Genomic DNA, 57671 nt, shown 5'->3' on the forward strand with positions numbered 1-57671 from the left:
TGGGAGCAATGCTTGAAAAAAATAAAGATTTTAAAGTAATTTACACCAGAAAGATTGATGAATATCCTTCATTAACCGACAGAACGAATACTGCAAACAGAAGTAAAGCAGATTTATTTATTTCAGTGCACGTTAATTCTTCGCCAAGCAGGTCTGCAACAGCAAGAGGTACGGAAACTTTTGTACAGGGACCTGCTCAAAACAGAGAAAATCTTGAAGTGGCAAAACAGGAAAACAGCGTAATTTATCTTGATGAAAAAGATAAAGAAACCTTTGCTTCGTACGACGCCTCTTCTCCCGAATCTTTAATTGCATTAAAACTTCAGCAAAGTAAATACCTCGAAAACAGCTTAATCGTTGGAAGTTTCGTAGAAGGAAATTTCGAAAAAAGCGGTCGTTTTTCAAGAGGTGTAAAGCAGGAAAACCTTCACATTTTAAGAAGAAGTGCGATGCCATCAATTCTTATCGAGACAGGCTTTGTAAATAATTATGATGATGCAGCTTTCTTAAATTCAGAAAAAGGTCAGGAAGAGACTGCCGAAAATATTTACAAAGCCATTATTGACTATAAAAAAGCAGTTGACAGAAAATCTGGAACTCCTCAAATAGTTAAAAAACCTGAGCCTGAAAAACCTGCAGAAGTTGCATTGAAGAACGATTTCAGAATTTTATTGATGACAATGCCTGTAAAATACAACGATGGAGATCCTGAATTGAGAGGTTTAAACTATATTTTACCAATCAAAGAAAACGGATTGTACAAATATTATTACGGAGTTACCAACATGGCTTCTGTAAAAGATATTAACTTAAAAACTGCCAAAGATGCAGGTTTCAGAAATTCTTATGCGGTAGGATTTATGCCAAATCAAAAACTGAGCATCGGATATTATAATATTGAAGTGTATGTAGGAAAAGATAAATTGAGCGCCAATTCGTTTATTCTTCAGACATTAAAAGATGTAGAAAGAAACAAATCAAACGGAATGTTCTACTACACCTACGGAAAAGTTTACACCTTGGAAGATGCCGTAAAGCTTCAGAAAGAGTTGGAAGGCAAGGGAATAAAAAATACAGTTATTCAGAAGAATTTTAAATAACCTTTGTGATTTTGAAGTTTAAAAGTTTATCAATACTTTTGCGACCTCAAAATTTGGTCTATTCGTCTAGTGGTTAGGACTCAAGGTTTTCATCCTTGCAACAGGAGTTCGATTCTCCTATAGACTACAAAATGGAATTGAACTACATTAAAAAAAGCTCTATTAATAGGGCTTTTTCCGTTTCTATACTTTAATTTAGTTGACATCATTTTATATTAATTCATACAATTTTGTCCCCTATTTGTCTCTGATAATATTGCAGTAAGCTACAAGGATCACAAGTTTATCTTTTTATACTGTCGTGGAGTTTTACCTGTCCATTTTTTAAAGAATTTGGAGAAATTAGAAGGGTCGTAGGTAAGGTTTTTGGCAACAGCTGCAGGTCTCATATTCTGATCCGTCAGCATTTTTTTTGCTTCTTCCAATATTTTTGTTTCATAAAAATAGCGCGGTGATTTTCCTGTATGTGTTTTTACAATATCTATGAGATGTTGATGAGATATTGCAATTTCAGTGGAGATTTTTTTTAATGTTAAAAACTTTTGAGAGCTTCCATCCACCACATTCTTCAAATGATTGTCTAAAAATGAGAAATACTTACCAATAATTTCTTCGCTTCTCAAATTATTTATTTTGCTCATTGGTGTTTTTAATTTAATAATACATTTATTCAAAATTTAAAAGATCAAAGTCTTCTAAACTCTTTATAATCGATATTTAGTGAATCCTCAAAGAGATTTAATTAAAAAAAGAAACTTCTTTATATTCCGGATTTTGACCCTCCATATAAAAAATGCTTTTTACTTCCCTCCAAAGAAAATATTTATTGGTACAAATATCTACCACCACATCATCATCAAAAATGAATAGTATTTCATCTTTATAAGGACTTAAATGAAACTTCCTATAAAACCAAACTCCATCATCTGATTTTTTAGAAGGTGTTCCAAAAACTATTTGTATTTCAGTTTTAGATTTACCCAGATTTTCATTAATCAGTTTTTTGAGTTTCTGTATGTCTTTAGTCATTGTTATTGTACGGTATGGATATATTTTAGAGGCTTATCTTTCCTGACTTGTTCATTTCATCTACTATTAAATCATCCTCTTTTTAGCTGAAAAAAAATCCTCCTTTGCATTGCTGATATTGTGGGGAATACAATACAAATCCCTATAAAGAATCAGTTTTTTAGTTCTCAAGAGTTTTATACAGTCTTCTCCATTTGCTCACTGTATTTCTGCTCAGTTTAAAATGATTGGCAAGCTGAGCATTGTTGAGCTTCTCTTTGTTTTGATATGCCAAAATCTGAAGGATAGCTTCCTGATCATAAGACCTATGCTTTTGATTGAAGGTGAGTGTATCTCTATCTTTTAATCCGAATATTTTATTATTTAGCTCAATCACATTCATAATCGAAAGGTTTTCTTTTTGTAAAAGATTGCTAAATTCTTCTCTTCGCTCCGGACATTTTTCAGCAATGATATCTTCGAATATTTTTTTATAATTGGGTTGTTTTAATTCTTTCATAATGTGTTTTTCAATGTTAGGGTGATTATTGGTGAAATTTCGGTTTGGGTTATGAGTGAATTACTCAATTCCATCTGTATTGTATTTTGAAAACCATTTGTATAAAGTGGTTTTAGGGATATGATAGGTATTAATGACTTCTTGCCGAGTCTTTTCCCCCGAGTTTATTTGGTTGAGGATAAACTCAATAATTTCTTTGGTATAAATGTTTTTCCTGAACTGAGGTAAGGAGGTCTTATCGCTTTTTACAGTCTCTTTTGCAGTAGAAGAAAACAATAAAATGTGTTGTGAATAAATTCTGAAAAAATCATAATGCAATAACTTGCTCCATTTAAGAAGTTGTTGAGAGTCTATACTTTCTAACTTATATGTTTCTATAATATCCTTTTCAGAGCATTTCAAAAAATTACATGCCCTTATCATATCAACCTGGGTTTCCTTCACTCTTTTTTCAATGATCTCACCGATATGTATCCTTTTAAAATTCATCACTGTGTTATTTTATATTTAATTTTCTGTAACGTGCCTTTTCAATCATATTTTCACCTGATTGATTAATTATTGTTTTCTACTAAAAGATTATTCTACTGGAGCACCGGCGCTGTATTCCCTGCCTTGCATGTGGAAACCGAAAAATTATCAAACAGATAATACGCTCCGTTTGATGCAGCTAAACTTGTTCCTCCGGGTCTGAACTGTCCTACAGTCATGTATTGTTCTCCTCCTACCGAAGTGTAGCTTAGGGTTACTTTTACCCAATTGTTACGGGATACTGCTCCGTAAACATCTGTATTGGTATTGGGAATTAATGCTCTGCCGATTCCAAAATCATTTCTAATGGAATTGTATCTCGGGTTTCCGCCACCGCCGTTCCCTGTGTTTGTAGCAGCAGGAACCGCCGCAGAAAAAACCAATCCTAAATATCCCTGCTCTGCAGCCGGTAAATCAGTAAGGTTAACTCCCGCAGGAGTAAAACTTGTAGGTGCTGCACCATATAGATGATTGGTGTAGAAGGAAAATGAATAAGTAGTACCACTTACCAAAGGAGTTGAAAACTGCGCCGTAAAATATTCTTTGTAATCAGTAAAGGTACTGTTGAACTCTGCATAAATTCCGGCAAACCCGACTCCGCTCTGAGGCAAGATAGGTGTTGGGTAAGAAGACAGATTAAATACTCCGCAAGAGTTATAGTAATCCGGAGTTCCTGCCATCGCTCCCAAAGAAGACACCCAGCTTTGAACATTACCGGCAAACCTTGATTGCTGCGTTGGACAGGTGGTGTATAATTCAATATCAGGATTGGGGATGCTTTGTGCCGAAACCCCTACACTCATCAACGTAAGTAATGATAAAATGTTGATTTTATTCATTCTTTTACTTAGGTATTGTTTAATAGTATTTTTCATCAACTTTTAAATAATTAATTGAAACTATTGTTAGCCCGTTTTGTATTTTGAGAAGTTTCCGTCACTTCGAGTAGATTTTTAAAGAAAATCGTATCGAGAAGCTTGTAATTGCAAGAATAAACCCTATTCTCGATACATTTTTTCTCCACTTTGTTACGAAAAAACACTCGAATTGACGAATCTCCATTTAAAACTTCGCAAAATGCATCACGGATATTATATATTAATAAGCATGAAGATTTATGGTTTCCAAAACGACCAAACGGTACCGTTGTAAACCGCAATCTGTTTTTTTGTAAGATCATAAACCATCATTCCGGAAGCAGGATTAATGATGTTGAGATGCGGACTTGCCACTCTTGGTAAAATCATTGCCTTATCGCTATCAGACAAAACCAGTACTCCCGCTGTACCATCTGTAGCACCGTTGGTTCCTATTGCAGATTTTGCTGCTGTGTTTTCGGTTTTTGTAGTTTGTATAGCTATACTTGCTGCGCCTGTTGCGTCTACAGACATATCAAACCAACTGTTGTCTTTCAGGTATTTTACCTTATAATCGGTAACATCGTAAATGATGGTACCATTTTCTGTGATAGACGATTTATTTTCTACGTAAGGCAATATCATCCCTTTGTTTTCTGTGTCGGCGAATTCCAGAGAGACTGAGGTATTAGATACAGCTGGTTTTCCTATTGCGACTTGTGATTTTGCTGCAGTTGCTGTGATTAGCATGGCAAGGATTAGGAAGGTATTTTTCATAGTGTGTATTTTAATTTTTTCACTCCTTATACGGGAGATTGTTGTTTTTGTTTGTTATGTTGAGCAGAGTGTAACGACATCGAAACATTTCTGCGGCTTTTATATGAACTTCTTCTCTTCGTGGAGATTCTTCGACCTCGTTTCAGAACTCCGTTCGTTGACCTTCAGTCAATGCTCAGAATGACAGTGTCTCATAATTCTTATATCTCATCATTTAAAGATTTCCATTCGGGATTAAAAGCATTAATCAATTTTTCTTTCTTTTCCCTTTTCCAACCTTTCAGCTGTTTTTCTCTGTTAATCGCTACTTCCACATCTTGAAAGTGTTCATAGTAGATGAGATAAAAACTTTTATACTTCTGCGAGAAATGCAAATCATGAGCTTCCGGATTCCGATGCCAAAACAGCCTTTCTTTTAAGTTGTTTGTAATCCCTATGTACAAAACAGTTTTGATTTTGTTTGTCAGGATGTATACATAATAATTATGCGTTCCTTTTGTTTTGTACATTTTAGTTTTACTTAAACTGTTATTGATTTGTCATGTTGAGCAAAGCAGCAACGTCGAAACATCTCTTTATCTTTTATAAGAACTTCTATGCTTCGAGAGATTCTTCGACTCCGTTGCACTTCGCTCAGAATGACATTAGTTCGCTTTAATTTACGGCGGTTTGTCATGTTGAGCAGAGCGTAGCGGCGTCGAAACATCTCTGCAGTCTTTGTATGAGCGTCTTCTCTTTATTTTTATGAACTTCTATGCTTCGAGAGATTCTTCGACTTCGCGCTGCTTCGATCAGAATGACAGAATCTCTCTTTTAGAATCATCGTCTCTCACCGTTCGGGTGAAGACTCTCTTACCGCTCGGGTGAGGGGGTCTCACTCGGGCGGTGAGAGCATCTCTTCCTATTGTACTGTTAGTACCTTATCAAATTCTGCTGTTCTAGGGTCTTTTAAAAGCTTACTTGCAGAATATTGCGTTACCACCTCAAGCTTGTAAGTTCCGGCAGACAAAGCAGGAATAATCACGATTAGCTCCGAAGGATTGTTCACTACTACCTCGCTTTCTTCTACCTGAGTACGATCATTAGTATCTGTATTGATAAAGAATATCCCGTTTGCTGCGGCATCTCCTGCTACTTTAATTTTGCTTCCAGATACTTTCAGATTTCGTCCCGGTGTAAGTATATCGTTGATGGTACCACTTTTCACATCTTTTACCTGTAAGATGGCTGATGAAGCATCTGCCACACCCAGAATATTAATTTCTATATTTGGGATTTCTGCTCTCAGCTTTTCTCCCTGGTTGAACTGGAAAAGAATGCTGTGCTTGGTGCTGTTGAAAGTCTCAGACGGACTGTCAAATACCCCACGGATCTGAGTTCCTGCCGTGAAATATCCCGTGTTTACCGAATAACCGTCGCATAGTTGATACGCCATTTCCTTAAGAAAAAGCTCTGTAGCATGCTCCATGGCACCGGCAGAAACATCTGCTCCTCCTCTATTTGCTGCTGATTCACAGATTTGTTTTACGGATAATGAACGCTCACTCACAGTACGTGCGATGAAATCGTTCGGGTTGTCTTTGGTTAAAAAGTTATCGTATAGATACGCTTTGATTTTGTGTAAGATTGGCATTTGTGTATGTATTTAATTGTTAATTTTTTGTTTTCGTTTGTCATGTTGAGCAAAGCGTAGCGACGTCGAAACATCTCTGCAGTCTTTGTAAGAACTTCTTCTCTTTGAGAGATTCTTCGACTTCGCTCAGAATGACAATACCATGTCTGCCGAAGTCGATCTCTCTCTCTTTTATTATTTTTAGCTTCCGTTGCCACTAAGCGCCGGAGCAGTTGTACCCGCTTTACAAGTGGTAACAATCGATGTACTACAAATTGCCAGCAAAGCACCAGAGGTACCACCACCACCATTCATCGTTAGTGTTGTAAAAGGTGCAGGAGCATGTATGCGGAAGCGACCACCACCACCATAAGGAGGAAGAGTTCCTGTCCCGGTTATAGTATTCCCGCTGATTGAAGTACTGCAGCTATTGAGTGCAGTTATAGAGATTGTCCCCCCATTGGATACAAAACGGAAATTTTCACCAGCCTCTGTAGCAGATATTAAAACCACAATATCATTAACGGGATAAGAAAAGGTAAGTGCCGTTTGCCATGTAGCACTTCCACCAGAACTACTTCCTACCAAAAGACTGTTATTGGAAAATGAATCTACACCGCAACTTGAGTATGTAGCAGCAAATGTTGATACAAATCCTGTAGAAGCAGATGTTACTGTGATCCCATTAACACTAAATGTGCCATTGGGAGGTATGTTTGCTGTACCTCCACATGCCTGTGCTTTTACCATACCGGCACCGGCAAACAGCATTGCCCCCAAAGCCAATATCTTGACTGACGCAAAGGTTTTTCTTATTAAATTATTTTTTATTTTATTCATCTTATTTGTTGTTATTTTTTTATTAAAGATGTTTCTGCAGGTCAGCATGACTGCGCTCTATTCTGAGATCCTTCGGCAGGCTCAGGATGACAGTGCTATACTCATAATGACAGACTTTTGTCATGTTGAGCACAGATGAGGTACAAGCACAGCTTGTAACGAAATCTTCGAACGTAGTTCTGTAGCGACGTCGAAACATCTCTGCGACTTTATAAGAACATCTTCTCTTTTTGAGATCCTTCGGCTGCGCTCAGGATGACAGTGCGCAAGCTTAGGATAAGAATACTTTGTTAATAGATTCTTCGGCGAGCTCAGAATGGCAGTGAATATGCCATTCTGAGCGTTTGCCCAAGCATATTTTTATTTTAATTAATACTAGGTCCCGTAGATAAGCAACAATTGATTGTTACGGTTACTGCATTACTTACAGGGCTATAGCAATTATTGGTACTGTCGTAATAAAAAGCATAGTATGTACCTGCCGTACCTACAGCAGCAGGAGTGGAAACAGCTGTACCGGCATGTGTATTATTATTAAACCATACCAAGCTCGATCCCGAAGGTACGGTTGCTGTATGCAGACTGTTAAGATTCACTGTAGTAGTAGTAGTAGTAGGACACGTATTGCTAAGCGCAGTACCGGTAAGTGGTGGTGCAGTATATCCTGCGCTACACTCTAAAGAAGTAGTAGAAACAGGACAGAAACTGTTAACATTTGCTGCTGTTTTAGACCATGCTCTGCGAGTTATCATAGCAGCCGGGTTATATAGAAAATCATACATCAACTGAGCCAGATTAATGTTTGCCTGACTATTATCTCGAATAGCTGTTGATGATGGTGTTAATCCTGTCAGAGAACCTTGCACTTCTCCACTGAGATAGGCGAAACCATTGATTCCCGCTGCTTTTGCATTAACATCTCCCGGATAAGAGGGAGCAATAAAATCTGAAGCTGGAGTTCCGCATGTTGCAGCGCTTATAGGTTTTACATATGAGAATACAACAGATTCACGTGGTATACCGGAAAATGAATAAGCAGAACCCGTGGTGGCAACAGAAGTAGCTGAGGCATTTAGATTCAACGGACCGCCATTGTTATGATAAGCTCTTACAGGATTGGGAAAAGAGGTTGCATCCCATGTACTTACAATAGTTACTCCTGATTGTATCAAAAGCTTTTCGCCAATATATTTATTGACTTCTGTTCCACTGGCGCTGTCAATGAATACACGCTCCATACTCCCTATCAATATGCCGCCCTGCTTTACGTATGCCACCAGCGCATCTGCCTGTGCCTGTGAAATGATACGTGAAACCGCAAAATCATTTATAAAAATAGCCTGTATATTTGCATAAGCACTTACCGAAGTAGCCAGGTTAGATGCTATTATTCGGAGCAGTATCTGTAGTCCGTACGACTCCGTTCATAGTTACATCTCCAAATATACTAGTCAATGTGCTTACATCAACAGGAGTAGCACCAGTACCACTCCCTCCAAATGCAAGCATATTCAGGTTTTGCTGTCCTTTTGCAGTAACTGCAGTAAATAACAGTAAAACTCCCAAAGCCAATATCTTAAACGATGCAAGGGCTTTCCTTATTAAATTACTATATGTTTTATTCATCTTATTCGTTGTTATTTTTTATTAAAAGATGCTTCGGCAACCATCATGTTCTGAGATCCTTCGACTGTTTCGCTTCGCAGAACTACGTTCGCAAACTTCGTTACAAGCTGTGCTTGCTTCTCATTTGCGCTCAGGCTGACAGAGTGCCATACTGAGCGCTTGCCGAAGCATCTTATTTATTTAGTCCGGGCAGGTTTGTGTGGTTACACAATGCCATGCCATCGCAGTATCACCAGCTTTTAATGTATATATTTTCAGACACTTATTTGTAGCATCATATACCATCATCCCTTCTACAAAGTTTGCCGGTGCAACTCCTACCGGGTTTCCTCCTGAGAATGCTACACGGTTTGGTACAAATCCTTTTGTTTTAGATTCAAGAGCAATCCAGCCTCCTTTTCTTGCCATTGGCCAGTTATCATTGTCTGTTGCGCCAGCTCTTCCAAGAGATGTAATTCCTACCTTGGTATCAAGGGTTGTACCTGTGGTTACACCAGGTTTGTAGCAAGCTGTATTACACTGGCTGTCTACTCCTACTAATACCGGCGTACCTGCCTGAGAATAGCAATTAAGAGCAGGGTCATAGAAGAACGGCCAATAAAGACCGCTGCCTATAGCTGTAGGATTGTTCACTTGTGATCCTGGTAATCTGCCACTTGTAGAATACCACACCAGCTGCGTTCCTGCTGGTACAGCGCTGTGTGACAATGCTGCAAGATCTACCGTAGGATAGTTACAACAACTGTTACCTACTACAGTTGCTTTACTTCCCGGGCTGTAGCAATTGCCTACAGAATCATAATAATAAGCCCAATAGTTGGTAGGTGTAGATGTTGCATTTACCGTAGTGCTGCTAAGCAAGGTAGATGCAGACGGCGTTGCAGAGTTGTGCCATTGCAGCACAGATCCTGTAGGGGCTGCTGCCACAGTAATTGAAGTAAGGCTTACCTGTTGAGGTATTGCTGCCGTACAAGCTGAGCATACTACTGCCAAAACATTGACCGGAGATGATGCCGGAGAATAGCAATTGCTTGAAGAGTTAAAGTAGAATGCATAATACGTACCCGCTCCCACCGCTGTAGGATTGGTTACCATATTGGTACGGGATGCATCTGTGTACCATATCAACGTAGAGTTAGCAGGTACAGCTCCTGTATGCGCCTGAGTATTAAGGTTGGCAGTGCCTGCAGGACATTGCGTTGTAGTAAAGGTATTTACCGTTGGCGCTGTAGTTGCACCAGCGCAAGGCGTTACATTTACCTGTACAGTTGCAGAAGGCGTGCTACAAGCCGCATTTGTTGCAACCATGTAATAATATCTTGTTCCTGCAATATTGGTAGGCGGAGTATAAGTAGTAGAAGTTGCACCCGAAATCAATGTACCGGTAGTGTTATCATTAGCCGTATTGCTGTACCATTGATAAGAGGTAGCCCCCGTCGCCGAACCGGTAAGATTGGTTGGCGTTGCATTGTATGCTACGGTCTGTGTAGCAGGAGTTACTGTAACTGCAGAAGGTGCAGCCGTAACGTTAATTGTAGTCTGAGCTGTGCTGGTACATGTTCCCGTTGTAATTGTCCAGTCGAAAGTGTAGGCTCCTGTATTCACAAGATTGGTTACTCCACTGTTGTATTGAGCCGGATTTGTAATTACCGGATCTGGTGCACCAGCAGGTTTGGAAGCGATTGTCCATAATCCTGTGCTTCCTCCTGTTCCCGGATTGTTTCCGTTAAGAGTGGCTGTGGTAATACATGAAATACTTTGAGCTGATCCTGCATTTGCCCCCACTTGTCCAGATACAAAAACAGAGAATGTATCTTCAAGTGAAGTTCCTGAACATGCATATTCTGAATCTATCATTTTTTGTGCACCACTACCGCTGGTAGCCTTTATTTTGAAAACATATTCTCCCGCTTTGTCAAGGTTACTGATGATTGTTGACGTACTTGTGAATGATCTAGAGGCTGTACCCTGATATGTTGTTACAGATGCCCCTGCAGGACTTGAAACCAAAGTGAAATCATATCGTCCGCTAAACTCTTGAAAATAGGTTGTTGTCTGATAAACTGCAGGTAATGGCACTGTTGCTGTTACTACCCCCGAACCAGAATAACATACCGTAATATTGTTTACATTAACAGCAGGACGGGCACCATCTGAGATATGCGCATAAAAAGTATGTTGTCTCGTACAACCTCCTGCTGCGGTAAGCGTAATCGCTATTTTATACGTTCCTGCTCGCCATCCTCCTGATGGTGGTGTAAGGGTTACACTTCTATTGGCAGTTCCTGCACCACTCTGTACAAATGTAGGTGATCCTCCTGCAGGCCCCGGTGTCCCGTTTGATATGGCGTCTGCAATGGTAGGCGGATCTGCCGCATTAATTTTATAATAAAAAGTAATGGGAGTAGAAGTGCCTACCATACCACAATATACTGCTCCTCCTGTATTACCGAAACTGTACAATTCTGTCTGATCAGGATGTGCCGCATCTAAGAAAGTTAAAGCACTGGGCGTGGTACCATTAAATCTATAGGTAAGTCTGGTAGTAGAACTTCCTGTGATGTTTGAAATGGTAAGATCGAATACATAATCGCCTATAGCTGTAATTCCTGAAAAGTGAAGTCTACCGTTCGATATACGAGAATATTGAATATTCCCCCCAGGCGGCTGGCTTATTGCTGTCATAGCCACTGTTGTACCAGCAGCAATAGTTCCCGATGAGTTGGCAGTTGTTGTTGCCAATTTTGGTGAAGCACTAATAGGATCAATATAAAACCCATCGCCCGTAGTACCAGGAGCAACACATTGAGTATTAATAGAATTCCAAAGCATATTAGGATTAGGAATAAACCTAACGATTGCATCATCCTCATACCAACAACTCGAGTTTACATTAGAAGTAATTCTTACAATGACACGGTAAGAAGGATCTATGGTATGATTTGCTGTGTTGGTAAGCGTTAATGTAGTACTTGCCGTTGTCGTACTGGTAAGCGCAGCATTGGTTGGATTCATTGCTCCTGAGAAGGTTTCAAAATCATACATGTTATAAAACCTCCATGAAGGGGTGTATCCATCTGGTATCGTAGCATTAAGAGTCGCTACTCCTGTAGTTGCAGGTATTCCTGTAATATCGGGTCCTGCGGTAAAGCCTGTAGTTGCACCTGGTGACGTAATCGTTACCTGAGAAGTTCCTGATCCGGAAGGACTACAGTTCTGAGCCACTTGAAAAACATAGTTCCCGGGAAAGGTCATCCCTGTGACAGTGGGTGTCAGAATATTAGGATTGCTGAATACCGGGTCTGGTGCACCGGCAGGCTTAGTCACGATGGTCCAGGTCGGTGTTCCGGTTGGAGTTCCGATTGTTGTTCCCTGTAGTGTATAAGAAGTTCCACATATAGCAGCGTTACCTCCGGCATTCACACTACACTGTCCGTAGAGTACTAAATTACCCAGAAACAGCAATAGGACAAAAAAGAGACTTCTTGTCTGTTTCATTGTTGATTTTGTTTTCGTTTGTTTCATCATTCTTGTGTTTTTAATTTTTTTAATCTCATACTGTTTTCTCTATGCTGAAAAGGCGAGCAGTATTCAATAAGTGATTTGAGCATCGGGGGATCATGGGAGCAATCTCTAGGACTCATCTCCCCGTACATGTGTAAATTTCTTTTTTTCATCTTCGAAATTTCTTTTTGTGGTTAATAATCATTTGTCTCAGTTTCTGTAGGTGTTTTTCCGATCTTATAAAGCGTAGCCTTTATGTAGCTGTTGTCTATAAGAAAGTCGTCGTTTTGTGTTTTAAAACTTATTTTAAATCATTTGTGTTGGTGGGTGGTTTCCCCGCTTTTTACAGCGGAGATACACCAAACCACATCTATCGAAAAAACTGTTTTTCAAGTCTTCCGACATATTGTTTTTTAACTAACTATTTATTCTAAAACAGTGAATATTATCTGAATTTGCATAAGAAATTCATAGGGTAATTGTGCCCTTTGCGCATGACTGCTTTAGCTTAGATTAAATGGAGGAGGACGCGAAAAACTATGCGCATGCATCGTATTTCGCGTAAAAGAAAATGCGTATTTGTGTGTCGCAATGATTTTGCTTAGATGTGCCAAGGAAACAGTACTGTTATAATGTACTGTAATGGCTTTGAAAGAATGATTAAATGCAAGAGTTCCCACTCCACATTGCTGCTTTGAAACCTCAAAAGAACTTTTTGATTGGTGAGAATAGAGATGAGCAGTAGCTTCAGGGCTGCTCTCTTTATGTTGTGCTTTTACCTTTTGAGTAATCTTCTCTACAGCAGTACCGCTTATGTTCTTTTTGGTAGCAGCTTTTTGAAAGCTTCTCTCTTTTGTAAAATGTTTAACTTCTACCTTTTGAGACATGCTATCTAGCCCAAATATTACGGTACCTTCCGCTATATGGATAGCATTATTTTCAACCTGATCCGTTTGAGCTGTTTCAACAACAGAATTGGCATGAACAAAAGTTTCTGAAGATGGGTTTTCTGAAGCAAAGAGAGAAACTGAAGTAAAAATGAAAAGCAAGTAAAAAAAAGAACCCAATCTCCACATGATACCTTGAAGCATCAAGTTTTGGAAAATTAGGTTCGTGTTCTTTTTCATCAGTTTGTTTTTGTTTCAGTTTTTAGTTCCATAAGAAAGAGGAGGGAATGTTCTCTTATGAAGACGAAGCAATATTACACTGATCCTATTAATGAAAAAAAAGAACGGTATCAGCAATTCTGTAATTCTGATAAGATAAATTGTTTTACAAATAAACTATATTGATTTTCAATACATTAATTTTAACCAACAAAATCACAACATGATCATAAAAGCATAATTATCCATCATTTCAACCCTTAAAATAGGGTAAATTGATGGCTCATTATATTGTAATAATCTGTATAAAAAGTGTATTTCCTTTGAATATTGAACGAAAAGCCTTTTACGCTACACTAAATAAGTTACTCATTTGTAAATCAATTATTTGATGTGATTATGTGGAGGTTTTTGTTTGGGGGAAGGTTTTTTTGGTCAAAAAGGAGGAACCGTTATTTGCTATAGCTAAATCTACTATTTCTGAGCGGTGTACTGTCATTCTGAGCGCAAATGAAGAACAAGCATGGCTTGTAATAAAGTTTGCGAATAGCTCTCGAAGGATCTCATGAAGCATGGATGCAGAAGAGATGTTTCGACGGCGCTGCGCTTTGCTCAACATGACAAGCGGGACTTTATTCAAAGGTGGACTTTTTCATCGTAAGCTTTACACTGTCATTCTGAGCATTGACTGAAGGTCAACGAATGGAGTTCTGAAACGTAGTCGAAGAAACCTAACGAAGTGGTTCGACGAAGTCAATCTCTCGAAGCACAGATAATTATGTAAAGACCACAGAGATGTTTCGGCGACGCTGCGCTTTGATCAACATGACAATCGTGCTTTGCTTAACATGACAAAAATAATAAAGCCTTTAGATTATAGCTTATAACAAGCTTCTCGATACGATTTTTTTCAAAAACTTACTCGAAGTGACGATGATAATGATTCAAAATACACAACGGATTTATAGATTTATTCGAGAGGAATTATACAGGTTTGGTTACTGAGTACTTTCATCTTCACTCAGTTTCTGAATAAAATATGATGGTGTTACTTTATTTATTTTTTTAAAAGCTACAAAAAAGACCTGCGGTGATGCATATCCGCAAACTTCAGCAAGGTGGCTGGTTTTATAATTTCGATATTTTGGTTCATTATAAAGCTTATGGACAATGTAGTTGATCTTTAAATGATTAATATAGCCGCTGAAACTGTGAGATTTATGACTTTTTATGACTTCAGAAAGATACTTAGAGTTGGTATTTAGCTGAGTAGAAAGCAAACTGATGGTAAGATTGGGTTTAAGAAACTCTTCTGAGTTTTCAAAGGCTTCTAATTGATTAAGAATTCTTTTCTCTGTTTCTGTTGAAATTATATTTTTGTTTGCTGCATTAGCTTCTGTTTTTTGAGGTATTGATTCGTTTTTCAGTTTATCAATCATCAATTCATAGCTCTTATGCAGTTTTTTATTGTTTCTTCGCCAAAGAAAAAATCCAACTGATGCTGCAATTAATATGAAAGCCCCACCTGCAATTAACTGTTTTGTTGATTTTTCTTCGTGCTCAACTTCAACTTCCTTTGTTATTTTATTTATTGTTTTATTGGCATTGGTTCTACCTACATCAGCAATGCTGTCTTTTAGAAAAGAATAATTGGTCATATAAAATTTAGACTTTTCTTTTTCTCCCAGCTCCATATAAGAGGTTGCTAAAAACTCATAAGATTCTACTCTATCCTCTGGATCTCTAAAAAGTTTTTTCCAACTCTAATGCACGCTTTGCAAAGTCTATTGATTTTTGATACTCCTTTTTCTCCATATACAACCAGCTCATCTGATTCAGCATAGTAGTTTTATTTGTAACAGGTAAAGTATATCTCTTGTCTTCATAAATAGATAATCCTAGTAAAAGATATTTTTCAGCTAATGCTAAACTTCCTTTATTAATATCACTCTCCCCCTATATAAAACATGCCCATACGCATATAGTTAAAGCCAATCTGGTCATATTTCACATCTTTAGTGACTGACTTACTGTTATCGCTTATTTGCTTTGCAAATTCAATACTCTTGGTATAAGTATATACCACTGAATCTCTTGCATTTTTGTTTTCGAATCGTTTGAGATCATATTGTAATCCCATCTCATGATAAAACTGTGATGAATTATATGCCTGTATATTTTTATCTTCAATGTCCTTTGCATATTTCAACGCTATTTTCAAATCTTTCAAACTGGCATCACCGAACCCTAAATAGCCCAGAGCAAGAGCATTTCTATTGTATATGCTTGATATATAACCATCAGTATCTTTCTCATTTTTCGCCACTTTTTTCAACTCATCTCCAAGCTTAATAACATCATTATTTTTGCCTTCACCTAAGTATAATCTCATTAGTTAATCGCCACTAATTAAAATCCCTAATTTATAGTCTAGCTTTTCAGACTGCGCTTTTAACTCAAGGAGAAGAGCCACCTTTTTTTTAGGCTCAAGATCAAGGTCGGGATTTTTTGCAATCTTTCTTAACTTATCGCTAATTTCATGTTCAGCAGGAGTTGTTTGGGCAAAAGCCATTTGAAACGAAAAGAAGATAAAAAATAAGTAGAATTTCGTGTTCATCAGAGTAGAGTTTTCAAGTTTTTTGATTGAATCTAGGCAAATCAAAAATACAACAATACAGCGATGTGATTAAATTAAATAATGATAATTTTCACAAATTAATTGCAGATTACACAAATATTCTAGCTTTAGTTTTTATTAATCATTTTCTCGGAGAATAAAACTAAATATACTACCATTACCCATCTTACTTTCAACCGTAATAGTTCCACCCTGCGATTCTATAAACTCTTTACTTATGCTCAAACCTAAACCGGTTCCTTCCGTCTGAGTTTCGGGAATACGAAAATATCGGGTGAATATCTGTTTTAAATACTGCTCTTCAATTCCCGAACCTTGATCTACAACCGAAAATTTAACTTTATTGAAATCTATTTTCTCTACTTTAATAGTAATATTTGATTTCTCAAAAGAATATCGAATGGCATTAGATACCAGATTATTAAGAACCCAAAGTGTTTTATCTTCATCAGCCGAGATTGTGGTTAATTGAGAATCTATTTCCGTAGTAATGCTAATTTCTTTTTTATCCGCAGCAGATTTATTGGTATTTACGACTTCCTGAATAAGAGCATTTATTTCAAACGGATGAATGTTAAGTTGTGTAACTCCGGTTTCTAATTGGGCTAAATTCAATAATTCTCCGGTAATCTTTAATAACCTCATCGCATCATCACCTATGCCATGTAAAAGCTTTTGCTGTTCTTCGTTCAGGCTTCCAATTTTTTCATTTTCTAATAATTGCAGCCCCATTTGTATCGAAGAAATAGGTGTTTTAAATTCATGAGAAACGGTACCGATAAAACGTGTTTTTGCTAAATCGAGCTCTTTAAAAGGAGTAATATTTCTTAACATAATAACCTGACCAATAAAGCGGCTTTCTTCTTCTCCGGTAGGAATTACATTAATATCAACAATATCTTTTTCGAAATAATTTTCTTTTCCCTCTACATATATTTTTAAAGCTTCAGATGCGTCTTTTTTTGATTCCGGATCTATGATTTCTTTAATTAAAGTTCTTATTAAATCATTGCTCACAGCAACATCCTGAATCTGCTTACCAACAAAATCTACTCTTTTTAAGCCTGAAATTTTCAATGCTTCATCATTTACAAAAAGAACTTTACGGTTTTCATCAATCCCGATTACGGCATCATGCATATTATCAATAAGGGTTTCAATGCGTTTTTTTCCTTTTAAAATTTTATCGATTCTGCTTTCCGAATATTCCTGTAATTTCTCTGCCATCGTGTTGAAAGAACGAGCCAATTCTCCAAATTCACTATTTCCTTCAAATCTTACTCTTTCTTTATAATTCTGTTTTGCTATCTGATGAATACTTGAAGTAAGTTCTCGTATTGGATTCGCAATATTGGCAGGAAGATTCACCATGAGAATAAAAGCAACTAAAAAACACAATATTCCTACAACCGAAATGACGGCAATTGCATTTTGTGCAGTAGAATTTGCAACACTACTTTTGAGCTGAATGGCACTCATATTTAACTGCATTAATTCTGTAATATCCTTGCGAATAGAAGACTGCAGATTAAGGCTATTTTTGTCTCTTTTAAGCTCTAAGAAATGATTTTGAATGTTTTGAGTGGTTTCTTTTTCTCCGGCTTCTGTAATATTTTGAGATTGCAGATTGAGGTTTTTTTGAAATTCTAAAATTGCAAGAGGATCTGTATTGATTTCTTCGAGTGCCAAAAGCATATTTCGGGAATACTGCAACGTATTGTAATTGGCAACCAAAATATTTTGCGTGTCTTTTTTAAGCTGATAAATAAACCATCCTCCCAAAGAAGACAGTATTATAATCATTAAAAACAGCAGTCCGACACCTGCATTAAGTTTTGCTTTTATTTTCATCAGGACAAAATTACTAAATCTACGTTTTGCTTTGAAAGTCTTTTTAATAATGAATTAAATGTATCTGTTGCCAATATAATCCTCCAAATATCCAAATGTGGTTTACCAATACATACCGTTGTAATGTTTCTTTCATCACATTGTTCCATGATAGACAGCGCTATGTTTTTGCTCTCAATTCTGATAATTTCAGCACCGAGTTCCGTCGCTAATTTAAAATTGTTTATTAAATATCTCTGTTTACTCAACGGAATTTTGTCTGATGATTCTCTTGGAACCTGAACATACAAAAGAAACCACTGACTGTTGTAATAATTCGCCAGTCTTGCGGTTTTTCGAATGACATTTTTGGCTGTTTTTTCATTTGAACTGATACAGGCAAGAAATCTTTCTTTTTTTAAACTTTTACCAATTGTAATGTCTGATTCAACTTTTCGGGTGACTTGTGACGCTACTTCTTTTAAAGCCAATTCACGAAGCTGTAAAATATTTTCATTTTTAAAGAAATTACTCAGAGCAGACTGGATTTTACTGCTATCGTAAATTTTTCCTTCCTTCAATCTCGCAATTAACTCATCGGCTGTAAGGTCAATGTTGACGACTTCATCCGCAACCGCAAGTATGGTGTCCGGAATTCTCTCAGCTACTTCTACTCCGGTAACTGCTTTAACCTCATCATTAAGACTTTCTATATGCTGAATATTAACCGCACTGATTACATTGATTCCCGCATCCAAAATATCCATTACATCCTGCCATCTTTTTTTATTTTTGCTCCCTTCAATATTCGTATGAGCGAGTTCATCAACAATCACAATTTCAGGACGGAGGATAAGAATTGCAGGAACGTCTAGCTCTTCCAACTCTTTTCCTTTGTAAAAAAGTTTTCTTCTGGGAATAACAGGTAAACCCTCCAGTAAACTGTGGGTTTCTTTTCTGTTGTGGGTTTCTACATACCCTATTTTCACGTCGATTCCGTTTTGTAAAAGAACATGAGCTTCCTGTAGCATTCTGTACGTTTTACCTACGCCTGCGCTCATTCCAATATAAATCTTGAGTTTTCCTCTTTTAGATTGATTAATGAGATGCAAAAAATCTTCTGCTGATTTTCTTGGTTCTTCCATTGTTTAAAAAATAAAATCCGTCGGAAAGTTTTTATAAAGCACTTAATTTCAAATGGACTTAAAATACTTTTCTAACTATTACACGAATGCTGAATAAATTACTTTCCTTCGGATTTATAAATAATCATTTATTAAAGTCTGAAAATCATCGCTGCAGTAATACGGTTGTCAGATTTTCTAAGATCAGGTCTCCAAGTATCGGTAGGAGTATCTATCCATCCATCGGGACTTGTTGTTCCTTCAGGACCGGCAAAATAAGGAATGTTGCTGCTTCTATATCCGTATTCCAAACGGAAAGTAAAAAACTGATTAGGCATCCAATCAAAAGTAAGAGTTCCTTGTAATGCGGTCAATCTTTTTCCATCTGCCAAAGCATCGTTGAAATCATTATTAGCAACAGGAGAAGGAGAAAATGCCAAATAAGCTCCCGGATTTGAAACAATATCCCCACGAAGAGTTACTGCATATTGATTTTTATTAAACCAGACTCTGTTTGCCAATGATGTTCCGAGCATATAATTGTTTTTTGATGAAATACCTCCACCTGACTGAAAACCATAATGGTTATTCAAACTGAATGCTGCCTGAGAAATACCTTCGCTATCTCTGTTGTTGTAATATCTTGCCACAATACTGTTGTCATGGTGAAAACGTCTTACTCCCGGATTATTTCGGGTATCTTTTCCATTCAGGTAAAAATTTGCAACCAACTGAAGGTTTTCATTAGGTCTGTAGTAAGTTGAACTTCCAAATCCTAAACCTTTGTTCCATGAATTATAAGATTGCCATCCGTTTAAAATCCAGATTTCCTGTTTCAATTTTTTTGAAGGATACATCTGAACTCTCGCTCCCTGAAAGTAGAATGGCGTAAAATCACACGGAAGACTTCTTTGGTAATTCCAGTTTTCATTCAGAACATAACTTTCCAAACCAATGTAACTCATAAACATACCTGCTTCAACGTTCAATCCGTGCATTACATTAAAATGATATCCTGCAGCAGCTTCACGAATGTATTTAAGATTATTGATATTGGTGTTACGACCATGACCTGTACTTCCATCCAAATCCTGTACAATAGACCCCATTTGTCCGAATTGCAGCCAAAGTCGTCCGATAATATTTTTGTAATTGGTTTCGACTCCCAAACTTGCCATGTTAATGGTTACTTCATTTGATCTTCCTATCGCTGATGAAATAGTGTGCGTATTATCTTTTGGCTGATGAAAATTATGATTATAGTATGCATCAACATAAGCTACAGCGGTAAGTATTGTCTCGCCGCTTTTATCTTTTAAAGTTAAAGGATAGTCTGTTTGGCGGTTTTGTCCATTAATCCATGAAAGGTCATATCCTTCAAAAGGAATTTTTGAAATCGGTTTTATTGAATCTTGAGAGATATTCGAAATTTTCAGACTGTCTTTCTCAATATTTTGAGCTTTCACAGCATAAGAATTCAGCCCAATAAGAGCAATTACCATTAATGGTTTAGTAAATGATGATTTCATTATGTTTTAGATATAATTTAAGTTTTAATAATTTATTTAAGTTCGTCCAGTGCAAGATTGAGTTTAAGGACATTTATTTTTTCAGGACCAAATAATCCTAACAAGGGTTTTTCTGTTTGCGAAGCAATTAAATCCATAATCTGATCTTCTCTGATTCTTCTAGCTAAAGCAATTCGTTTCACCTGTATTTTAGCACCTTGCAGAGATATATCAGGATCTAGACCGCTTCCGCTTGCCGTAATTAAATCTACAGGAACTTCCGCTCTTTTCAAACTTGGATTTTTCATTAATAAAGTATCTAACCGTTTCTCAACATCCTTTAGATATTCTTTATTTGATGGACCTTTATTACTTCCGCCTGATCCCGCTGAATTGTATGCAACAGCTGAAGGTCTAGACCAAAAATATTTATCCTGAGAAAATGACTGACCTATATTTGTATAATAAGTTTTATTACCTGATTGTATTAAATCGCCTTTGCCTTTGGAAGGAAATAGCTGTGCAAAACCCCAGATTATTGCTGGATAAATCACCGCAAAAAGTACGATACACAAACCCGTAAGTTTTATAGCTGGAAAAATTTGTTGTTTCATGAGAATGAAATTTATTGGGCAAAGAGCAGGAAGAGAGTCGAAAAAGTTAATTTTTATGTCCAAAAAAATCCTTCCTGTCTTCACCTTAATTGTTTAAAAAAATAATGAGACGATAATATCAATGATTTTTATTCCGATAAAAGGAATGATAACACCACCCAATCCGAAAATCAGTAGATTTCTTCTCAGAAGTGCCGAAGCACCAATCGGTTTGTATGCAACACCTTTTAAAGCTAAAGGAATGAGAATAGGAATAATTACAGCATTAAAAATAACTGCTGATAAAATGGCTGTTTCCGGACTGTGAAGATTCATAATATTTAAACCTTGCAAAGCTGGAATTGCAGTGATAAATAAAGCTGGTATAATGGCAAAATATTTCGCAACATCATTCGCAATACTGAATGTCGTCAATGTTCCTCTTGTCATCAACAATTGTTTTCCTATTTCTACAACTTCAATCAGTTTTGTAGGATCATTATCGAGGTCAACCATATTTCCGGCTTCTTTTGCTGCTTGAGTTCCGCTGTTCATTGCAACACCAACATCTGCTTGAGCTAATGCAGGAGCATCATTTGTTCCGTCACCCATCATCGCTACCAATCGACCGTCGTTTTGTTCTTTTTTGATGTAATTCATCTTGTCCTCCGGTTTTGCTTCAGCGATAAAATCGTCCACTCCCGCTTTTTCGGCAATAAATTTTGCAGTCAAAGGATTATCTCCGGTAACCATTACTGTTTTGATTCCCATTTTTCTTAACCGGTCAAAACGCTCACTGATTCCTGGTTTGATAATATCCTGAAGTTCTACAACTCCTAAAGCTTTTTCGTTTTCTGAAACAACTAGTGGAGTTCCACCATTCTGAGAAATCTGTTTGACTATTTCTTCAATTTCTAAAGGAAAAATATTGCCTGCATCGGTTACGATTTTTCGGATGGCGTCGGTAGCTCCTTTACGAATTCTGATGTTATCATAATCAATTCCTGAACTTCTGGTTTCAGCCGTAAACTGAATAAACTGCGGATCATTAATTTCATAGCTCAAAGGATTAATTCCCGCCAATTCTATAATTGATTTTCCTTCAGGAGTTTCGTCTGACATTGAACTGAGAACAGCTGCTTTAATCAAATTATTTTCATCTACGTCATTTGCGGTGTGAAAATGAGTAGCTTTTCTATTTCCTATGGTTATTGTTCCGGTTTTATCTAAAAGAAGCACGTCAATATCTCCCGCAGTTTCTACCGCTCTTCCGCTTTTTGTAATAACGTTGGCTCGTAAAGCTCTGTCCATTCCTGCAATTCCAATTGCAGATAATAACCCGCCAATTGTTGTTGGAATCAGACATACAAAAAGTGAAATAAATGATGCTATGGTAATACTTACATTGGCGTATTCTGCAAATGGTCTTAAAGTAATACAGACAATGATAAAGACCAATGTAAAGCCTGCCAATAAAATGGTTAAAGCAATTTCATTGGGTGTTTTTTGTCTTGAAGCGCCTTCTACCAATGCAATCATCTTATCTAAAAAACTTTCACCTGGCTGAGTGGTCACTTTTACAGTTATTTTGTCTGACAAAACTTTTGTTCCACCAGTTACAGAACTTTTATCACCACCTGCTTCACGAATAACCGGAGCTGATTCTCCCGTGATGGCACTTTCGTCAATTGTTGCAAGACCTTCAATAATTTCTCCGTCAGATGGAATAATGTCACCACTTTCACAAACGAAAATATCTCCTTTCTGAAGTTTTGATGATGAAATAAGCTGTCCATCCCGAAGTTTAGCAGGCGTTTCTTCTCTTGTTTTACGCAGACTGTCTGCCTGAGCTTTCCCTCTCGCTTCTGCAATTGCCTCTGCAAAATTTCCAAAAAGTACAGTCAATAAAAGGATGATGAGAACTACAAAATTATAAGAGAAGCTACCTTGCGACTGTTCTCCTGTTAAAATCCAAATATTCACAAAAAACATTACCAATGTTCCCAACCATACAAGAAACATGACCGGATTTTTAATCATCAGCTTAGGATTCAGTTTCACAAAAGACTGTATTAATGCTTCCTGCATTAAGTCTTTCTGAAATAATGATTTATTATTATTCATTTTAATTCTACTAAAATTTTAGTTCATTGAAAAATATTCTGCAATAGGTCCTAATGCCAATGCAGGAAAGAAAGCCAGTGCCGCAATAATTGCTATGACAGCAAAAACCATAAGCCCGAATGTGGAGGTATCTGTTTTGAGCGTACCTTCTCCTTCAGGAATATATTTTTTCTGTGCTAATAATCCCGCAATTGCTACCGGACCGATAATGGGCAAGAAACGACCGAGAAGCAGGACAATTCCGGTAGAAATGTTCCAAAACATATTGTTATCACCCAAACCCTCAAAACCGCTTCCGTTGTTGGCAGCTGAAGAAGTATATTCATAAAGAATTTCACTGAAACCGTGAAATCCGGGATTATTTAAAGTAGAGGCTCCAACTTCAGGAAAAGCTGTGGCAATCGCTGCTCCTACCAAAATAAGAAAGGGATGAAAAAGTGCCACAATCATTGCAATTTTCATTTCACGGGCTTCAATCTTTTTCCCCATAAATTCGGGAGTACGACCCACCATTAATCCGCTGATAAAAACCGCAAGAATGATATAAATGAAGATATTCAGAATTCCAGCTCCATCACCGCCATAAAAAGCATTAACCATCATTCCTACCATCTGCGTCAAGCCTGAAAGTGGCATCGAGCTATCATGCATTGAATTAACAGATCCTGTAGAAATTACGGTCGTAACAATACTCCAAAACCCCGAAGCAGCTGCACCAAAACGGATTTCTTTACCTTCCATTGCCCCTAAAGAATTATCAATTCCTAAATTTTCAATCAAAGGATTTCCGTTCATTTCCATAATAACAGTGGGAACTGCAAGAAGTAAAAATCCCGCAGTCATAACACCAAAAATCATGTACCCGAATTTCTTTTTTCTGATGAAATAACCAAATGCGAAAACCATTGCCATTGGAATTATAAACTGACCAATCATTTCTATCATGTTGGTAAAATAGCTTGGGTTTTCCAGTGGATGTGCGCTGTTTGCCCCAAAAAAACCTCCACCATTGGTTCCTAAATGTTTAATCGGAACAAATGCAGCAACAGGACCTGTGGAAACTTCTACCGACTGACCTTCGAGACTTGTCACTGACTGTTTCCCTTCAAAAGTCATAGGAACTCCCTGAAAAAGAAGAAAAATTGCCATCACAATGGATAACGGAAGTAAAATTCTGGTGGATGATTTCAAGGAGTAATCATAGAAATTCCCCAATTTATCTGCTGCTTTTTCACGAAAAGCTTTAAAAATAACGATTGATGCAGCCATCCCCGTTGCAGCAGATACAAACTGAAGAAACATAAGCCACATCTGCCCAAAATAGCTCATCGCTGTTTCTCCTGAATAATGCTGTAGATTACAATTAACTAAAAAAGAAATGGCAGTATTAAAGGCAAGATCGGGTGACATATCGGGGTTTCCATCCGGATTGAGTGGAAGCCAACTCATATTCATCAGGACAAACATACTTATCAAAAACCATAAAAGATTAATAATCAGTAATGCAGAAAGGTGCTGTTTCCAGCTCATTTCCTTTTCAATATCAATTCCGGAAAATTTATAGAAGATTTTTTCTACAGGCTTCAATATCGGATCGAGAAATGTTTTTTCGTTGGAATATACTTTTGCAATATATTTCCCTAAAGGTATTGCTAATAACAAGGTTATGAGAAACATTGCTACAATACCAAAAATTTCAGTATTCATAGTTCGTTTAGCGAATTAATTTAAATTCTTTTACAGTGATGATTAAATAAAGAAAGCCAACAACAAAGCACATCCAAAAAAGTAAAGTGCCACATTCTTTGATTTTATTTATCGTATTACGCTTCATTTTGTTGGTTTTAAAATTTTTCAGGTTTTACAAGCACGTAGCACATATAGAAAAAAATGGCTATTGCTGTAATGAATAATAGTGTCATATCTAATATTTTAGTTCTTTATCAAGCTTTGATTGTGATGAATGAATTTTTTGAAAATCACCTGGAATTTCCTGATAAAGAAATTTCCATTGTTGAGGTTGAAGGTTTTTTCTCAAACTTTCAAACGACCTTACGAAAAGGTTTTCTATAATGTATCTTATGTATGAGTTTCCGTTTTTGTAAATCCAGTATATTCGCTTAATTGAAATACTGATTTTCTGAATCTTAGAATTTTGAGACAGGCTTTTCATATTGTCTATTGCGACCTGTATTATTCCGGGAAAATTGTTCTGTACAGAAAGTTCTGTAATCTCGTTCCGAATAGAAGGATAAAACACTTTCATGTATTCTGCTGCGGTTATTCTGTTAATCTCTTTCAAAACTTTATCCTTTTTTAAATTTCATCGAAGTATTCAATAATCCGAAAGAACAATGCGAAGAGAAGCAGCCCCAAAATCAATAAAATAATAGTTGTCATGATAGATTTATAATTATTGAATTACTGCCGCTGCTACAAAAACACCTACAATTACGGCGATGTTGATTGTAATAATTTCAAGATTGTGCTTTGTACGAATAGATTTCCATTCTTTCCAGCTTCCGATTTTTCTGATTTTTGATTTCATATTTTTAAAAATTAAATACCTGATTTATAAACCTGATGCAAATAATTATTCTGTAGACTTAATGACATTTTATCAAAAATCATTTTTTTGTAAGCCGGTTCGCAGCAAAACGTAAAACTATCTAAGGAATAAACAAATACATTTTCTATGGCATTTTTTAAAGCCTGATCGCCTTTACTGTAAAGCGTATTCATCTTCTGAATAGACTTAATCAAAATTTTTTGGTCATTATCTTTTATGAGCTTTTTAATTTGTTTTGTGAAAACATTAATTACCATAAAAGGCGAATTGGTTTTGTAAGATTCTTTAAAATCTTCTTGAGTTTCAGGGATTACTTTGATGATCTCTGTAACAGCATCTGTATGATTCATTTAATTCTATTTTGAATACTTAATGCCAAGATGTATTCCGAGAGCGAAAAATAATTTATAAATATTTGAAAATCAAAATATTAAAAATAAAATCCAATCTATTTAAAAACAAAAAACCCTATCAAAATGATAGGGTCATTATCAGAATGGAAGTATTCTGTTTATAAAATTTTGTATTCTTCTATTTTTCGGTACAATGTTGCAATACCTATTTCTAATAACCGAGCGGCTTCGGCTTTATTACCTTTTGTATGATTAAGCACTTTTTGAATTTGCATTTTTTCTGCACTTGCCATTGAAAATGCTGACATTAATTTATGAAAATCACCACTTCTTTCAGAGCTGTTTTCTGCAATATCTGAAGGAAGTGTTTCAATATCTAAAATAGAGGAATCTGTAAGAATCACACTACGCTCAATCACATTTCTAAGCTCACGAATATTTCCTTTCCAGCTATGTTTTTTCAAAGCTTTAATATAATCTGCGGAAACAGTTGAAATATTTTTCCCGGCTTTTCTTGCAAAGGTTTTCAGAAAAAAATTGGCAAGTAATTCAATATCTGTGGTTCTTTCTCTCAAAGAAGGAAGGTTAATTTTAAAAATGTTGATTCTATAGTACAAATCTTCTCTGAAGTTTCCTTTTTCAATTTCTTTTTCAAGATCTCTATTGGTTGCAGCGATGATGCGAACATCAGTTTTTATGGGTTTACTGTCGCCAACTTTCAGAAATTCCCCTGATTCTAAAACCCTTAATAATTTTGCCTGTAAATCTAAAGGCATCTCACCGATTTCATCTAAAAAAACAGTTCCCAGATTGGCTTCTTCAAAAATACCTTTACTGTCTTTTAATGCTCCTGTAAAAGCTCCTGCTTTATGGCCGAAAAGCTCATTTTCCAATAAATCTTTTCCAAAGGCCGAACAGTTTACCGCAATAAAATTTTTCTTATTTCTTTTACTCGCATGATGAATTGCCTGTGCAAAAACTTCTTTACCTGTTCCGGTTTCTCCCGTAAGAAGTACAGTTGCATCAGTTCCCGACACTTTTTTAGCAGAATCGATGGAAGAAATTAAGACATCTGACTTTCCTATAATACTGTCGAAAGACTGCTTATTATCCAGTTGTTTTTCAAGCTGAATAACACGTTTGTTCAGTGCAACTTTTTCTGAAGCTTTATAGATAAGCGGAAGAATTTTAGTATTATCGTCGCCTTTCGTTATATAGTCAAAAGCTCCGTTTTTAATCGCCATTACTCCATCAGGAATATTTCCGAAAGCTGTTAAAAGAATAACCTCAACAACCGGAAATTTTTTTTTAATTATTTTTGAAAACTCTACTCCGTTACCATCGGGAAGTTTAACGTCACAAATGACAATATCAATGTCAGAAACTTCAAGTCTTTTTAGTCCGGACTTCAGATTGCTTGCTTCGTAAACTTCAAAGCCTTCCAAACTGATAATACGTGACAGAAGTGATCTGATTTTTTCTTCGTCGTCAATAATTAAAATAGTATTCAATGCTGTAATTTATAATGGTCAAAATTAGAACTTATACCGGATAAAATAATTAATTGCTACTGATAATTTTCTATACCAATTTCCGCAACACAATAATTAAGTTAAATACGAAAGAAAAATCTACTACTCTTCACAGAATCAATCAAGATTATTATATGTTTTATCTAATACATATTGATTAAAGTTGTTTTTTCTATAAACTTTAAATTTACCTGTATTCGCTTCTTTAGAAATAGAATCTCCAACTTTAATATCTAATGGTAAAATTCCAGTTGAATCAACTCTTAATCCATTTTTTAAATAAAACTCAGTCGTTCTTAATTGCCAATTACTTCTTTTTACAACTTTGGAGTTCACTTTTTCAAGATAAAATCTGTTGTTAAGATGATTATTATAAACTAAAAATACGACAACAGCTATTATAACAATAACGATTGGCAAAAATTTTATGTACTTGCTCTTCATCATATTTTAAAATTAAATTTTATTTAGAATGCCTTAATAGTTCTTTATTTCATCACTATTAGATTTTCTTATAAACTCTCCAAAACTAATCATTTTTTAAAAACAAAAATCTACTTCAGCCTCCCTGAAAAAATATTCCCTAAATTTGTGGCTTCTATCATTTCAACTCACTCTCAAAATTTAAGCAGGTGAAAATTCATAATAAAAGAAAGTTTCTTAGCTTTTTGAAGTTTAAAAGAGACTTTCAAAAGTATGGACTTGAAAAAGCCCGCAGCTACGAACTCATACTTCATTGGCTAAACACCAGATTAAGCCGAAACCAATTTCTCGTACTTTCGGGAATTCTTGTGGGCTGCACCGCAGGTTTAGCAGGAGTTGTTTTAAAAACTTTGGTTCACAGTATTCATAACTTTATCACTACTAAAGTTCATTTTGAATATCAGATTTTATTCTACATTATATTTCCATTTCTAGGAATTGTTCTCACAACACTTGTTGTTTTAAGCATATTTAAAGGACAAGACAGAAAAGGAATTGGTGCTATTTTATATGAAATCGCCCAAAATTCGAGCATTGTTTCTTCGGTAAAAATGTATTCACAGATTATCCAAAGTGCAATTACCGTTAGTTTGGGAGGTTCAGCAGGTCTTGAAAGCCCGATTGCAGTTACAGGAGCAGCAATTGGTTCTAATTATGCACAAACTTACCGCTTAACTTATAAAGAAAGAACTCTTTTATTGGCTGCAGGAGCAACTGCAGGAATTGCTTCAGCATTCAACGCTCCGATTGCAGGAATTATGTTTGCTTTCGAAATTTTATTAACCGGAGTGGTTTTTACAGATTTCATTCCTTTGGTTGTTGCGGCGGTTTGTGGAAGTTTACTTTCTAGAATCTTACTTCAGGAAGATGTACTTTTCAGATTTTATACAAGAGAAGCTTTTAATTATCTAAATGTTCCTTATTATTTAATTTTAGGAATTTTCAGCGGATTGTATGCAAGATATTTTGTTGTGATATCGCAAAAAGTGGAGCATTTTATAAAGAATTTAAAGTTTTCCCGACTTAGAAAAGCAATGTTTGGCGGAGCGGTTTTATCGTTGCTTTGTGTGCTTTTTCCACCATTATTCGGCGAAGGTTATGATACGGTGAAAGCTTTTACTAACGGAAATACACATTCCATCATAGAAAACAGCTTATTCAGATATTTTGAGATTAAAAATTTCACCATTATTATTTTCCTGGTTCTTGTTCTCTTATTGAAAGCATTTGCAACCTCTTTTACCATTTTCAGTGGCGGAAACGGAGGTAATTTTGCACCTTCCCTTTTTGCAGGTGGCACGGTTGGTTATTTATTTGCGATTATTTGTCAGCAATTGGGTTTTGAAAATGTTCCGGTTACCAATCTTGTTTTGGTTGGTATGGCAGGAACGATGAGTGGTGTAATGTATGCTCCTTTAACTGCAATTTTTCTGATTGCAGAATCAAGTTTTGGGTATGATTTATTTATTCCTTTGATGATTGTTTCGATTATTTCTTATTTGATTGCCAAATGGTTTTCTCCTATTTCTCCTGAGTTAAAATCATTGGCAGATCAGGGGAAAATTTTCACGAATAAACATGACGAAAATTTATTATTTTCTCTTAAAACCGAAGATTTCATCGACAGATATTCTCAGACAATTTCCATCAACGCACCCGTTACAGAACTTTTTGATTTAGTAAAAAACGGAAGTAAAAATATTTTTGCTGTCGTAAATGATGACAAAACATTGAAAGGAGTTTTAACATTAGATGATATTCGACCTTATTTATTTTCAAATGATGAAGTTTCGGCAACTCTGATTCAAATGATGAAAACTCCTGTTGCCATTATTCATCCCGAAAATCAGCCTTTGGAAATCCTTAAAATATTTGACGACACGGGAGTCTGGAATTTACCCGTTGTGGATGAGAGAAATCAATTCATCGGTTTCATCTCTAAATCAACAATTTTAATGAGTTACAGACAGCTTTTGAAAGACTATTCCAACTAAAATTCAATCCCATTTTTAGTCTTTATTAAACATTTAAGACTTCTTTTCTACGTCGAAAAATAGGTTTTATCCGTAAGTTTTCCTTATATTTAGGGAACAACTTATTTTTATGAAAAATCCTATACTCTTCATTTTCCTCTTATTATTTCTCGTTAACTGCGACAACAAAGACAAAGCAAACGATTTAGAACAAAGAGAAAAACAATTATTAGATAAAGAAAAATCTTTCGCCGTAAAAGAAGCAGAGTACAATTCACTCATAAAAATGAGAGACAGTATTTTCTCGCTGCAACATTCAGATTCAATAAAAATTGTAAAATGGCCGGATGAAATTACCGGTTCGTGGACTGGAAAAGTAATCTGCACAGAATCTAACTGCAGTGATTATGTTGTGGGAGATCAAAGAACCGATACTTGGGAATTTGACAGTGATTCACTGCAATTATTCTCCAAAATCATCAACAATAATAATTTAGTACGATTATACTCCGGAAAGTTTGAAAACAACGAAATCAAACTTAATTTTAAAACAGATTCCACTGCAAAAAAGACAGTGGACATGAATGTTCTTTTAAATGATATTTCAGATACGAAAATGAAAGGCATAAGAACAATCGCCGTTGACAACTGTGTAGCAAAATTTTCTGTAGAATTAGTTCGTTCTAAAAAATAGACACCAATGACTTTACTAAGCATACACAACCTGAGTCTTCCCATCGAAGATCCGATACTGAAGTTTCTTTTGGTGCTTATCATTATTTTGGCAGCACCACTTTTACTCAATAAGATCAAAGTTCCGCATTTGTTGGGGTTAATCATTGCCGGAGCTGTAATCGGCCCGAATGGATTTAATGTTTTGGCAAGAGACAGCAGCATTGTAGTGACAGGAACCACCGGATTGCTTTACATCATGTTTCTCGCAGGTTTGGAAATCGACATGGGAGATTTCAAGAAAAACAAATGGAAAAGTTTAACGTTCGGAGTTTATACCTTCGTTGTCCCTTTTGTTTTAGGATATTTAGGTGGAATTTATATTTTAAATTTCTCGGTTTTAACTTCTATTCTTTTTGCCAGTTTATTTTCTTCCCATACACTAATCGCCTATCCTTTAGTCAGTAAATTAGGAATTGCTAAAAACTCAGCAGTTAATATTACGGTTGGAGGAACGATGATTACGGATGTTTTGGCGCTTTTGGTTCTTGCGATTATCGTCGGAATGTCTCAAGGTGATGTCGGAACAGAATTTTGGCTAAAACTTTCCATTTCATTTATTGTTTTTGCAGTGGTTGTTTTGGTTATTTTTCCAATGATTGGAAGATGGTTTTTCAAAAAAGTGGATGATAAAATTTCGCAGTATATTTTTGTATTGGTGATGATTTATCTCGCTGCTTTATTGGCAGAATTAGCCGGAGTTGAAGCGATTATCGGAGCCTTTTTTGCCGGATTAGCTTTAAACAGATTGATTCCGCATACTTCTTCATTAATGAACCGTGTAGAATTTGTCGGAAACGCTATTTTCATTCCGTTTTTCCTGATTAGTGTCGGAATGTTGATTGATTTTAAAGTTTTCTTTAAAAGCTGGGAAACCTTGGAGGTTGCAGGAATTATGCTCGTTGCATCGATTGGAGGAAAATATCTTTCGGCTATTGCGACTCAAAAAACTTTCAGACTTTCTAAAGATGAAGGGAAACTGATTTTTGGTTTAAGTTCGGCTTCCGCAGCGGCCACATTAGCTTCCGTAATGGTTGGTTACAACATTATTCTTTCTGAAACTGAAACCGGAGAACCAATCAGACTATTAAATGAACACGTTTTAAATGGAAGTATTTTATTAATTCTGATTTCGTGTACCATTTCATCATTTATATCAATGGCAAGTGCGCAGAAAATTGCAGAACAAGATAATGAAGAAACCGTTTCCGGAAACAGCCATGAACAGGAAAATATTCTATTAGCCTTAAATTATGAGGCGACCGTCGATAGAATGGTAAATCTTGGAATTTTAATTAAAGCCCATTCAAATACAGAAAATTTGTTTGCACTAAATGTGATTAATGAAGATAAAAATGAATCTTCCGTAAAAAATGCAGACAAACTTTTACATCAAGCAACCGATGCAGCTGCAGCAGCGGATGTGAAAATTCAATCTTTAAAAAGATACGACAACGATGTCATTAATGGAGTAAATAACGTCATTAAAGAACAAAATATCACCGATTTAATTATAGGTTTGGAAGATGAGAAAGGTTTTTCTCCTTCTTTTGCCTACAATCTTTATAATGGATATTTGCAGAGCGATGATGTAAATGTTTTGGTTTATCATGCAGCGCAACCTTTATCTACTATAAAAAGATATGCTGTAATGATTCCGGAAAATGCACATAAAGAAGCTGGATTTTTCCACGCTTTGCTGAGAGTTTGGAATATGGCAAGAAATTCCGGCGCTACAATTACTTTTTATGCAACAGAAGAAATTTTAGACATTTTACAAAAAATCATTAAAAAAGCCAACATCGAAGCCGAATTCATCATCATGAATACATGGAAAGATGGCGAAAAAACAGCAACTCAATTAAAAGATAATGAAGCGCTTATTGTTTTTATGGCGAAAAGAGGCATGAGATCTTATATTCCACAAATGAGATTGATTCCTGAACTCATGAACAAATATCTGCATGACAAAAATTATCTGTTGATTTTTCCTTTTTCAGAGTTTGACAGTACCAATTCCGAGAAAAGATCGGTGGGAAATCATGATGATTTTATGGAAATAGGAAATGTAATTAAAAAGATTTTCAAGTAATTATGTAATATTTTGCGTAAATTTCAAATTTGATTTTGTTTAACATTTGAAAAATATTACTTTTGCAAAAGTTTAGAATGACTGAGAGATCAGTCAACAGGATAAAAACTGATAAACATTTACACTTATTTTTAAGCGTAAATAATACAGTCCTTATAGAGCTACCAAATTTTATATCATGCCGAATTTAAAAATTCAAGAAGCAAAACTGCTTTTTAATAAGATTCGCTCTAACCCAAAAAGTTATGATTTAAAAACTAGTACGGAAGGGATTACAGGCAAGGATGATAAAATTAGTTTCAAACTCTATAAGAGCGGAGAAAAAAGTACTTTTGAAGTAACCATTGATGGACTCACTTTTTCCAACTCTACCGGAGAATGGAACAATGCGATAATTATGTTGGAAAACATAATTCATAAAATTGAGAAGGAAACTGAAAACAACAAAGTACAATTAGCCTTAGACAAGCTTAAAAAGTACCTTTCAGAAGAAAACTAAAAATATTTTAAATTAATTAAAAATAAATTTGGTGGGTAATAAAAAAGTTTATAAATTTGCACTCACATTTAAACGATATGGCTAATCATAAATCAGCACTTAAAAGAATAAGACAAAACGAAGTTAGAAAAGTTCGTAACAGATACTATCACAAGACTGCTAGAACAGCTCTAAAAGTTTTAAGAAACGAAGAAAACAAAGCAGCTGCTACTGAGCAATTGCCAAAAGTTATCGCTTTGTTAGACAAATTAGCTAAGAAAAATATTATTCACAAGAATAAAGCAGCTAACTTGAAAAGTAAATTGACTAAGCACGTTAATAAATTAGCGTAATTATATAGTAGGCCCGTTCGTCTATCGGTTAGGACCTCAGGTTTTCATCCTGGTAAGAGGGGATCGACACCCCTACGGGCTACTAATATTAATTGCTACTAACCGAGGAATTAAATAAGAGTTGAATCTTATAAAAACAAAAAAAGCTACCCCTGTAAATTTATTTGCAGATTGGTAGATGGCCCGTTCGTCTATCGGTTAGGACCTCAGGTTTTCATCCTGGTAAGAGGGGTTCGACTCCCCTACGGGCTACTAATTTTAATTGCTACTAACCGAGTAATTAAATAAGAGTTGAAACTTATAAAAACAAAAAAAGCTAACCCTGTAAATTTATTTGCAGATTGGTAGATGGCCCGTTCGTCTATCGGTTAGGACCTCAGGTTTTCATCCTGGTAAGAGGGGTTCGACTCCCCTACGGGCTACAAAGAGATTTCAAAATTTTGAAATCTCTTTTTTTGTTTAGATATGGTCAAAAATCATATCTGAAATAGAGTCTATGTTCTTTTAAAATTATAATTTTGTAATTCATCAGATGATATGATGTTATAATATGCAGATTCAAAGAAAAACTTTAGCACAGGAAGTGGCAGATAGATTAATCGAAGGGATATCCAGCGATGAATATGCTATTGGTGAAAAACTTCCGATTGAATCTGAGCTGATGAAAATATACGGCGTTGGCCGATCAAGTATCAGAGAAGCAATAAAAATTTTATCCATCAAAGGAATTCTCAATGTGCAGCAAGGCGTGGGAACCTTTGTGGTTGCTAAAAATGCTCAGGAATCTTTAGAATCGCAAATGAATAAAGCAGAGATTCAGGAAGTACAAGAAGTTCGTTCTCTGTTGGATTCAAAAATTGCAGCAAAAGCAGCGATGAACCGAACGGAGGAAAATTTAAAAAATATTAAAAAATATTTGGATCTAAGAACTCAGTACGCAGATGAAAATCTCGCGACAGAATGTTATCAGGCGGATATCAATTTCCATCTGGCCATTGCAGAAGCTTGCGGAAACAAACTTTTACGGGAAATTTACAAAGTGGCAACAAAACATATTCTGAGTTCTTTTGAAATCAGACATCACAATAATACGGACTCATTTAAAATTTCTCAAAAAATACACGCTGACCTTTATCAAGCTATCGAAAATGGTAATGCTGAAAAAGCGTCCATTATTGCACAAAAAATAGTTGATCAGATTTACTAAAAAAAATTTAATAAAATTCATCAGATGATATGATGAATAAAAGTAATATTATGGAAAATATCTCTACTAAAACAATTGACTCCACAAAAATTGTTTATCCTATCCTGTTCATGATTAGTTTTTCTCATTTTTTAAATGATTTAATTCAATCTACCATTCCGTCACTGTATCCTATTTTAAAAGGAGAATTCAGTTTATCTTTCGCTCAAATCGGAATTATCACCCTGGTATTTCAGCTCACTGCTTCTATTTTGCAACCCTTTGTAGGAATTTATACTGATAAGAAACCTAACCCCAGATCTTTAGCCATCGGCATGGGATTATCAATGGCCGGATTACTATTATTGGCCGCTGCTCATCAGTATTATGTCATTCTAATTTCTGTTGCATTAATCGGAATGGGCTCTTCTATTTTTCATCCTGAAGCTTCAAGGGTTGCACAATTGGCATCGGGTGGACAAAAAGGATTGGCTCAATCTATATTTCAGGTGGGTGGAAACTCAGGAAGTGCTATCGGACCTTTATTGGTCGCTTTAATTATTCTTCCTTTAGGACAAGGTTATGTAGGCCTGTTTGCCATTGCAGCTTTCATCGGAATCATCGTCCTGTGGAGAATCGGGAATTGGTACGCTGAAAGATTATCGTTGAAAAAATCTGCGAAACATCCCAGTGATATCATTGAAATACAGCTTTCTCGTAAAAAAGTTCTGTTTTCAGTGACTATTTTATTGTCTTTGGTATTTTCAAAATATATTTATTTAGCATCAATGACCAATTATTTTACTTTTTTCCTCATTGATAAATTTCACATTTCGGTACAAGATTCTCAGTTATTTTTATTCATGTTTTTAGCGGCAGTTGCTGTAGGAACTATTTTAGGTGGAAAATTGGGCGATAAATATGGCAGAAAAAAAATAATCTGGATTTCTATTTTAGGAGCCGCACCATTTACACTTTGCCTTCCTTATCTTTCACTATTCTGGACCATTACATTTGCAGTTATCATTGGACTGATCATTGCTTCTGCATTTTCTGCAATATTAGTTTACGCCACTGATCTAATGCCCAATAAAATCGGATTGGTTGCAGGATTATTTTTCGGATTTATGTTTGGGATGGGAGGAATTGGTTCTGCAATATTAGGCGCTCTTGCAGATGACACCAGTATAGAATTTGTATTTAAAATTTGCGCATTCTTACCTTTAATGGGGATCATCACCGCATTTTTACCCAATATAAAAGGACATAAAAAATAGTCCCCAACACTGTTGATGAGAACTATTATCATTAAATAGTAGAATTTAGGTTTAAGAAAGAATTACTACAATTGATTTTTTACTTAAAATTCTATTTTCTATTTATTTTAAATTCCAAAGTTGATAAAAATACTGAATCTTGATTTCGCTTCAATATCGCCTCCAGCTAAATTGGTGTAAGCCGGAAGCATGACTTCTGTTCCCAAACTGAATTTTTTATAAGAAGCTTCGAAACCTAACTTTCCATACAAAGCACTTCCTGCAGTTTTCGGAAGTGCTTCTTTATATTGACGATTTCGGTCATAGACTTCACCCTGAAAACCTAATTTTGCAGAAAGAATGCTTTTCTCATTTCCAAAAATTTGATAGAATCCTGTGGCTGAATAATTCCACTGATTGCCGAACTGATAGTGTTTTTTGTTTTCAGTTTTAATCGTGTAATCGGTATTGAGAAGCACAGCCAGTTTATTTTTCTGAAATCTGTAATTTAAAACTGCCTGATAATCCCAACTTCCGGTTCCCAGCTGAAAACTCGGATTGACTCCGGAAATTCCTTTTTCATCAAACTTTCCGAGCGGCATTTTTACTCCAACTCCGCCATTGAGTTGATGGATATTATCTTTTGAACTCATCAACTGATAAATTCCCATTACATTAAAATCGCCTATTCCATTGATATCGATGTCACCCTGCAAAGTTTTCTTTTCATGAAAATGAAACAGCAGACTTCCGTAAATACTCAATTTTTGAGTCAGAGGAATTTTTGCCCAAAGCTGAAGGGTATTGAAATATTGATCCTGCGTTAAATCATTCACAAACAAATTCTCGTTCGCCTTATAATGCTGAGCGAAATATTTAATTCCGATAAACTGAGGATTTAATAAAGATTCAAAACCTGACGAACCATTTCCTGCTGCACAACCACAGGCATCACAATCATTAAATAAAATTTCACTCAGATCGTTTGGAATATATAAACTGTCATTGATCGTTTTAGCCTGATTTAAATTAAATAAAATCAGACTTAAGATTAAAAATATCTTCTTCATTTTAATTAAAATTTATTCCGCAAACTTGGGATTAGAAATAAAACTTTTGTCGGACAAAGTCTTGAGAAAGGCAATAATGAATTGTTTTTCCTGAGTATTCATAGTGATTCCGACATGATTATTTTGTTTCAATTGCGGATCGAGATTGGGATTATCCTCAACATTGTCTGAATAAAAATTAAGTACCGCATCCAACGTGTAAAATCTTCCATCATGCATGTATGGTGCAGTGTATTCCACATTTCTTAAGCTTGGAACACGGAATTTCATCCAGTCATTTTGATCCAGCGTTACACGATGTCGTCCCGCATCTTTAAACTGGGTATTGTAATACATTCCCGTGTTCCTGAAACTTTCATCGGTAAACAATTCTCCGCTATGACACGAAGAACATTTCTGCTGAAACAAAACCATTCCCTGAGATTCTTCAGAAGATAAATTTAATTTCCCCTGCCTAAACTGATCATATTTGGAATCCGCTGAAATTAAAGTGGCCATAAACTGCGACAGTGCTTTCAACACTCGTTCTCCAGTAATACTTTCGTCACCGTAAGCCTGCTTAAACAATTTTTTATAAATACCTTCTTTACTAAGTTTTGCGATTACTTCAGGCATTGAACTATCCATTTCGTTTGCATCTGTAATTGGAATGATTGGCTGTTGGTTTAAATTATGAATCACGCCGTCCCACATATAGCGTTTCAGAAAAGCCATATTTTGAATAGCCGGCACATTTCTAATTCCGATTCTGTCGTCAATTCCATGACTTACCGTGTGACTATGATGGGTAAATGCATGTTCCTGAATGTGGCAGAAACCACATGAAATCGTATTATTCCTTGAAAGTCTGCCTTCATAAAATAATTTTCTTCCCAACTCTACTCCATTTTTCGTCACTGGATTTTCATTTTGATCAAAAGTCATTTCCGGAAAATAAGACGGAAACTGAAGTTGAACTGCTTCATCTTTTTCTAGAGGCTGAATTACCTCATCAGAACAGGAAATGAAATTTAGAAAAGCAATGATCAATAATCCTGTTTTTAAAATAAGCTTAGTCATTATGAACGTGATCTACTTTAAACATTTTCGTTAAATTATTGGTCACATTCACCAAATGCTGATTGGATCCCATCGCCATATTATTGGTCGTTGAAAGACTTAAAGCAGTTTCTCCACTTAAATATTGGTTGAAATCTGCCAGAATATGAATCGAAGGTTTTACAGTTGCCGAAACTCTTGCGGTTGTTGGAAGATCCAAAGTCACTTCACGGTACAGATCAGGAGTATTGTTGGCGGTTACATTTCCCATGTTGCCGGTGTGATTCATAAATTCAGTGTTGGCAGAACTCGTTCCGTATTTTCCTTCGAGTTTTACGAAAATATATCCGGCAGCCCAAAACCAAGTAAGGCTTTCTTTCTTGGCCTTTTCCCAAAACTCTGCCTGTCCGTTTTGTCCAAGTAAATAAGCATTCTGACTTATCCCTAATCCGAATTTTATTTTTTTGTAATTGCCTTTAGGGATTTCATCTAAGTCTACATAAACAATTCCGGCAACGGCTTTCTCCTGATTGATGATAAAAGCACCTTTGTCGGGATTATTTTCGTTGTATTTGAATTCATTTCCGTTTTCGTCAATCAAACTGACGTTGCTGATGACATATTTTAAGGTTGAAAACTTATGTTTTTGTCCGCTTGAAGATGTTTGAGTCGTTTGATTGAGCACAATATTCCCGAGATTATTGAACCCGTTTTCAAATTTGAGCTGAAGTTTTCCTTTTGTTTCCGGTGAGGAATCGTCTTCATCATTGTTACGGCAAGATGTGAAGGTTAGAAAAGTAAGAACAGTAAAGAATAATGATAAAAATTTATTGATGTTCATTGTTGATTTTTTAGTTGAAATGTTGATTTAATGCTGTATCCCGCGATAGGGATGGTAGCGGTTATCCTTTTTGTCTTATCTGAATCGTTGTTTTTATAGACTCATTTCATAGACAAAAAGATATGAGCGGACAGCCCGACCCGAGCTAAGGGTTTAGCGTTGGAGAGGGAATCGCCCAAAAAATTGGTATGTACAACTAAAAAATCGGTGGTCTGAAAATGTTTTTCAGAAAGAGGAAGGTGTAACCTTTTTGGTAAGTGAAATTCAGGTTTGGGAATGAGAAACTGTTCCCGATTGAGGTTTTGAAAATTTCTGTAGGAATGTAAAAATCCAGTACTTTTTGAATGGAATTTTTATCTTTTGAAAGTGGTAAAGAATCGATATCGTTGGTTTTTGACAATTCTTTGGTCAGATAACATTTACCGTTACAATGAAGGTCAACATTTTTCTTATTGACGCAGAGTTCTTCACTGATGTATTGATAATTTACAGCATACTCCACCAACGGAATCAGAGGCCTGAATACCGTAAAAAAGGTGAGAAATATGCTGCAAATTAAATTCAAAGACTATTTTTTGCTTAACGCTTCGTCATATCTTCTGCTGATTTCTTTCCAGTTGGTCACGTTCCAGATGGCAGTTAAGTAATCCGCTCTTTTATTCTGATATTTCAGGTAGTAAGCGTGCTCCCAAACGTCGATTCCGAAGATTGGAGTTCCTTTTTCTTCTACAACATCCATCAGAGGATTATCCTGATTTGGTGTTGAAGAAACAAATAATTTCCCACTTTTATCTACAGAAAGCCAAGCCCAACCAGAACCGAAACGCTCTGCTCCTGCTTTAGCCATTTTCTCTTTGAAAGCATCCATGCTTCCGAAAGCATCCGTAATGGCTTTTGTTAATTTTGCTGAAGGCTTTGTATCTTTTTGAGGAGTCAAAACCGTCCAGAATAATTCGTGGTTGTAATGTCCACCCGCGTTATTTCTTACCGCCATTGGCAAAGTTCCTGCTTTTGAAAGAATTTCAAACAATGTTTGCTTTTCCTGTGGAGTTCCGGCAATTGCTTTATTCAAATTCGCAACGTACGCAGCTGCGTGTTTTGAATAGTGAATTTCCATAGTCTGTGCATCAATATTACCTTCCAATGCATTGTATGCGTACGGTAAAGGCGTTTGCTTAAACTGTGCAAACGCAAACTGCGCCGCAAAAACTGCACTTAGTGCAGCGATTTTAAAAATCTTCATAACTTTTTGTTTATATGGTTTAACATTTATTTTTTATTTGAGCTGGAAGCGGGGTGATGGAAGATGGATGTCTTTTCTCGGTGTAATATTACTTCCAGTATCTAGCTTCAAACTTCCTGCCTTATTTCAATAATTTCTTGATATCCTCAATTAAAATTTCCCGGTCAGGATGGAATTTCCCATTCAATTTAGGGATTTTTCCTTCGGCATCTTCATAATTCAATCCTGAATAATAGAGAATCGGCATATTTTCTTTGTTGTACCTGCATCTGATGTTTCCGTCTTGGTCTACTAAAGCAATCATTCCGCTGTGATTGAGGTTTTCGCTTTCATCTTCTTTATCTCCTACATAAATATCAAACTGATCAGCCAAATTTCCGATATAAGTTCGGTCACCAGTCAAAAAATGCCAGTTTGGCGATTTTACTCCTATTCTTTGAGCATGATTTTTCAAAAGTTCAGGAGTATCATTTTCAGGATCGATACTGATGGAGATAATTCCAAAATCAGGATTATTGATCTCGTCTTCAATCGCTCTCATGTTGGTATTCATCACCGGACAAATCGTTGGACATTTGCTGAAGAAAAACTCAACCAAATAAACTTTTCCCAGCATATCTTTATTTGTCACCACTTTATTATTCTGATCCGTCAGTTCAAAATCCGGAACTTTCATCACCGTATAAAGACTGCTTTTAAAATAGCTTATGCCAACTCCAATTCCCACAAACAATAAAGCAATCACAACAATTGGAACAATGATTTTGCTTTTCGTATTGCTTTGCTTCTTATTTTTGGGCATACTTCTCAGGATTTTTATTAAACTCATCCTTACAGTAGCTACTGCAAAAACCGTACGTTTTATTTTTGTAGACTGCGGTATGCTTCATATCAGGTTCTGTTTTCATATCGCAAATGGGGTCAACAGCATTGGCAAACTTTACTGTTTTCACATTTGACTTCGAAGCTGTATTTTTTGTTTTGTGCTTTACTTTTAGGGGTTCCTGCGCACAGGAAAGTAATGAAACAGACAAAAATGCTGTTAATAAAATCTTTGATTTCATTTTATTTAAATTGAAATTAATACTTGAATTGAATAAAATTAAGTGGATTTTTAAACTAAATTTAATGTTGATTGGCTGAAATTTGAACCATTAAGATCAGTTAAGTTTTAAGTTTCTTTAAGGAAATCGGATAGATTTTTAAGCATAAAACTTACACCTTTTAATCTTCGATAGTTTATAGATTAAACACAACTAGAAATTTAGTTTAAATAAAGTTTAGGATAAAGGAGGATGGAATATTCTGAAGAAATATTCTGAAGTATGAGAATCAACGTAATCAGAATCGGGATTTTTTAATTGAATCTCTGATTGTGACTGATTTGAAAAAGAAAGAATTTCATGAGACAGAAAAGCATCTAGGCCCGCAATTTTTATATTTTGTGAGTTATTGGATTGCTTTTCGGTTTTTGACAATTCTTTACTGACGTAACATTTTCCTTTACAGTCAGACTCAATTACTTTTCTGTTCTCACAAAGATTTTTCACGATGTAATCATAATTGACAGCATAATTGACCAATGGCAAAACCGGACGGATTGCAATGGTAAAAACAATGAAAAAGGATAAGAGAAACTTCAAGTATCAAATCTTTACCACAAATATAGTGTAGAAAATTGAGTTGAGTAGTCATTTATGATGAAAGTCAGTTTTGTTGTTAGAATTGGATGTTTGTGATTTTTTGTAGGACAAAGTTTGAAAGCTTACAATTGCCTTTTCATTTAAATTATTTAAATTTATCCTATGAAAGTTTTAATTGTAAATGGTCCCAATCTCAATCTTTTGGGAACAAGAGAGCCGGAAATCTATGGAAATATTTCCATGGAAGATTATCTGGAAAAACTAAAATCTGAATTTTATTCGCATGAAATAAATTATTACCAATCAAATATTGAAGGTGAAATCATTAACAGACTTCAGGAAGATGATTTTGATGCACTTATAGTTAATCCAGGAGCTTTTACGCATTACTCTTATGCGATTGCAGATTGTTTAAAGAATATTCAAAAACAAAAAGTGGAAGTTCACATCAGTAATATTTACAAAAGAGAAGAATTTAGGCAAAAATCTGTAACTGCAGCTTGTACGGATGCAGTTTTGTCTGGTTTTGGAATGGACGGATACCGATTGGGAATTTTGAGTTTGAAATAAATTTCCCGCAGATTTCACAGTTTTTAAAGATCATGTGTGAATTATATTTACGTAAATCAAACTGATTATGCAGATTTTTCTTTAAAATAAAAAAGCCTCATCAATTGATGAGGCTCTTCACTATTTCTAAATGGTCTGTTCCTGTAATTGAGGACCAGAAGCAATCAGCTTTTTGGCTTCGTCATTACCGCAGTACTGCTCGAAGTTTTTGATATATTTTGCAGCAAGATCTTTTGCTTTTTCTTCCCATTCTGCAACGTTATTGTAAGTATTTCTTGGATCTAAAATGCCTTCAGAAACATTTGGCAATGAAGTAGGAACTTCAAGATTCATAATTGGAATTATGGTTTTCTCAGCATTTTCAATTGATCCGTCAATGATTGAATCAATAATTGCTCTTGTATCTTTTAATGAAATTCTTTTTCCAGTACCGTTCCAACCTGTGTTTACCAAGTAAGCTTTAGCACCGTGTTCTTTCATTTTTCCGATTAATGTTTTAGAATACATTGTCGGGTGTAATGTTAAAAATGCTTCACCAAATGCAGGAGAAAAAGATGGTTCTGGTTCTGTAATTCCTCTTTCAGTTCCTGCTAATTTTGAAGTATAGCCACAAAGGAAATGATATTGAGCCTGGTTTTCATCTAAAATAGAAACTGGAGGCAAAACTCCAAACGCATCTGCAGAAAGATAAACAATCTTGCTTGCGTGACCTGCTTTTGAAGGCAAAACGATTTTGTTAATATGATAAATCGGATAAGAAACTCTTGTGTTTTCAGTGATTGAACCATCTGTGTAATCAGCGATTCCATCGTTTACCACAACGTTTTCAAGAAGTGCATCTCTTTTAATCGCTCTGAAAATATCCGGTTCTTTTTCTGCTGACAAGTCGATTACCTTAGCATAACACCCGCCTTCGTAATTGAAAACTCCGTTGTTATCCCAACCGTGCTCGTCGTCACCAATTAAATATCTTTTAGGATCTGCAGACAAAGTAGTTTTTCCTGTTCCTGAAAGTCCGAAGAATAACGCTACATCTCCTTCTTCACCAACGTTTGCAGAACAGTGCATTGATGCCATTCCTTTTAACGGAAGGTAATAATTCATCATCGCAAACATTCCTTTTTTCATTTCTCCACCGTACCAAGTTCCGCCGATAATCTGAAGTTTTTCAGTAAGGTTGAACATCACGAAGTTTTCAGAATTTAATTCCTGCTCTTCCCAGTTTGGATTTGTAGTTTTTGAACCATTAATTACTGTGAAATCCGGCTCTCCATAATTTTCTAAATCGAAATGAGATGGACGAATGAACATATTTGTAACGAAGTGCGCTTGCCACGCAACTTCTACGATAAATCTTACTTTAAGTCTTGTATCATCATTGGTACCGCAAAATGTATCGACAACATAGATTTTTTTGGCATCAGAAAGTTGATTTAAAACTAAATCTTTACAAGATTCGAAAATTTCGGGTGTTGTAGGTAAATTTACCTTACCATCCCAGAAAATAGTATTTTTTGTAACATCATCCTCTACAATATACCTGTCTTTAGGTGAGCGACCTGTGAAAATTCCTGTTTTTACAGATACTGCACCAGATTCTGTTAATTCAGCTTTCTCAAAACCCTGATTTTCAGGTGACATTTCCGCTTGATATAATTCTTCGTAAGAAGGATTATAAATTAATTCGTAATCTCCTTTAATCCCTAATTTTTGTAAATCTTGGACGATTTTAGCGTTTTTCATTTTACTTATATTTTCTGTTTCTTTTTGTTGGTTTAACAGCAGTAATATTAACTAATTGTTAAACTTCGATAAATATAAACATATAAGTGAAAATGACAAATAAAAAATAGACCTTTTAACTAATTGATTAACAATTTATTAAATCATCCCATTCGTAAATAGTGGTAAAACCTTTGCCCCAAAAATAGTCTTCAAAGCCCTCAAATTTTGCACTCATTACAAAATCTCCGCCCCAAGCGCCCAAACTTTTGACAAATTTTGCACAATCTGCAAAATAAATTGATTTAACTGTAGGAATTTCAATAAAATCAGAAATTCGTTGTTCATGTAACATAATTAAATCAGAAAATTTATCTAATTCATCACACAATAAAATATTTCTTGTGAGATTAGAAAATTCGTCGACCAATTTTTGAGACTTTATTTTAGACTTATAAAGATTGATTCCTTCCCGGCTGTCTTGCTTTTGATTTAAGTGAATGAAAATCAGTTCATTCTTAAATTTCGGATTAAAATTTACCTTTTCAAAATGAATTTCAGGTTTGTTTTGGAATAACACTGCAGACTTAGCATGAGCAACGGCAATATCATATCCGCTCCCTCCCAAACTTATTGAATTTAAATGAAAAGGATTAATTTGAGCCCATTCCGCTAAATTGTTCATTAAAGTTGAACTGCTTCCCAAACCGTAATCAGCAGGAAACTGAAGGTTTGTTTTTAAATAATAAGAATCGGTATTTTTAAATTTAATTTCAGAAAGATTCTGAACGTTTTTGAGAGTTTTAAGAATAAACTCTGCGCTTGAAGTAATATTGGTTTCTAAAATCTGCCAGTTTTTATAATCTATAACAGCCTTTAACCATAATTTATTCTGATGATAAGCTTCCCAGAAAACAACTGATTTTCCGTCTGGCTTTTCTTCAAAAAAAAACTCCTGTCCTAGCTTTGTGGGTACAGCTAAGACAAGAGCTCCGTCTACAGCGAAATATTCTGAAGTAAGCATCAGCTTTCCCGGTGAATAAATTTCGCCCATTTTATTGTAATTAGATTGCAGAAGCAGAAGTTACTTCGCCATCAATTTTCTTAATTAAACCTTGAAGTGTTTTTCCAGGACCAACTTCTACAAAGTGAGTTGCGCCATCTTTAATCATATTTTGTACAGATTGCGTCCATTTTACAGGACCTGTTAATTGAGCAATTAGATTTGCTTTAATCTGATCAGGATCTGTAACCGAAGTTGTGGTAATATTCTGATAAACAGGAATTGTAGCTTTTCTAAACTTCGTATTTTCAATTGCAGCAGCCAATCTTTCTTGTGCAGGTTGCATTAAAGGTGAATGGAAAGCTCCGTTTACCGGTAATAACAATGCTCGTTTTGCTCCGGCTTCTTTTAATTTTGCACATGCTTCTTCTACAGCAACAGTTTCTCCTGAAATTACCAATTGTCCGGGACAGTTGTAATTGGCAGGAACTACGATTCCGCTGATCGATGCGCAGATTTCTTCCACTTTAGCATCATCCAATCCTAAAATTGCAGCCATAGAACTAGGATTTGCATCACAAGCAGCCTGCATCGCTTTTGCTCTTTCAGAAACCAATTTCAAGCCGTCATCAAAAGATAAAACCCCGTTTGCAACCAATGCTGAAAATTCTCCTAAAGAGTGTCCTGCAACCATTTCAGCTCCAAGACCGTTTACTGCTTTTAACGCAGCAACAGAATGTATGAATATTGAAGGTTGAGTAACCTCCGTTTTCTTAAGATCTTCATCTGCACCACTAAACATAATGGATAGAATGTCAAAACCTAAAATTTCATTGGCAGATTCCATCAAATCTTTAATGTCTTTACGGGAATCGTATAATTCTTTTCCCATACCTACAAACTGTGATCCCTGCCCAGGAAATACAAGTGCTTTCATTTATTTATTTAAAAATTAATACAAATATATAGTTTAATTATAAAGTTCCTAAAATTACGGAACCAATCTGATCACACGGAAACCAGTATTTACATAAGCTCCGTTTGCCTTAGATTTTACAAATTCAAATTTAGTAGCCAATTGAGTCTGCACTTTATTGATTTGCTTAAAGATTTCTCCTTTTTTGTTTTCTCTCGTCAACATATCGTTCACAACATCAAAACCAATTACCGCATATTTTCCAGGAGTTTTGCAATACTTAGCTTTGTAAGCAGCTAAAATTTCTTTTTCAAAATTTCCGTCAGCATTGATTTTTCTATCCATCAAATAAACCAAACTTGCTTGGCTCAACTCATCAACTTTCTTATCAAAGCTTGGAGCAGCGTACATACTGAATGCTTTTACGCCTTGAACTTCTTTGGATAAAGCAATTACTTTATTAGAAAAAGCTTCACCTACCGCATCATTATCACTCGCCAAAATTGCAATAACCGGAGCAGATTGTCCCGTCATCATATTTTGATCCAACTGAATGTCTGAAGCCGAATTTACAATCGTAATCTGAGCATTTTTTACATTCTTCTCAAGACTAGACTTCAGATAGTTTGCATTTTCTTTTTTAGCGTCTGCAACAATGTAAATTTTCTGATCAGAATAAACAGATTTTACTTCTTCTGCAATTTTATCTGCATAAGTATGCTCATTAGTTTCAACGATAATTAAATTGCTGTAGTTATATAATTCCGGAGAGTTTGCAAATGGAGCAACCACAGGAATTTTCTGAGTTTTTGTAAAATCTAAAAGATCAATTACGTTTGATTTAAAGAAAGGTCCGATAATTAAATCGGTATTGTTAGGATTGATTTGAGATAAAGAGCTTTTAAATGAAGCTTCATTACCAGAATCAACGATTTTTATATCTAATTTTTGTCCGCCCGAAGCATTTCTTTCGATTGCTAGTTTAGCTCCCGTAAGAAAATCTGTCGCCATAGCACGATATTGAGTTTCGTTTGTGCTATATCCGAAAGGAAGCATCAAAACAACACTTAAAGCGTCGCCATTCTTTTTGATATATGCTGCGTCAAGCTTTCTGATTTTTAAAATCATACCGCCTTTCAATCCTTTTGATAAATCAGGGTTTAAAGCAACTAACTCATCAATCGAAATTCCGAATTTGTTAACAATTGAAAAAACAGTATCTCCTTGCTCCACAACATAAGTTGCGTATTCATCCTGATTAGAATGAGAGTTGGAAGAAGACCTTTCGTTTCCAGAATCTATTTTGGTTTTATTATTATTCGTAGAAGTGGTTTCTGCAACAGTTTCAACAGGTTTTGTAACTGTAGTAGCTACAGCTTGGCTTCCACCATATTTTTTGATACTGTCAAAAGGCAAAGTAATTTCATCACCAATTTTTAAGTGAGAATCCAAATCAGGATTTAGTTTTCTTAAATCAGTTTCAGAAATTCTGTATTGTTTCGTAATACCGTAAACTGTTTGTTTAGGCTGAAGAATAATTTTTCCGGTTTTAGCAGATGTGTTTGTAACAGGGGTTTTTGCAGCAGTATTTACAGCACCTCCCGATTTTACGTTAACAACATCTCCTAATGTAAGTTTTCCGTCTTTCACTTTAGGATTCAACTTCAACAATTCATCTACAGAAATTCCGTATTTCTTAGAAATATTATAAGGAGTGTCACCTTTTACAACAGTGTGTGTCTTCTGAGCCGTTAAACCCAAAAACATACACAAACCAGATAGTATAAAAAACCTCTTAATCATTTTCGATATTATAATTTACAAAAATACTTCTTTAAAATTAAATGGCAACAATTATTAGTTTTGAATCATCAACCACCATTTCTTCCAAACAAAATTCTATCCATGAATATCCAAAATCCGCAAAAAAGACAGAGAAATTATAAATTCTTTCCTGCCATGTTTTCGAAGGATGTACATCTAAAAATAAATTTTCCAAACGCTCCAATAATTCACTTTGCTTGATTTTTTCAGCCCGAAGAAGTCTTTTCTTCATTCTTCCAAAAGATTTCAACTGCCTTGTTTCTTCTGCTTTCACTAAATTTCCAAAAGATTGTTCTGTAGTTTCCGCAATATTTTTCAATTCTGAAAACTGTTTCGTCAGAAGATTTTCTTTTTCGTCAAGCAAATTAAGGATTTCATTGTTATCTAAAATCTTCTCATTGGTAATTTTAGTAAAATTCTGGAAGAAATCATCTATTTTTAAATCCAGTTTATTGATTTTTCCTAAAGTTTTTTCCTTTAAAAACAACATTGAATTTCTAGGAATTAAAATTGGGAACGGTAAATTTAATTTAGTAAAATAATCTTTCAATTCAAGCCAATACATAATTTCAGCATTTCCACCAATGTAAGCGAGATTTGGCAAAACAGTTTCCTGATAAACAGGTCTCATTAATGCATTTGGACTAAATTTTTCAGGAAAATTTTCAAGCTCATTTAGAATTTCTTCTTTTGTAAACTGAATATTTGTGTCAACAACTATATATTTTTCACCATCAAAATCTATTCTGTCACGAGTTTCAGAAAGATAGAAAAGGTTTATTTCACGAGGATTTACCTGAACTTTACCATATTTTTCCGTCAGAAAATCAACTTTATCTTTTGAATTTTTATTTAAATTAAAATTTTCAAGCTCATCTCTAAAAACATCTTTAATTTGAATTTTTAAAACTTTAGAATCTCCATCTAAAATCAACAAACCAAAATCTGAAAACAATCTGTTAACCAAAGTCTGAATCGCTTTCGTTAAAGTATTGCCAACTTTGTAAGCTTCTTTCAGCATTAAAATCAATTCGGTTCCGAAAATAGAATCTTTAAATTCTTTCTCAAATTCAGAAATGAAAAATGTATCGTTGATTTGAATTTTCCCAACTGCACTTCCTGACTTTTCATTGATTTCGTAATAATTATTATCCGTTTTAAAATGATTAATTTCTGCAAAATCATGATCTTCAGAAGCCATCCAATAAATCGGAACAAAATTAAAATCAGGAAAATTTTGCTTTAGAAACGAACAAGTTTTAATCGTCTGAAGAATTTTATATACAAAAAAAACAGGTCCGGAAAACAGATTCAACTGATGCCCGGTTGTAATCGTAAACGTGTTTTTTAGTTTTAAATTTTCTAAATTTTCTATTTGATTAGAAGAAATTTTAAAATCTGAAAGTTGAGATTTAATTGTTTCAGAAAGAGTTTCTCTTTTCTCTGAAGTGAAAGAGTTTTGTTTTAAATTAATTTGCTGAGCAAAATTTTCCAATGAAAAAGTCTGCGCTTCAAATCCTTCTATATCATGATTCAGGAAATCTTTTACCAATTGTGGAATACTTTCGATTTCGCTGAAAGCTATTTTATTTATTGTTTTCAACCTGATAAAATTTTAGTTGAACAGATACCATACAATTCCGATGTTTAATCTAAAATCATAGACCGGATAATGTGGAAATGCGTATGCTTTATTGTGTGAAATGAGCGTTCCGATTTGCTGACCTTCAATGAAGAAAAACATTCTTTTCACTTTCATATTAAAATAAAGATCGGCAATCGGCTGTCCTCCGATGGAGAATGAATCTGCGCTTGGTAAAATATATTCGTTAAGAATTGGGAAATATTCTCTCGTTGCAAATTTTGAGAAATAATACACTTTTAAACCAGCCTGAATTTCTGCTGAATTTTTGAATGCCTTAGACTGAAAGAATAAATTGGCTCTTCCAATAAAAGAAGGCATTGGTAACAGTTCTTTATTAGTCAAAGCATTCTGAAATTGCAATCTTGTATTTAAATGGAATTTTCCATAACTAAATGTTGCATCACCTCCGATTTGAGAAATATTCAGAGAATTTGCGCTTTGTTTCGGCATTGCAGCCGCATCAAAATAGGTGTAATTATCGATTCTGAAATAGTTAGCAAATAGTTCTGTCTTGAACCACTTCAAATTTAAACTACCTCCAATTTCTGTTACTGATTGATTTTTTGCATCTGAAAGGAAATAATTGTAATTATTGTAAACAGAAGAATTGGCAAGATAATTAAACGAAGGATAAGCACTTTGGAAATTTACCTTCGCATTCACAAAGTAATCTTTGATAGGCTCAAATTTGATATTGTTCGTAGTTTTTAAATAATCACCAAACTGACTTCCTTTTGAAATTTCTAAGAATGAATTAACTTGAAATTTATCAAAAAGTTTGATCTGAATATTCCCGACAGCTCCAAGTCTACTTTCTTTAAGTTCAGCTGGGATTTCAAGATTCGGCAATGTAATCTGATTAACTCCAAATTTCAACATTTGATATCTTAAACCAGCATCTAACTTGAAACGCTCATTATCGAAAACCAAACTCAAAGTATTACTAAAGTTATTTGAATATTTTTTTGTGGCTAAAGGAAATCCATTAACAATTTCTGCCGCTGTAGAATACCAATATGGTTCTAAGTTGTCTTGATTATAATAATATTTGTTGCCTTGATTAGAAAGTGTGTGCCGAATTCTAAAAGGAAATTTTTCAGCATCGAAAGGTGTAAATTGATGACTTAAATAATATCTTCTAAAAGAATACTGTGAACTGGATGATGTTAAATTCACCTGAGCTCGATCTCTATTTCGAAATTCACTTTCTCCGGATTGGAAAAGATCATCGTTTATAATTCCGCCATTTTCCTGATTGTTTACATTTTGATTAAGATAATGTGCAAACAATTCATAATTACCGCTTTTTGAAGTGTAATGTCCCGAAAATAAAGTGTTATTATTTGCCGCCAAAGAATTCCTATAAAAACCCTGAGAACGAAGTCCCATATAATCCAAAGCAAAATTGAATCTTTTACCAATATTTTGAGTGTATGTTGACTGCAACGCCGCACCATTTTTCATCGCTGTATGATAAATAAATGTTGCAGTTGGTGTTTTTACATCGTAATATTTTATATCATTAACCCCTAAAATTCCATACGATTTATTTGTTGGTAATAAAGACAGATTCTGTTCAGCATTCGTCTCATAAGATAGAGGATTGAATCCTGCTCCAATATTTGCAAACTGTACTCTTCCAAAATTATCTCTGTTATTATATTGTGAAAAAATATAAGTTTTGTTAAATGTCATCGCTGTATCAAAAATCTTCTTTTCAGAATATTGAGTTTGATATTGATAATCATTAATGGTAGGCTTAAATATCTTCAATGAATCTTTCGTTCCCGAATCTACTATTAAGGTATCTTTTAATTTTTTCTCCAACATATTAGAGTCAGTTTTATTAACGATAACCTGAGCTTTAATAAATGAAGCAAAGAAAAATATGATGAGGAAAAGGTATTTCATGTAAATTTTTTGTACAGCAAAAATAAGAAATAAAAGGCAATAAAAAACCCCGTCTTGAGACGGGGTTAAGATTATCTTAATAAGAAGATTATTAATTAAGAGCTGGCCAGTTGCCACCAGTTTTTGTAAGTGTAGTAGTACCATACTCACCATATGATGTTGACCATCTGAAGGTTAATTTATCCCCATTTACTACAACATTTGAAATAGAAAATGAATCTCCATATTGGTTTGTTCCTAAGAAAGATAGTTTACCACAAAGATCCTGTAGTCTAACACCTGATGCAATAGTAGTTCCACCATATAACACTCTGTAACCGCCAAAACTGGCATCGGTAATTGTATAAACACCATCAGAAGACTGCCCTAAAGTGACATTTCCTGTCACAGGTGTTGTAACAACTACTCCAGTATCAGGAGTAAAGAAATTTGTTGTAGAATAAGCATAAGTGCCAGCTAAGGCAGAATCACATCCAAAAATCAATGATAGACTAATTGTGTTATTATAATTAGCTTTAGGTACGGTTGGAGAAACTAAATCAAAAACTAAAGTTTTAGCTACTGTAGAAGACAAACCTGCTCCATAGACTCTAATTTTGATTACTCCAGAATTACTACCAGCAGGAATTTCTACAGAGCCATTATTTAAAATGACATAATCTGTACCTGCAATTGCATTTCCACTAAGTCTAGAAATACTAAAGGTAGCTGCAGACCCAAGCGGACTCATAGTTCCTACTCTAATATCAAAATCTCTATACCCAACAGCAGGACCTTTAGCTACAGCAAATTGATCTATAAAGAAAGCTGTAGATTCCCCATCATATATTGAGTTTTCAGTCCCATCTTTACAAGCCCCAAGACTCAGTAATACGATAAATAAATAAATAAATTTAGATATATTTTTCATTTTTGTAATGATTTAAAAATTAATAACCAGGATTTTGTACAATCAGACTGTTTACGTTTGTTTCGATTGTAGGAATTGGCAATGTCCATTTATAACTTGTTAATGGTAAATTTTGAGGATTTCCACCAGGATAGTTAGAAGTCAAAGAGCTGTAATCTGCAGGATCTCTGTCAATACCAGCATTAGCCTTTGTTCCTAATCTCTTAAGATCTAAAAATCTGTATCCTTCAAAAGCAAATTCTAATCTTTTCTCATCTAAAATCATCTTCCAAGCAGCAGTAGGAGTAGTTGGTGCTGTAACAGTAGTAGAAGCTCCATACCTAGCATCTCTAATAGCTTTAATTGCAGTACGTACACCTACAAAATCTGAAGCATTTGCTCTAGCTTCTGCCACAATTGTATACATTTCAGACATCCTCATTACTTTAAATGAATTATTAAATGTATTAGCTGTCGTACTTGCTGCTGTATTAGCTGAAATATTTAACCTTCCTCCGTGCTTGTTAATAATCAATTTATCGGAATTTCTATAATCTGCTGCAGATGAATAGTTAGGATCTATACTTGAGTCAGGACCAATGATAAGATTAGCTCTTACATCAGGAATTAAAGTACCAAAGTTATTGGCATCCGTATTATTATTAGGATTCAGTTTATTGTGTAATGCTCTACTAACTTCGTAGTAAGGAGAACCAGCGGCTGAAGGTCTTACAGAAAACCAAGCATTGTGAAGATTGGTAGCTTGAGCATTTTGTTGGTTATTTCTTTGAACTCTGAATAATACTTCAGGAACAACAGCATCGGTCCAAAAAATTGTTCTATACTGAGCCTTTGTTGCTAAAGTCAATCCCGCTGTATTAATTACTTGATTTGCCCAAGATTCTGCGTTAGTATAATCACCTTTATACGCATATGCTCTAGCTTTTAGTCCTCTCGCAAAATTAATATTCCCATAATTTGGATTCGAAGCTAAGTTAGAAGATTGAAATAGCGTAATTGCGCGATTAAGGTCATTGTGGATAAACGTGTAGAATTCTCCATTAGTATTCCTAGGAAAATCATTCACATCATATTCATACAAACGATTAGCAATAATCCCTGCTAAAGCAGTATTGCTTGTCATATCAGTTGTGAAATAACTCAAAATACGAAGATGCCCATAAGCTCTCAAAGTCAAAGCTTGAGCTCTAATATTATCAATAAGCGCAGCATCAGTAGCGTCTTTCGGTTTAATCTTATCTGCTGCGTCAAGAATTCTATTTAATCTAGAAATAGCTAAATAAGTTTCAGCCCATATAGAAGCTGGAAAATCAGAACCTGAGTTTAGGAAAAAAACGTATTCTTCAGTAATTCCTTGACCACCGTTTGCAAATCCTATACCGACTTCGTCTGTAAAGATTGAAACATATTCGGATTCTGATCTTGTAACTAATATACTAAGAGTAGAATTCATTAATAATTGTAAATCTGCACTTGACGTAAGTCCGTCTGCCTCATAAATAACACCAGGTGAATAAGTGTCGAGTAAATCATTATTACAAGAACTTGAAGCAAGTAATCCCAGAGTTAATATTGAAAGTTTAAAAATATTTTTCATTGTTTTATCTTATTAAGTAATTAAAATTTAACATCTAGACCAAAAGTGAAAATTTTAGGTGTTGGATAACCATATTGATCTGCAGATCTAGTACTTTCAGCATCAAAGCCTCTCCATTTTGACCAAGTGTATAAGTTTTCTCCTTGAACCATTATTGTTAAACTTTTAACAAATGTTCCTTCAATCATACTTTGTGGTAATCTATAACCTACTTGAAGATTTCTTAGTCTTAAGTAAGAAGAATCTACTAAGAAACGATCAGATCTTACCTCATAACTTCTATTAGATGCTGTATTTGAAGGAATATCAGTATTTGTATTTGTAGGAGTCCAAGCGTTTAATAAATCTCTTGAAACATTAAACTGACCTACATCGTCTGGACTATAGTATCCTGACATATCATAATCATATCTGTAAAGACCCGCAACATAGTTAAATGTTGTATTTACAAATATCCCTTTATAATCGAAATCAAATCCAAAACCACCTACATATTTAGGGTTTCTAAAGTTAGATTTTAAAGGTTTCAAATCTGCATCAGTAGGAGTTTCTGTAGGAGAACCATTTGCACTTTCAAAAAGTAAATTTCCATTATTAGGATTTACACCTAAATAGTGGTAAACATATGGAGCTTGCCACAGCCCACCGTTAGCAGAATATGTTTGAACCGAACCACCATCAATTAAAGGAGATTGGTATAAATCATATACTCTTTCTCTATTTAATGCTCCGTTACCTCTAAGAGTTAAAGTATAATTTTTCTCAGTATTTTTAAGAACATCTATCTCCAAATTCAATTCAAGACCTGCGTTAACAATATCTATTTCAGTATTTTTATTTAAAGTAAGCTGTCCCAAAAGTGCACTCTGTGGCCAAGGATAAAAGATGTCCATTGATTTTTTTTCATAAACATCAAATTGACCTCTTACTCTTCTAGATAATAATTCAAAGTCTAAACCAATATTGGTATTTCTAGTAACTTCCCATTTCAAGTCAGGATATCCTAAAGAAATACCTAAACCTAAAGCAGTTCCGTATGCAGGCGTTGTTGTTTGTGCAAAAGTATTCAAATATCTAGGCGGGTTAAGACCATCAAATAATCCTCCTACGACTCTTTCATTACCTTGTGTACCAATTGACCCTCTAAGTTTTAAATCGTTTACCCAGCTTACATTTTGCATAAATGCTTCACGGCTAATATTCCATCTACCACCAACAGACCAGAATGTACCCCAAGCATTTTCTCTAGCAAAACGGCTTGAAGCATCGCGTCTAGCATTAACAACTAAACCATATTTCCCAGCATAACTATAGTCAGCATTCGCAAAATATGAGAATAAATGTTGACGAGATTGTCCCGCAGAAACATTAGGAAGATAAAGATCATTTGTACTTCTTATGAAACCTGTACCCGTTCCTGGAACCCAAGTACGTAGATTAAGACCATTTTGAGTTAAAGAAGAACTTTGAAGCATATTACTGTTAAATTCGAAAGCAGCACTTGCATTCAATCTATGCTCTCCAAAAGTTTTGTTATATTCTAACTGTGCCAAATTGTTAAATGCAAAAACTCTTGAGTTAGCAAAAGTTTCAAAACCTCTAAACTCCTGTCCTGTAGCAGCGAATAAAAATGAATTGAAAGCATTAGGATGCTGCCAAACATTATCATTAAGGTTTCTAAATGTCATATTAGCTCTTACACGCCCAGTTAAAGATGGAAGAAATTTATAAGAAGCCTCAGTTGTAACATCAACTCTCACCTCGTCTGTTGATGACTTATAAGTTTTCTCTTTGTCAATTAAGAATAAAGGAGTGTATAATAATGTTTGATTACCTAAATATAAATTAAAAAGTTGTTCCCCATTTTGATATGTATTCGGATCAAGATGTGGGGCACCTTTCATTGCACCAAGAACTAAGTTTTGATTAACACCTCCAGTATTTAAACTTGAAGCTTGAGTATTCCTAGTTAATGACAATGCTGTACCAACAGAATAATTAAATTTATTATTTTTAGATTTCCCATTTAAGTTATTTCTCAATGTAAATCTCTTCATTCCAGTTGTAGCCAATAGTCCTTGTTGATCTAAGTAACCGATACTCGTAAAATTATTAAGATTTTCGGATCCTGCAGAAATTGAAACATCATGTGACTGCAATACTGATGGCTGAAAGAAATAATCTAACCAGTCTGTATCTACAGTGTATGCTGCAATCTGGGCATCAGTCATTCCAGAACCTACACCTTTACCTAATCTTTTTTCTAGAGTAAGCAACTCTTGAGCATTTGCCAAATTATAACGATGTTTCTGTAGAGTCGAAACACCAAATTGCGTACTATATCCAAAGGTAATTGGTTGTGAAAACTTACCACGTTTAGTTCTAATTACCACTACACCATTAGATCCTCTGTTACCAAATTGTGAAAGCGCAGAAGCATCTTTAAGAACTTCCATACTTTCAATATCATTTGGATTGATATTACGGAAACTCTCACTTGTACCTGGAAAACCATCAATTACATATAGAGGCTCTGTATTCCCAAGTAAAGAACCTTTACCTCTTATCGTTAATGATGGCGTAGCACCCGGCTGACCTGTACCTGTTGTAACATTAACACCCGCAAGCTGGCCTTGAGCAACATTAAGAACGTTTGCATTTGGTCGGTTATTAAGAGTTTCGCTGCTAATCTTCGCAGTCGAAGTTACAGCATTACTCTTTGTAGAAGATGTATATCCAACAACAACAACTTCCTCAATATCCTTTACATTCCCAGTACCAATAGTATCTTTCTTTTGACTTTCTTGTGCCATGATACTTTGAACACCTAAAAAAAACAGTGCGCCAACACTTAACACTTTTAATTTTACATTCATATTAACAAATTTTAATATTATTTTGTTGCAAATATGTTAAAAATATTTAACACTTGCAAACGTTTTATTATCAAACTCTTTTATTCTTTAATAAATTTTAAACTAACCTGTCTATTTTTCTTATCGTTATACAACATCATGTAATTACCTGGTACTAAAGATTGCACATTCAACATGCCGTTTGTAACTACATTTTTCATAATTACTCGACCACTTAAATCTAATATCACAACTTGCGCTTCAACTAAATTATTATTTTTTATATTTAGTATGTCTTTAACAGGATTAGGTACAATCTGTATTTGATTTTCAAGAGATACATCATCTTTAGTTCCTAATGTTACTAAATTTTGCGAACTTGCAATTAACGTGAAATTTTGATTACCTCCCGTAAGAGATCCCTTATGAGTAACTGTAATTGTATATGTTCCACTTGGATTAGGAATATCTATTCTTTCAAAATTGTCTACATCGTTTGTCCCCGTATTTGTAGCTGCTGCAAATGCGTTAGACATACCTTGAAGTTTCCACGGATAATACACTGTACCTGATGCTGA

At 35.1% G+C, this 57671-nt stretch carries 56 protein-coding genes and 4 tRNA genes (2 of these 60 cut by a window edge); 13 read left to right on the top strand and 47 right to left on the bottom strand.

Annotated elements, in window-relative coordinates; all coding sequences use genetic code 11:
- Window positions 1–1100: the 3' portion of an N-acetylmuramoyl-L-alanine amidase family protein gene (locus tag OF897_RS15080; RefSeq protein WP_267266504.1), read on the top strand. 193 nt of this gene lie to the left of the window's left edge; 1100 of the gene's 1293 nt are visible here — the last part of the coding sequence; the start codon falls outside the window, past its left edge; it ends in the stop codon at window positions 1098–1100.
- 55 nt (window positions 1101–1155) lie between these two features.
- Window positions 1156–1227 (top strand) — tRNA-Glu (locus OF897_RS15085).
- A 148-nt stretch (window positions 1228–1375) separates the two neighbouring features.
- Here the strand turns inward: OF897_RS15085 and OF897_RS15090 are convergent.
- From OF897_RS15090 to OF897_RS15220, 29 genes are all read right to left on the bottom strand, one after another.
- A complete protein-coding gene (locus OF897_RS15090; protein ID WP_267266505.1) occupies window positions 1376–1741 on the bottom strand; it encodes a helix-turn-helix domain-containing protein in 366 nt (121 codons plus the stop codon).
- Between the two features lie 97 nt (window positions 1742–1838).
- Entirely contained in the window at window positions 1839–2129 is a 291-nt protein-coding gene (locus OF897_RS15095; protein WP_267266506.1) for a hypothetical protein, read from the bottom strand.
- A 160-nt stretch (window positions 2130–2289) separates the two neighbouring features.
- Complete coding sequence (locus tag OF897_RS15100; RefSeq protein ID WP_267266507.1) at window positions 2290–2628, bottom strand: helix-turn-helix domain-containing protein; 339 nt, start codon at window positions 2626–2628, stop codon at window positions 2290–2292.
- Window positions 2629–2688: 60 nt separating this feature from the next.
- Window positions 2689–3117, bottom strand: a complete 429-nt coding sequence (locus tag OF897_RS15105) for a transposase (RefSeq protein WP_267266508.1) — start codon at window positions 3115–3117, stop codon at window positions 2689–2691.
- A gap of 95 nt (window positions 3118–3212) precedes the next feature.
- Window positions 3213–3998, bottom strand: a complete 786-nt coding sequence (locus tag OF897_RS15110; RefSeq protein WP_267266509.1) for a hypothetical protein — start codon at window positions 3996–3998, stop codon at window positions 3213–3215.
- Window positions 3999–4274: 276 nt separating this feature from the next.
- Complete coding sequence (locus OF897_RS15115) at window positions 4275–4793, bottom strand: hypothetical protein (protein WP_267266510.1); 519 nt, start codon at window positions 4791–4793, stop codon at window positions 4275–4277.
- 200 nt (window positions 4794–4993) lie between these two features.
- Window positions 4994–5302, bottom strand: coding sequence for a GIY-YIG nuclease family protein (locus OF897_RS15120; protein ID WP_267266511.1), 309 nt, complete (start codon window positions 5300–5302; stop codon window positions 4994–4996).
- Window positions 5303–5694: 392 nt separating this feature from the next.
- Window positions 5695–6426 carry a DNA-binding domain-containing protein gene (locus OF897_RS15125; RefSeq protein WP_267266512.1) on the bottom strand — a complete coding sequence of 244 codons (732 nt, stop codon included), beginning with the start codon at window positions 6424–6426 and terminating at the stop codon, window positions 5695–5697.
- 180 nt (window positions 6427–6606) lie between these two features.
- The gene (locus OF897_RS15130) at window positions 6607–7245 is read right to left on the bottom strand and encodes a hypothetical protein (RefSeq protein ID WP_267266513.1); all 639 of its coding nucleotides are present in this window, start codon (window positions 7243–7245) and stop codon (window positions 6607–6609) included.
- 365 nt (window positions 7246–7610) lie between these two features.
- The gene (locus OF897_RS15135; protein WP_267266514.1) at window positions 7611–8483 is read right to left on the bottom strand and encodes a hypothetical protein; all 873 of its coding nucleotides are present in this window, start codon (window positions 8481–8483) and stop codon (window positions 7611–7613) included.
- Window positions 8484–8622: 139 nt separating this feature from the next.
- Window positions 8623–8811 (bottom strand): hypothetical protein, encoded by a 189-nt coding sequence (locus OF897_RS15140; protein ID WP_267266515.1) that lies wholly within the window; start codon window positions 8809–8811, stop codon window positions 8623–8625.
- A 240-nt stretch (window positions 8812–9051) separates the two neighbouring features.
- Window positions 9052–12399 (bottom strand): hypothetical protein, encoded by a 3348-nt coding sequence (locus tag OF897_RS15145; RefSeq protein WP_267266516.1) that lies wholly within the window; start codon window positions 12397–12399, stop codon window positions 9052–9054.
- Between the two features lie 479 nt (window positions 12400–12878).
- Window positions 12879–13502: a hypothetical protein gene (locus OF897_RS15150; RefSeq protein ID WP_267266517.1), complete on the bottom strand. Its 624-nt coding sequence runs from the start codon at window positions 13500–13502 to the stop codon at window positions 12879–12881.
- A 977-nt stretch (window positions 13503–14479) separates the two neighbouring features.
- The gene (locus OF897_RS15155) at window positions 14480–15175 is read right to left on the bottom strand and encodes a helix-turn-helix domain-containing protein (RefSeq protein ID WP_267266518.1); all 696 of its coding nucleotides are present in this window, start codon (window positions 15173–15175) and stop codon (window positions 14480–14482) included.
- A 49-nt stretch (window positions 15176–15224) separates the two neighbouring features.
- Window positions 15225–15323, bottom strand: a complete 99-nt coding sequence (locus OF897_RS21700; RefSeq protein WP_407648332.1) for a hypothetical protein — start codon at window positions 15321–15323, stop codon at window positions 15225–15227.
- Window positions 15324–15426: 103 nt separating this feature from the next.
- Window positions 15427–15873 carry a hypothetical protein gene (locus tag OF897_RS15160; RefSeq protein WP_267266519.1) on the bottom strand — a complete coding sequence of 149 codons (447 nt, stop codon included), beginning with the start codon at window positions 15871–15873 and terminating at the stop codon, window positions 15427–15429.
- Between the two features lie 3 nt (window positions 15874–15876).
- The gene (locus OF897_RS15165; protein WP_267266520.1) at window positions 15877–16098 is read right to left on the bottom strand and encodes a hypothetical protein; all 222 of its coding nucleotides are present in this window, start codon (window positions 16096–16098) and stop codon (window positions 15877–15879) included.
- Window positions 16099–16236: 138 nt separating this feature from the next.
- A complete protein-coding gene (locus OF897_RS15170; protein ID WP_267266521.1) occupies window positions 16237–17970 on the bottom strand; it encodes a sensor histidine kinase in 1734 nt (577 codons plus the stop codon).
- Window positions 17970–19094, bottom strand: a complete 1125-nt coding sequence (locus OF897_RS15175; RefSeq protein ID WP_267266522.1) for a sensor protein KdpD — start codon at window positions 19092–19094, stop codon at window positions 17970–17972. The genes OF897_RS15170 and OF897_RS15175 overlap by 1 nt, the downstream gene beginning before the upstream one ends.
- Window positions 19095–19225: 131 nt before the next feature.
- Window positions 19226–20602 (bottom strand): outer membrane beta-barrel protein, encoded by a 1377-nt coding sequence (locus OF897_RS15180; protein WP_267266523.1) that lies wholly within the window; start codon window positions 20600–20602, stop codon window positions 19226–19228.
- Window positions 20603–20634: 32 nt separating this feature from the next.
- Window positions 20635–21195, bottom strand: a complete 561-nt coding sequence (locus tag OF897_RS15185) for a K(+)-transporting ATPase subunit C (protein ID WP_267266524.1) — start codon at window positions 21193–21195, stop codon at window positions 20635–20637.
- A gap of 93 nt (window positions 21196–21288) precedes the next feature.
- Window positions 21289–23298, bottom strand: a complete 2010-nt coding sequence (kdpB, locus tag OF897_RS15190) for a potassium-transporting ATPase subunit KdpB (protein WP_267266525.1) — start codon at window positions 23296–23298, stop codon at window positions 21289–21291.
- An 18-nt stretch (window positions 23299–23316) separates the two neighbouring features.
- Window positions 23317–25005: a potassium-transporting ATPase subunit KdpA gene (gene kdpA / locus OF897_RS15195; RefSeq protein WP_267266526.1), complete on the bottom strand. Its 1689-nt coding sequence runs from the start codon at window positions 25003–25005 to the stop codon at window positions 23317–23319.
- Between the two features lie 137 nt (window positions 25006–25142).
- Complete coding sequence (locus OF897_RS21705; RefSeq protein ID WP_407648333.1) at window positions 25143–25220, bottom strand: potassium-transporting ATPase subunit F; 78 nt, start codon at window positions 25218–25220, stop codon at window positions 25143–25145.
- Between the two features lie 2 nt (window positions 25221–25222).
- A complete protein-coding gene (locus OF897_RS15200) occupies window positions 25223–25600 on the bottom strand; it encodes a DUF7674 family protein (RefSeq protein ID WP_267266527.1) in 378 nt (125 codons plus the stop codon).
- A 111-nt stretch (window positions 25601–25711) separates the two neighbouring features.
- Complete coding sequence (locus OF897_RS15205; RefSeq protein ID WP_267266528.1) at window positions 25712–25846, bottom strand: hypothetical protein; 135 nt, start codon at window positions 25844–25846, stop codon at window positions 25712–25714.
- Window positions 25847–25857: 11 nt separating this feature from the next.
- Window positions 25858–26217 (bottom strand): DUF7674 family protein, encoded by a 360-nt coding sequence (locus OF897_RS15210; RefSeq protein ID WP_267266529.1) that lies wholly within the window; start codon window positions 26215–26217, stop codon window positions 25858–25860.
- Window positions 26218–26378: 161 nt separating this feature from the next.
- The gene (locus OF897_RS15215; RefSeq protein WP_267266530.1) at window positions 26379–27731 is read right to left on the bottom strand and encodes a sigma-54-dependent transcriptional regulator; all 1353 of its coding nucleotides are present in this window, start codon (window positions 27729–27731) and stop codon (window positions 26379–26381) included.
- Between the two features lie 138 nt (window positions 27732–27869).
- Complete coding sequence (locus tag OF897_RS15220) at window positions 27870–28199, bottom strand: hypothetical protein (protein ID WP_267266531.1); 330 nt, start codon at window positions 28197–28199, stop codon at window positions 27870–27872.
- A 185-nt stretch (window positions 28200–28384) separates the two neighbouring features.
- On the opposite strand from OF897_RS15220, the gene OF897_RS15225 reads away from it, so the two are divergent.
- The 10 genes from OF897_RS15225 to OF897_RS15270 all read left to right on the top strand — a co-directional run bounded on the left by OF897_RS15225 (window position 28385) and on the right by OF897_RS15270 (window position 36326).
- A complete protein-coding gene (locus OF897_RS15225; RefSeq protein ID WP_267266532.1) occupies window positions 28385–30229 on the top strand; it encodes a chloride channel protein in 1845 nt (614 codons plus the stop codon).
- 109 nt (window positions 30230–30338) lie between these two features.
- Window positions 30339–30902, top strand: a complete 564-nt coding sequence (locus OF897_RS15230) for a hypothetical protein (RefSeq protein WP_267266533.1) — start codon at window positions 30339–30341, stop codon at window positions 30900–30902.
- Between the two features lie 6 nt (window positions 30903–30908).
- Window positions 30909–33032 carry a cation:proton antiporter gene (locus tag OF897_RS15235; RefSeq protein ID WP_267266534.1) on the top strand — a complete coding sequence of 708 codons (2124 nt, stop codon included), beginning with the start codon at window positions 30909–30911 and terminating at the stop codon, window positions 33030–33032.
- A 178-nt stretch (window positions 33033–33210) separates the two neighbouring features.
- Window positions 33211–33531: a hypothetical protein gene (locus OF897_RS15240; RefSeq protein ID WP_267266535.1), complete on the top strand. Its 321-nt coding sequence runs from the start codon at window positions 33211–33213 to the stop codon at window positions 33529–33531.
- Between the two features lie 77 nt (window positions 33532–33608).
- The gene (gene rpsT / locus OF897_RS15245; RefSeq protein WP_048501176.1) at window positions 33609–33863 is read left to right on the top strand and encodes a 30S ribosomal protein S20; all 255 of its coding nucleotides are present in this window, start codon (window positions 33609–33611) and stop codon (window positions 33861–33863) included.
- A 10-nt stretch (window positions 33864–33873) separates the two neighbouring features.
- Window positions 33874–33945: transfer RNA gene (locus OF897_RS15250), tRNA-Glu, on the top strand.
- 98 nt (window positions 33946–34043) lie between these two features.
- A tRNA-Glu gene (locus OF897_RS15255) sits at window positions 34044–34115 on the top strand.
- Between the two features lie 98 nt (window positions 34116–34213).
- Window positions 34214–34285: transfer RNA gene (locus tag OF897_RS15260), tRNA-Glu, on the top strand.
- A gap of 128 nt (window positions 34286–34413) precedes the next feature.
- Window positions 34414–35070, top strand: coding sequence for a FadR/GntR family transcriptional regulator (locus OF897_RS15265; RefSeq protein WP_267266536.1), 657 nt, complete (start codon window positions 34414–34416; stop codon window positions 35068–35070).
- Between the two features lie 29 nt (window positions 35071–35099).
- Window positions 35100–36326 carry an MFS transporter gene (locus OF897_RS15270; RefSeq protein ID WP_267266537.1) on the top strand — a complete coding sequence of 409 codons (1227 nt, stop codon included), beginning with the start codon at window positions 35100–35102 and terminating at the stop codon, window positions 36324–36326.
- Between the two features lie 107 nt (window positions 36327–36433).
- Here OF897_RS15270 and OF897_RS15275 read toward each other — a convergent pair whose 3' ends face one another.
- From OF897_RS15275 to OF897_RS15310, 8 genes are all read right to left on the bottom strand, one after another.
- Window positions 36434–37375 carry a transporter gene (locus tag OF897_RS15275; protein WP_267266538.1) on the bottom strand — a complete coding sequence of 314 codons (942 nt, stop codon included), beginning with the start codon at window positions 37373–37375 and terminating at the stop codon, window positions 36434–36436.
- A 12-nt stretch (window positions 37376–37387) separates the two neighbouring features.
- Window positions 37388–38434: a cytochrome-c peroxidase gene (locus tag OF897_RS15280; protein WP_267266539.1), complete on the bottom strand. Its 1047-nt coding sequence runs from the start codon at window positions 38432–38434 to the stop codon at window positions 37388–37390.
- The gene (locus tag OF897_RS15285) at window positions 38427–39254 is read right to left on the bottom strand and encodes an MbnP family protein (RefSeq protein ID WP_267266540.1); all 828 of its coding nucleotides are present in this window, start codon (window positions 39252–39254) and stop codon (window positions 38427–38429) included. The genes OF897_RS15280 and OF897_RS15285 overlap by 8 nt, the downstream gene beginning before the upstream one ends.
- A gap of 196 nt (window positions 39255–39450) precedes the next feature.
- Window positions 39451–39819 carry a hypothetical protein gene (locus OF897_RS15290; protein ID WP_267266541.1) on the bottom strand — a complete coding sequence of 123 codons (369 nt, stop codon included), beginning with the start codon at window positions 39817–39819 and terminating at the stop codon, window positions 39451–39453.
- A gap of 3 nt (window positions 39820–39822) precedes the next feature.
- A complete protein-coding gene (locus OF897_RS15295; RefSeq protein WP_267266542.1) occupies window positions 39823–40497 on the bottom strand; it encodes a superoxide dismutase in 675 nt (224 codons plus the stop codon).
- 121 nt (window positions 40498–40618) lie between these two features.
- Window positions 40619–41299, bottom strand: coding sequence for an SCO family protein (locus tag OF897_RS15300; RefSeq protein ID WP_267266543.1), 681 nt, complete (start codon window positions 41297–41299; stop codon window positions 40619–40621).
- Window positions 41286–41561 (bottom strand): YHS domain-containing protein, encoded by a 276-nt coding sequence (locus tag OF897_RS15305; RefSeq protein ID WP_267266544.1) that lies wholly within the window; start codon window positions 41559–41561, stop codon window positions 41286–41288. Before OF897_RS15305 ends, OF897_RS15300 begins: the two co-directional genes overlap by 14 nt.
- A gap of 216 nt (window positions 41562–41777) precedes the next feature.
- Window positions 41778–42140 carry a hypothetical protein gene (locus OF897_RS15310; protein WP_267266545.1) on the bottom strand — a complete coding sequence of 121 codons (363 nt, stop codon included), beginning with the start codon at window positions 42138–42140 and terminating at the stop codon, window positions 41778–41780.
- Window positions 42141–42302: 162 nt separating this feature from the next.
- Between OF897_RS15310 and OF897_RS15315 the strand changes: the two genes are divergently transcribed.
- A complete protein-coding gene (locus OF897_RS15315; protein ID WP_267266546.1) occupies window positions 42303–42710 on the top strand; it encodes a type II 3-dehydroquinate dehydratase in 408 nt (135 codons plus the stop codon).
- Window positions 42711–42836: 126 nt separating this feature from the next.
- Here the strand turns inward: OF897_RS15315 and pckA are convergent, their stop codons facing one another.
- From pckA to OF897_RS15365, 10 genes are all read right to left on the bottom strand, one after another.
- Window positions 42837–44453, bottom strand: a complete 1617-nt coding sequence (gene pckA, locus OF897_RS15320; protein WP_267266547.1) for a phosphoenolpyruvate carboxykinase (ATP) — start codon at window positions 44451–44453, stop codon at window positions 42837–42839.
- Between the two features lie 127 nt (window positions 44454–44580).
- Window positions 44581–45486, bottom strand: coding sequence for a GYDIA family GHMP kinase (locus tag OF897_RS15325; protein WP_267266548.1), 906 nt, complete (start codon window positions 45484–45486; stop codon window positions 44581–44583).
- Between the two features lie 10 nt (window positions 45487–45496).
- The gene (fabD, locus tag OF897_RS15330) at window positions 45497–46372 is read right to left on the bottom strand and encodes an ACP S-malonyltransferase (RefSeq protein WP_267266549.1); all 876 of its coding nucleotides are present in this window, start codon (window positions 46370–46372) and stop codon (window positions 45497–45499) included.
- 54 nt (window positions 46373–46426) lie between these two features.
- Window positions 46427–48154, bottom strand: coding sequence for an amino acid ABC transporter substrate-binding protein (locus OF897_RS15335; RefSeq protein WP_267266550.1), 1728 nt, complete (start codon window positions 48152–48154; stop codon window positions 46427–46429).
- 37 nt (window positions 48155–48191) lie between these two features.
- A complete protein-coding gene (bshC, locus tag OF897_RS15340) occupies window positions 48192–49778 on the bottom strand; it encodes a bacillithiol biosynthesis cysteine-adding enzyme BshC (RefSeq protein ID WP_267266551.1) in 1587 nt (528 codons plus the stop codon).
- Between the two features lie 12 nt (window positions 49779–49790).
- Window positions 49791–51731 (bottom strand): putative porin, encoded by a 1941-nt coding sequence (locus tag OF897_RS15345; RefSeq protein ID WP_267266552.1) that lies wholly within the window; start codon window positions 51729–51731, stop codon window positions 49791–49793.
- A 91-nt stretch (window positions 51732–51822) separates the two neighbouring features.
- Entirely contained in the window at window positions 51823–52641 is an 819-nt protein-coding gene (locus tag OF897_RS15350) for a hypothetical protein (protein ID WP_267266553.1), read from the bottom strand.
- A gap of 19 nt (window positions 52642–52660) precedes the next feature.
- Window positions 52661–54238, bottom strand: coding sequence for a RagB/SusD family nutrient uptake outer membrane protein (locus OF897_RS15355; RefSeq protein ID WP_267266554.1), 1578 nt, complete (start codon window positions 54236–54238; stop codon window positions 52661–52663).
- Between the two features lie 20 nt (window positions 54239–54258).
- A complete protein-coding gene (locus OF897_RS15360) occupies window positions 54259–57114 on the bottom strand; it encodes a SusC/RagA family TonB-linked outer membrane protein (protein WP_267266555.1) in 2856 nt (951 codons plus the stop codon).
- 80 nt (window positions 57115–57194) lie between these two features.
- Window positions 57195–57671: the 3' end of a S8 family serine peptidase gene (locus tag OF897_RS15365; RefSeq protein WP_267266556.1), read on the bottom strand. It continues 1440 nt past the right edge of the window; 477 of the gene's 1917 nt are visible here — the last part of the coding sequence; its start codon lies beyond the right edge, outside the window; its stop codon occupies window positions 57195–57197.

Origin of the sequence: Chryseobacterium formosum, assembly GCF_026460885.1 — a bacterium.
GTDB classification, from domain to species: domain Bacteria; phylum Bacteroidota; class Bacteroidia; order Flavobacteriales; family Weeksellaceae; genus Chryseobacterium; species Chryseobacterium formosus.

Coding starts and splice junctions, on each gene's coding strand:
- OF897_RS15090 (WP_267266505.1), bottom strand. CDS start 1,741: ATGAGCAAAATAAATAATTTGAGAAGCGAAGAAATTATTGGTAAGTAT.
- OF897_RS15095 (WP_267266506.1), bottom strand. CDS start 2,129: ATGACTAAAGACATACAGAAACTCAAAAAACTGATTAATGAAAATCTG.
- OF897_RS15100 (WP_267266507.1), bottom strand. CDS start 2,628: ATGAAAGAATTAAAACAACCCAATTATAAAAAAATATTCGAAGATATC.
- OF897_RS15105 (WP_267266508.1), bottom strand. CDS start 3,117: ATGAATTTTAAAAGGATACATATCGGTGAGATCATTGAAAAAAGAGTG.
- OF897_RS15110 (WP_267266509.1), bottom strand. CDS start 3,998: ATGAATAAAATCAACATTTTATCATTACTTACGTTGATGAGTGTAGGG.
- OF897_RS15115 (WP_267266510.1), bottom strand. CDS start 4,793: ATGAAAAATACCTTCCTAATCCTTGCCATGCTAATCACAGCAACTGCA.
- OF897_RS15120 (WP_267266511.1), bottom strand. CDS start 5,302: ATGTACAAAACAAAAGGAACGCATAATTATTATGTATACATCCTGACA.
- OF897_RS15125 (WP_267266512.1), bottom strand. CDS start 6,426: ATGCCAATCTTACACAAAATCAAAGCGTATCTATACGATAACTTTTTA.
- OF897_RS15130 (WP_267266513.1), bottom strand. CDS start 7,245: ATGAATAAAATAAAAAATAATTTAATAAGAAAAACCTTTGCGTCAGTC.
- OF897_RS15135 (WP_267266514.1), bottom strand. CDS start 8,483: ATGGAGCGTGTATTCATTGACAGCGCCAGTGGAACAGAAGTCAATAAA.
- OF897_RS15145 (WP_267266516.1), bottom strand. CDS start 12,399: ATGATGAAACAAACGAAAACAAAATCAACAATGAAACAGACAAGAAGT.
- OF897_RS15150 (WP_267266517.1), bottom strand. CDS start 13,502: ATGAAAAAGAACACGAACCTAATTTTCCAAAACTTGATGCTTCAAGGT.
- OF897_RS15155 (WP_267266518.1), bottom strand. CDS start 15,175: ATGGAGCTGGGAGAAAAAGAAAAGTCTAAATTTTATATGACCAATTAT.
- OF897_RS21700 (WP_407648332.1), bottom strand. CDS start 15,323: ATGCTGAATCAGATGAGCTGGTTGTATATGGAGAAAAAGGAGTATCAA.
- OF897_RS15160 (WP_267266519.1), bottom strand. CDS start 15,873: ATGAGATTATACTTAGGTGAAGGCAAAAATAATGATGTTATTAAGCTT.
- OF897_RS15165 (WP_267266520.1), bottom strand. CDS start 16,098: ATGAACACGAAATTCTACTTATTTTTTATCTTCTTTTCGTTTCAAATG.
- OF897_RS15170 (WP_267266521.1), bottom strand. CDS start 17,970: ATGAAAATAAAAGCAAAACTTAATGCAGGTGTCGGACTGCTGTTTTTA.
- OF897_RS15175 (WP_267266522.1), bottom strand. CDS start 19,094: ATGGAAGAACCAAGAAAATCAGCAGAAGATTTTTTGCATCTCATTAAT.
- OF897_RS15180 (WP_267266523.1), bottom strand. CDS start 20,602: ATGAAATCATCATTTACTAAACCATTAATGGTAATTGCTCTTATTGGG.
- OF897_RS15185 (WP_267266524.1), bottom strand. CDS start 21,195: ATGAAACAACAAATTTTTCCAGCTATAAAACTTACGGGTTTGTGTATC.
- kdpB (WP_267266525.1), bottom strand. CDS start 23,298: ATGAATAATAATAAATCATTATTTCAGAAAGACTTAATGCAGGAAGCA.
- kdpA (WP_267266526.1), bottom strand. CDS start 25,005: ATGAATACTGAAATTTTTGGTATTGTAGCAATGTTTCTCATAACCTTG.
- OF897_RS21705 (WP_407648333.1), bottom strand. CDS start 25,220: ATGACACTATTATTCATTACAGCAATAGCCATTTTTTTCTATATGTGC.
- OF897_RS15205 (WP_267266528.1), bottom strand. CDS start 25,846: ATGAAATCAAAAATCAGAAAAATCGGAAGCTGGAAAGAATGGAAATCT.
- OF897_RS15210 (WP_267266529.1), bottom strand. CDS start 26,217: ATGAATCATACAGATGCTGTTACAGAGATCATCAAAGTAATCCCTGAA.
- OF897_RS15220 (WP_267266531.1), bottom strand. CDS start 28,199: ATGATGAAGAGCAAGTACATAAAATTTTTGCCAATCGTTATTGTTATA.
- OF897_RS15230 (WP_267266533.1), top strand. CDS start 30,339: ATGAAAAATCCTATACTCTTCATTTTCCTCTTATTATTTCTCGTTAAC.
- OF897_RS15235 (WP_267266534.1), top strand. CDS start 30,909: ATGACTTTACTAAGCATACACAACCTGAGTCTTCCCATCGAAGATCCG.
- OF897_RS15240 (WP_267266535.1), top strand. CDS start 33,211: ATGCCGAATTTAAAAATTCAAGAAGCAAAACTGCTTTTTAATAAGATT.
- rpsT (WP_048501176.1), top strand. CDS start 33,609: ATGGCTAATCATAAATCAGCACTTAAAAGAATAAGACAAAACGAAGTT.
- OF897_RS15265 (WP_267266536.1), top strand. CDS start 34,414: ATGCAGATTCAAAGAAAAACTTTAGCACAGGAAGTGGCAGATAGATTA.
- OF897_RS15270 (WP_267266537.1), top strand. CDS start 35,100: ATGATGAATAAAAGTAATATTATGGAAAATATCTCTACTAAAACAATT.
- OF897_RS15275 (WP_267266538.1), bottom strand. CDS start 37,375: ATGAAGAAGATATTTTTAATCTTAAGTCTGATTTTATTTAATTTAAAT.
- OF897_RS15280 (WP_267266539.1), bottom strand. CDS start 38,434: ATGACTAAGCTTATTTTAAAAACAGGATTATTGATCATTGCTTTTCTA.
- OF897_RS15285 (WP_267266540.1), bottom strand. CDS start 39,254: ATGAACATCAATAAATTTTTATCATTATTCTTTACTGTTCTTACTTTT.
- OF897_RS15295 (WP_267266542.1), bottom strand. CDS start 40,497: ATGAAGATTTTTAAAATCGCTGCACTAAGTGCAGTTTTTGCGGCGCAG.
- OF897_RS15300 (WP_267266543.1), bottom strand. CDS start 41,299: ATGCCCAAAAATAAGAAGCAAAGCAATACGAAAAGCAAAATCATTGTT.
- OF897_RS15305 (WP_267266544.1), bottom strand. CDS start 41,561: ATGAAATCAAAGATTTTATTAACAGCATTTTTGTCTGTTTCATTACTT.
- OF897_RS15315 (WP_267266546.1), top strand. CDS start 42,303: ATGAAAGTTTTAATTGTAAATGGTCCCAATCTCAATCTTTTGGGAACA.
- pckA (WP_267266547.1), bottom strand. CDS start 44,453: ATGAAAAACGCTAAAATCGTCCAAGATTTACAAAAATTAGGGATTAAA.
- OF897_RS15325 (WP_267266548.1), bottom strand. CDS start 45,486: ATGGGCGAAATTTATTCACCGGGAAAGCTGATGCTTACTTCAGAATAT.
- fabD (WP_267266549.1), bottom strand. CDS start 46,372: ATGAAAGCACTTGTATTTCCTGGGCAGGGATCACAGTTTGTAGGTATG.
- OF897_RS15335 (WP_267266550.1), bottom strand. CDS start 48,154: ATGATTAAGAGGTTTTTTATACTATCTGGTTTGTGTATGTTTTTGGGT.
- OF897_RS15345 (WP_267266552.1), bottom strand. CDS start 51,731: ATGAAATACCTTTTCCTCATCATATTTTTCTTTGCTTCATTTATTAAA.
- OF897_RS15350 (WP_267266553.1), bottom strand. CDS start 52,641: ATGAAAAATATATCTAAATTTATTTATTTATTTATCGTATTACTGAGT.
- OF897_RS15355 (WP_267266554.1), bottom strand. CDS start 54,238: ATGAAAAATATTTTTAAACTTTCAATATTAACTCTGGGATTACTTGCT.
- OF897_RS15360 (WP_267266555.1), bottom strand. CDS start 57,114: ATGAATGTAAAATTAAAAGTGTTAAGTGTTGGCGCACTGTTTTTTTTA.